A 56,081-nucleotide genomic window follows, 5' to 3' on the forward strand; every position below is an offset into this window, starting at 1 on the left:
ACCCTGTCGAATTCGACGCACCCAATCACGCAGTTGTGGTCCCGGAACCTCTACGCAAGACGGTCGAGGCGGTGAACGAGGCCGGTTGGTCGCGACTCGGCCTACCAGAAGGCATGGGTGGTGTTCCTGCTCCGGCGCCGTTGGTCTGGGCGATCGGCGAAATGTTGGTCGCGGCAAACGGATCCGCAAGCTTTTTCAACATGGGTCCACTGATGGCGAGCGTGCTCTACACCATCGGAAACGAACAGCAAAAACACTGGGCCAAAGAAGGATTCGAGCGCGGATGGGCCGGAACGATGGTGCTCACCGAACCAGACGCCGGATCCGATGTAGGCGCAGGCCGAACAAAGGCAATCGCGCAGGACGACGGCACGTGGCACATCGAGGGCGTCAAGCGGTTCATCTCCGGCGGTGACGTCGGAGACACGGCCGAGAACCTCTTCCACTTGGTGCTTGCCCGGCCCGAGGGAGCCGGTCCAGGAACCAAAGGTTTGAGCCTGTTCTACGTTCCGAAGTCCCATTTCAACTCGGACACACTTGAACTGGGAGAGCGCAACGGTGTGTACGTCACCGGCGTCGAGCACAAGATGGGCCTCAAGTCTTCCCCAACTTGCGAGCTCACCTTCGGAGCGACGGACGTTCCTGCCGTCGGCTGGCTCGTGGGTGATGTCCACAACGGTATCGCCCAGATGTTCCAGGTCATCGAGAATGCTCGAATGATGGTGGGCACCAAGGCTACCGGAACACTGTCCACCGGCTATCTCAACGCCCTCGAGTACGCAAAAGAACGAATTCAAGGCGCAGACCTCACCGAGCTGACAAACAAGACCGCGCCCCGTGTGGCCATTACGCACCACCCCGACGTCCGACGCAGCCTGGCGATGCAGAAGGCCTACGCCGAAGGCCTCCGAGCGGTCTACCTCTACACCGCTGCACACCAGAATGCCGATGTCGCCGAGTTGGTTTCGGGTGCGGATGCCGAATTGGCGGCGCGGGTCAACGATCTGCTGCTGCCGATCGTCAAGGGCGTCGGCTCCGAGAAGGCCTACGAACTGCTCACCGAGAGCCTGCAGACCCTGGGCGGCTCCGGTTATCTTCAGGACTACCCCATCGAGCAGTACATCCGCGATGCCAAGATCGACACCCTGTACGAGGGCACCACGGCGATCCAGGCGCAGGACTTCTTCTTTCGAAAGATCGCACGCGACCGCGGCGTTGCACTCGCTCACGTAGCCGGTCGCATACGAGAGTTCATCGACAGTGAGGCCGGGAACGGTCGACTCAAGGCCGAGCGAGTCCTACTCGAGACCGCCTTGACCGACGTGCAGGAGATGGCCGGGACGCTCACCGGGTATCTGATGGCTTCCCAGGACCAACCCTCCGAGTTGTACAAGATAGGCCTCGGCTCGGTGCGCTTTCTGTACGCGGTAGGCGACCTGCTCATCGGATGGCGCCTGTTGGTGCAAGCGGAAGTCGCGTTGGCAGCCTTGGACCGTGACGCGTCGGCAAAGGACCGGTCGTTCTATCGGGGCAAGGTGGTCATCGCGTCGTACTTCGCCAAGAACATCCTGCCTATCCTGGCGTCGACGAAAGAAATCCTGGGTTCCCTCGACAACGAGATCATGGAACTCGAGGAAGACGCATTCTGACAACGTGCCATAGTGAAAGCAGCCCTGATACGTACATGCAGAACTGCGTGTGGACGGTCTCGTTGCTCGATGACGGTCAGTGCCACCTCGCGCTCGACGCTGGACCACGGCCAAAGGGCAAGAGTGCAGGAACCAGTCCCCTGATCGCCGGCGAAGTTCAGGACGAGCTGGCCGGCGGATTTCCCTTTGTGCACTGGCCCATCGAGAAGGACCGACTCTTGATGCCGACATTGCGTGGCGGACGCGCGGTATGGGTGGTTCGCAGCGCTGATCGCATTGTCTCCGAGATCGGCGAACTCTGCCCGAGATGAAAATGCTTGCTGCGTGATTCAAACGTGGTCGTGAACCGGCGACGGAATCTTGTTGGAACGATACGAGTCTCCGCTCCGGTTCGGCCGCCAGAGACGCCAGTGTTTCGCGGACAGCCGGAACGGGAGATGGTCTTGTAGGTGACGAGCACCGGACGACAACCGTTCGTCTGCAGGCAGGTTGAGCCACAGGGACAGTGAGGATGTCGCGTTGCCGAGGGTTGCGCGTATGCCTGACTCGCCGAGAATCCGGCCGTATCCATCTACGGCAAAACGGCCGAACGCGTCGGGGGTGATGTCGGGGTACGGCGCGCGCGTGTTGGGGTCGATCAGGCGTACGGGCGCGCTGCAGGTCAGTGCCGCCACAGAACGTCCGTGGGTTGTAACAGCATCGCAACCAACGAGGGCATCGAGCGCTTCGTTGACAGAACCAGGTGGGACGTTCCATTCGGTATGGGTTTGCGCTTTGTAGCGGGGCCCACCGAAGAGTTCGGTAGCGAACGATGACAACTGCGCGGTCGGCTCGGATGGCCCACTCTGGTAGATCTCGAACGTCCACGACGGCAAAGACACTGGTTCGGTGCAGGATTCCAGGAATGTCTGCAGCCGCTGAAATGCAACATCGGGACGCTTGACTCGAAGCGAGTGTGCACCACCGGCGGACCCGGGCAACCCGTCGTATGTCACTACCTCGGGCAATGCGGCTTCCGGTGTCCGCGTCGTCACAGGTTAGCCAATCGCAAAAGCACTACCCCGGCTGGTTCCTCCGTCGCGTGGCGATAGCCAGTGCCGGCCCACAGGTGCATTCGCTCGGGATCTGCCTGCGCAACAGCGGCTTTGCGCATCGGGTTGGTCAGGTGATGGATGGCCGGATACCCGATGGGCGCTTGTGCGTCGTAGCGATCGATGAACTCGTTCCGAAGTGCTCGTGCAGGACGTCCCGTGAAAGCTCTTGTGACGAACGTGTTCCCGCGGGACGTGTCGGCCAGAGCTGCCTTGTGCGGAGCCGAGGCACCACTCTCCTCGGTGCGCAGCAGTACGGTACCGACCACTGCCGCGTCCGCTCCGGCACGTAAGGCAGCAGCGACGTCGGCGGAGGTCGCCAGTCCACCGGCCGCCAACAACGGAACCGACGTGCGGTGACGGATTTGTGCGATCAATTCGGTGATCGGTGTTTCTGCCGGAACCTGCAGGGGAGTGAGCGTTCCGGAGTGGCCGCCGGCAGCCGACGATTGCACGACAAGCAGATCGGCACCGGCGTCGACGGCAAGGAGCGCCTCTGCCTCCGAAGTCACAGTGAGGACGACAAGTGAACCGGCAGCGCGCAGCGCCTTGATGACGCCGGGTGTGGGAAAGCCGAAGGTGAAGCTGACCACCGGAACCGGGCTGGCCAGGAGCAGATCGATCTTGTCCTCGAAGTAGTCGTCGTCTTCGACCGGCTCACCGTCATCCAGTGTGATGCCGTAGCGATCCGCATCGACCTGGATCGCCCTGGCATAGGCACGGTAGGCATCGACGTCGACAGGCACCGGGTTGGGCGCAAAGACGTTGACACCGAACGACACTCCCTCGGCGCGCAGGGCGTCGATCTGGTCGGACAGAGCCTGAGGCGTCTTGTACCCGGCGGCGAGGAAGCCGAGACCGCCTGCGCGAGAGGCAGCAGCAACAAGTGCCGGTGTGGAAGCGCCGCCGGCCATGGGCGCTGCGATGACAGGGACCTTCAGGTCGAGATCGGTTGTGAGTGCGCTCATTCGAACATCTCCAGTCCTACGTCGGGTAGTGCTCCGGCGGTTTCGTCATCTGACATCAAAAAACTACCTCCTCAGTCGAGGTGGCCGTCCGAGGGTCCGCATCGAGATCGGAAGGGAATCGGAACCGCAAAACCGCGGCGGCCACTGCTGCGCCCAGAACGACGGCCGCACCCAACAGCAGAGCGTCGCGATACCCGTCTCGCAGCAACGGAGTGACAACGAGTGGGCCGAGAATCTGACCGACGCTGTATCCAGCGGTCAGCAACGCCACGGCGCGTGGGAACTGCAGGTGCGCGCCGATTGCCAACACAATTGACCCGATACCAAGGAAGGTGACACCGAACAGGAAAGCTGAAATCAGTGCGGGGCCGACGCCTCCGATCACAGCAGGAAGCGCTATGCCCACCGCCTGAATCAACAGGGCAACGAGAAGCAGAGTCGGCCTCGACCAACGCAGGCTGAGCCAAGCCCACAGGGCGCACGAGGGAAATGCGGCCAGGCCGACCACTATCCAAGCGCCGCTGCCGACCCATTCTGGAGCGGCGAGATCGATTGCGGCAACAAGGAACGTGCCCGCGATGATGTAGCCGATGCCTTCCAGGAAATAACTGATGAACAAGGCAGTGAACCCGCGTTGGGAACTGGGAGTTCCCGGCGCGTCCGGTGTGATGGTCGGACGCGGTTCCGGCGTCAATCCCCAGGCTGCGACCGCACACACCACCGCAAGGGCCGCAGATGCCAGCCAGGCTGTACTCCAGGTACCGATGAAGCGGACGACCAACACGAGGACCCCGGACAGGGCGATACCCAACCCAACTCCGCCGAATCCCCATCCGGCCAGAAATTGGGACTGCCCCCGAAGGTGCGCGTGCAAAGCGCTGACGGCGATCATGAAGACGAGGGCACTGGCAATGCCTGCGACGAGCCGCAGGGCGAACCAGATGGATCCGTCGTGGGTAGTGGGCATGAGCGCCAAAGTCGCGATGAGGACCACCAACGACGTACGCATCACCGCTGCCGAGCGCACCACGCCGGGAATGAGGATTCCCGCGAGCGCGCCGATGAGGTACCCGACGTAGTTGGCCGTCGCCAGGGTGGCGCCGAGCGAGGCGGACAGACCGGCCTGCGTGTGCATCAACGGCAGGATCGGTGTGTAGACGAATCGACCGATTCCCATGCTCGCCGCCAGCGCAGCGGCAGCTTGGACAGCGTGCGCTCGCGGGGAGACGCCGTTGTGGACTGTGGTCATGGTCTTATCGTGTGCCCCGGCCGCGCCGGACCGCCACGACCGCTTTGCTCCTGACTGATAGGCACAACCTCCCACCGCACGTAGCATGAATGATCGTGGAGCTGCGTCAGCTGAGATATTTCGAGGTCGTCGCCGAGGAACTGCACTTCGGCCGAGCCGCGGCGCGGCTACTGATAGCCGGGCCGTCATTGTCGCAGCAGATCATGGCACTCGAGCGCGACCTCGGCGTCAAGCTGTTCGTCCGCGACCGCCGTTCCGTCGCTCTGACGCCGGCCGGCTCGGCGCTGCTCCCCGACGTCCGCGCGCTACTCGAGAGAGCCGAGAATCTGCGTCGACGCGCGGAGCGTCTGTCCGGAGCAGAGCCCGTCCGGATCGGCTACGTCAATTGGCTCCCCACAGAGCTGATCGCGCGCACTTCAGGGGTCGCACAACTGCACGTCGACGCCTGGGTGGTGCCTTCGCACGCGCAGGCCGCGCGAGTAGCGGACGGCAGCCTCGACCTGGCGATCGCCTGGGTGCGGAAAACCGATGTCGCCCAACATGCTCTGAGCGCAAGACTGCTCGGTGCGGATCGGCTGTACGCGGTCTCCACCGGAGAGGACACCACACCGGTGCGGGCACGCGACGTCGTCGTACTCGTCGACGACGACACCACCTCCTGGTATTCGTGGAACGTCTACGCCGAAGAATTCGCTCGCGATACCGGCGCACAGATCCTGCGCATCAACGACGGTGGTATCACCGGTCCGGCATTCTTCGATCACGTCCGTGCCGTCGGCCGTCCGGTCGTCAACTCGCCCAAAGGGCAGACCATCACGCTGCCAAGCGATCTCACTGCACGTCCGGTGATCGACCCCGCGGCGATCTGGACGTGGTCACTCCTGTGCCGTGAGAACGAAACGCGCCCTGCAGTTCTCGCGGCCGTCGACGCTCTCACCCGCGGCGTCACTGATCTCGAAATCCACGAAGACGGGATATGGCTACCCATGGACGATCCTTACCGGAGGACTCGATGACACGACGCGCTATTCGAGTTTTCTGGGGACGACGGCCGGAATCGGTGCAGGCCGTGGCCTCCCGGTGGCGTCGGACGTTGGAGCAAGTCGAATTCCTGTTGCCCGAGGTGGTCGGCGGGTCGTGGCAACAGATCCATTCCGCTGGACCTGCTACTGCCGTGACCGTCGACCAGTTGGCGCAGGTCCTCGAGAACGCGCAGGCCGCCGAAGACTGGTCGGATCGTCTGGGAATCGGATTGAGGCTCGCATCCAGTGGAGGGCCCGAATGGGGGCTCGAGCTCTCCGGGTTGGCGGGCGGCGAACCTGAAATCGTCCTTCAGTCGATGATTATTGCCGTCAGCGCGCCGGACGCCGCCGAAGTTCCTGAGACAGAACTACTTCGGATGCTCGCCGCGGTGTGGGAACCGGATTTCGGAGACGTCACCGACGACAACGTCCTCGACGCTCTCGAAGACGAGTCCGACTATCGCGTCGGTGATCCCGTGATCGGCCGAGTCGGCTACCTCTCGTCCGCTCGCGCTGACGCGATCCCGGGTGACCTCGCAGCAGGCGTTGCCGCGTTACCGGGCGGCGTGTTGCTACAGATCGGGGCCGTCGATGGGGTCGTTCGGGCGTACGAGCGCCTGCGCGAGACCGGCGCACTCGATCCGCTTCCGCGTCCACTGGACCGCGCAGTCTTCTGAAGGTGGTTACCGTTTGTCGAGTTTGGGTAGCCCGGGCGTCGGAACGAACTCTCACCGCGGCACTACCGCCGAAAAATGAACCGAAAGGCCCACCGCATGGTTGACGTCACCCGCAAATTCACCGCCGAGGCACCGATCGAAAAGGCTGCGGCGTTTCTCCGCGACTTCGCCAATGCGCCGACGTGGGATCCGGGCACCGAGAGCTGCACACAGATCTCCGACGGTCCTGTCGGCGTCGGAACTCAGTGGCACAACGTGTCCAAGCTATTCGGCGTCACCACGGAACTGACGTACACGCTGGTGACCGACGAGCTGAATCACGTTGTTCTCGAAGGAAAGAACAAGACTGCCACCAGTACCGACGACATCACCTTGACTTCGGTGGGTCCGAACTCGACCGAGATCGAATATCACGCGAACGTCGAGTTCAACGGTGCCGCCAAGATTGCGTCGCCTCTCCTGAAGGCGGGATTCGAAGCCAAAGTGGCACCAGAGACGGTGAAGAAGATGACGGAAGCCCTCGAAGCGCTCTGACAGTCCGTCAGGTTCTTGTCACTGTGGGTTGCCGCCGCTCGCGCCACCGTTGCGAGCTTCGATGGCATCGATGGACTTCGTGAACGACTTTCCCAGCACTTGGGTGCCGACGAGTCCGAGTACCGACGCCAGGAGCTTTCCCTTGAGGTTCTTGCCGTCCCGGACCACGACGGCATCGACATCGGTCAGGCCCGTCGGCTGCCGGGTCAGCGTGTAGGTATGGCTCGACGCCCCGCCCCACAGGTTGGAGTCGGTGGTTGTCATCACGACGCGGTGCGGGTCGGTCCAGTCGTAGTGCAGGCGCTCCCAGATACCACTGGAGCCCTCGGTGACATCAGCATCGTGGGGTCCTTGTTGGTGCACTTTCAGGTAGCTGTCCGCACTGCGGCCGAAGATTTCCTCACGGCCCGGGCCGAAGTCGGTCAGGCCGGCAAGGACCTGTTCGGGCGTCGCAGTAGTCGTCTTGTGAAGATGGATCGTGGTCATGGCGCCTTCTTTCAACTGTGGATGATCCAGTGCTGAAAAAACGGGGGAGTGACTCATCCAGCACACCACTCACACGAAATGAATGAAAGAGAATTGCTCGCCCAGTCTCGATCCGCTGTCTCGATCCGCTATTCGACGCCGCGCCGGCTGGCAGTGATTGCGCCGTGCGGCCTGTAGCCGCTCCCCGTCCGGGTATGGGTCTCGATCACGTCGAAACCCGCTGTGACCAGCACCTCGGCAAGTTCGGTCACCGGCCATCGATAACCAGTCGTCGCGGCATGATCAAAAGGCTCTACGGTTGCGCCTTCGAAGAAGCCCACCAGCAACCCACCACCTGGGCGGATCACGCGCGCGAATTCAGCGAGCGGCGCCTCGATATCTTGCGGGTGATGGTGAATGAGCGAGTACCAGGACAGCACGCCGCCCAGTGAATTCGTTTTCGCGTCCAATGCCTCGAAGCCCCCGACCTCGAAGGAAAGATCCGGGTATCGGGTGCGGGCTCGTTCGACGAACTCGGGCACGAGATCGATCCCGCTCACAGCCAGCCCGCTCTGGGCCAGGAAGTCTGTCCACTGCCCCGGCCCGCACCCGGCGTCGAGTACGGGGCCGGTCAAAGTGGCGGCCCAGCTGGTCACCAGGTCCCGATCAGATACGTGCGTCGAATCCATCGAGCCGAAGAGGTCCGTGTACTCCTGGGATCTGGCCGAATACGACTTTCGGACTACGTCGCGGCGCGTTGCACTCGAATTCTCCACGCCGTCAATAATTATCGATGTGCACCATTCCTTCGCCACAACTCGCCGAACCGAAGGTTCATACTCTGTCGAAGGCCTACGGTCACGACCGGAAACTGAGGTCATACGGTGGAAGAGAAAGAACTGGCGGCGAAGATCCGCGAACTACTCAGTGCCCGATCGGCCGAGTCGAGCATCTGCCCCTCCGACGTGGCCCGCGCAGCGGCACCCGACAATTGGCGTCCGCTGATGGAACCCGTCCGAGAGGCTGCCCGCCACATGGTGGCCCACGGCGAAGTACAGATCACGCAGGGCGGCGAAGTCGTCGACCCGGAATCCGTACGAGGTCCGATCAGGATTCGGTGGGCTCGTCGATCAACCGCGTGACTTCTGGCGGCACTGCTCTCGCAGCGTGAATCAGCGGAAACGGTCCAGATGCTCACGCAGGAACGCATCCAGGCTTCGTGGCTCACGCCCCAGGACACGTGCCACCGTGTCGGTGGGTGACTCCGGGCGCGAGACGGCAAGTTGCTGGATCTCCAGAATGTGCTCGGCCAGCCACGGAGGCATGTGGGCATGATCGACGAGGTTTTGCCGCAGTTCGTGCGGTGGCAGGTCGATGTATTGGACGGGGCGATCGAGCATGCGGGTCAGAGAATCGGCGATGCCGCCGTAGCCGACTGCCTCGCTACCCGTCAGGACGTAGGTACCGCCGGCGAGGTCGGCGCGTGTGAGCACGGCCGCGGCGACGTCACCGATATCTCGGCAGTCGATCCAGTTGCACGGCGCGTCCCGCATCGCGCCCAGAATCACCCCTTGCGCAGCCACCGCCGGAGCCAGGAGCAACAGATTCTGCATGAACGCATAGGGGCGGAGCAGAGTGTGGCGGATCCCGGATGCGCGCAGGTGTTCACCGACGGCGTGGTGGCCGCGGGAGAGAGCGATGGGGGAGTCGGCCGCGGCGGCGGGGTCGGAGATCTTGACGATGTGTTCGACGCCGCTCTCGGCGGCTATGTCGATCACACGCGTTTCGAGCTCGACCTGTTCGAGTCCGTTGGCCATGGCGAGGAAAAGCTGTTCGGCCCCTTTGAAAGCCGTCCGTAGCGAAGTTGGCTCGGCGGCATCGGCCGGCACTACTTCGACCAAACCGTCGGCCAAATCGCCGAGGTGGGCGCTCAGCCTGTCCGGGTCGCGGGACAGCGCTCGGCTCGGCACACCCGAGGATGCGAGACTGCGTAGCAACGCGCCGCCTGTGGTTCCGGACGCTCCCATGATGACGATCATCGTGTTCCTTTCGGTCTTCCCCGCGAAGCCGGGGATCGTTGACATATGTTGTCTGTCAGGGATTCTGACGGCGCCATCGCCAGCTGACGATGACGGCAGCCACAGCGGCAGATATCGGTAGATCGAGTTGCAGGCGAGCAAGCCGAGCAGTGTCGACCACGCTCGTGTGAGCTGGTAGCCAACGGGAGGCGAACCACCCGACGAGGCCAGCAATTGCAGCGGCTCCGACGGCAAGAATTGCCGCCACCATGACGCGAGGCAGAGCCGTGGTCCACGGCCGTGACCTCCCGCGACGCTGCAGCCAGGAGCCGATCAGCAACGCCACCACTGCCGACGTGCCCGCAATGGACGTAAATGCCGCCATCGTGAGGCCCGATTGGCCGGATGCGACTCCGCCCGCACCCGCCATCAGCGCAGGGGCAAGGTAGGCGACCAGCACCTCTCTCCACAGGGTGAATGATCGTGCGGCGCGACGATCGGCAACCGGGTCGAGTCGATTGGAATCGGTTATCTCCCTTTTGTTTTCGCGACGGATCGGCGGGGTGTGTCCGGACATGAAGGAGACCAACTTTCCGTTTATAATTAGGTGGCTAACTATTTGGGCATGGAGAGAGAAGCCTCTGTCGAGAATTGACGACGATTCGAATCGCTACGCGACGGCTTGGAATCCCAGCCGACTACTCCGCAGTCAGCGCACCGATACCGCGAACGACCCGCGAGAGCAGGTCCAGAAAAACCGCACGCTCGTCGACAGTGAGCTCGTCGACCATTTCCTCGAGACGAGCAAAGTGTTCGGGCGCCATGTCACGTAAACGCTGAGCGCCGCGAGCAGTCAGGACGACCACCGCACCACGCCCGTCCTCGGCGGACGGACGCCGAGCGACCAAACCCTCCTGCTCGAGGCCGTCGACCAGCCCGGTCACCGTGGCTCGCGAGACGCCGAGATCAGCGGCCAGTCGCGAGGGAGATTTCTCCCCGTCATGGTCTTCCAGATCCGCAAGCAGTCGGTAACGGCCGGTCGACAGTCCATACCTCGCGAAGTGAACCTCGGTTGCTCGACCGAGCCGCGCGCCCGCCGAGATCAGCCGCACCGCAACCAGCACCGCCTGCGGATCGGACCCGAGGCCGTAATGCTCCAACTGCCGCCGCGCCTGATCCAACGTGGGTGAGTCGTGATCGGTTCCGTCCACTGCCATGCAACTAATATGGCACCTAACTACATTCTGGTCAACCCTTCACCAGAGCGAGTGTCAACGCTGCCTAAGCCGTGCGCGAGTTGCAACAGGTCCAGATCGGCATGACTGCGAGCCAGAACCTGTATACCCATTGGCAGCCCCTCAGAATTGAATCCTGCAGGCAGGCTGATGGCCGGCACGCCGAGAAGCGTTGCGATTGTTGCAACCTCCATCCACCGGTGGTACGACGACATGGCCCTGCCGTCGATCGATGTGGGCCAGTCCATTTCGATGTCGAACGGAAACACCTGAACACTCGGTAGCACGATGAAGTCGTACGTATCGAAGAGAGTCAGGAACGCGTTGTACATCGCGGTGCGCTTCACCGAAGCCTCGTAAACGTCCAGCGCCCCGATGGGCGGACGCCCATCCGTTCCATCGACCAGGCCCTCCACCTCGTATCGAGCTTCGGGCTTGAGCGCCGCCCGCGTGACCGCGTTGTAGTAGAGGGGGTACAGCTGAGAGCCGGCGAGCCAGTGCCGGAACGTCAGCCACAGCGGCCAGAGATCCTCATTTCCGTTGAACCCACCCGCTTTCGGCAGACCATGTTGTGAATCCATCTCGATTCCAAGCGCTTCGAAGATCTGCAGTGACGATTCACAGAGATCGAGCACTCCCGACTCCATGGGGAGATACCCACCGAGGTCACCCATCCACACTGCCCGTGCGCGGGAGAAATCTCGCTCCAACGTCGACGCCAGGCCTCCGTCCGAGTCGATGGACAACGGAGTGCGCGGATCGTATCCCGACATCGTTTGCAACAACATCGAGAGATCTGTAGCGGTGCGCGCCATCGGTCCGGGAACCCCCGCCTGTTGCACGAACACATCCGGCCCCTTCGCGGGTACGCGGCCGAAGGATGGACGAAGTCCGAGAATGTTGTTCCAAGCGGCTGGATTTCGAAGTGATCCCATGAAATCACTGCCGTCCGCTACCGGAACCATGTGGAGAGCCACTGCGACGGCAGCACCACCGCTACTTCCGCCCGCCGATCGGCTCGGGTCGTAGGCGTTGCCGGTTGCACCGAAGATCTCGTTGTAGGTGTGTGAGCCCAGACCGAATTCCGGAACGTTGGTCTTGCCGACGAAGATCGCTCCCGCGTCCCGTATTCGAGCAACGTGAATCGAATCACTTTGCGCTGCAGGGATGTCGAACTCACCCCGAAAGAACCCGCGAGTCGTCTTGAATCCCGCCACATCGGCAGTGTCCTTGACCGCATGAGGGAACCCGTGCATCCATCCCATATCCTGGCCATCGGCCAGGAGCTTGTCGTGCTCTTGTGCCTCCTGCACCAATTCCTGTCGTGGGCGAAGACTGACAATCGCGTTGACCGAAGGGTTCACGGACTCGATCCGGTCGAGATAGGCATTCATCACCTCCTCGCATGACACTTGCCGATCATGAATTGCCGCCGACAAATCGGATGCGTCGAGTCGAACGATCTCGTTTCCAACGGGCAAAGTGGGCTGTGAAGACTTCAAGTGATGCTCCTCGAGTCGGTGCTGATCAGTAGTTCGGTGAATTGGAGCGCGGGCCGGTTTACATCGGTACCGCCACAGGGGATTCCCCGATGCGACTGAAGTGCGTCAGCCGTCCACTCAGGCGCTGTTCGGACGTCTCTCTCAGAGAGGAGACCAGCGCGGCACGTAATGTCTGGCCGACGCGTTCACAGAATTGGTCAGGTTCGTCGGCGGCATCGGGGTACTCGGGTATCACCGCATGCACAATGCCGCCTGCCAGTAGATCTGTTGATCGAATGTTCTGCGCCGAGACCATCTCCCGCGCATGGACGATGTCGCGGTAGATGATCGCGCTTGCACCTTCCGGCGGTAGCGGGGACAACCAACTGTGCTGAGCGGCGAGAATGCGGTCCGCCGGCAACAGCGCCAGTGCGCCTCCACCCGCCCCCTGGCCGAGGAGCAGCGATACCGTCGGCGTCCTCAGCGCCAGGAGTTCTGCCAGGCACTCCGCAATTTGGTTCGAAAGTCCGCCTTCCTCAGCTTCTTTCGACAGATTCGCGCCGGGCGTGTCGATGACTGTCACGAGCGGCAGGTCAAGCTCTCGAGCAAGGTTGATTCCCCGGCGCGCCTGACGCAGTGATGCCGGGCCGAACGACTGTTGTCCGGTCTGGGCACGGCGATCCTGCCCGAGCAGAACGCACGAGATGTCCCCGAAGCGGACCAACGCAAGAATCAGAGCGGGGCTCTGTTGGCTTTGCCCGGTTCCATTCAGGAGCACCATGTCTGAAGCTGAATGGCCAAGTAGCTCGCGGACGCCCGGCCGTCCGGAACGGCGGGACGCAAGGACCGTTTCCCAGGCGGGTGTCGCGGGGTCACTGACATTCGGAAGCGCCAGTCCGCGCTCGTCAAGTGTCGGGCGCGAGGTCAAAACCCGCAATAGCACGTCCAGTGTCTCCGCGAGCTTGTCAGGAGAGCACACTGCATCCACTAGCCCGTGCGCGTGGAGGTTCTCGGCCGTCTGGACCCCAGGTGGAAACGCGACGCCGTACAAAGTTTTGTACACCCTGGGACCGAGGAACCCGATGAGCGCCCCGGGCTCCGCGATCGTCACGTGACCGAGCGAGCCCCAGGAAGCGAAAACTCCACCTGTGGTGGGATTTCGGAGATATACCAAGTAGGGAAGGTGGGCTTCCTTGTGCGCGGTGACAGCGGCGGTGATCCTGACCATCTGAAGGAACGCCGTCGTTCCCTCCTGCATCCGTGTTCCACCGGAAACCGGCAGGGCGACAAGGGGTAGTGCTTCTCTCGTCGCCCGCTCGATGGCATCGACGAGGCGTCCGCCTGCCGCTACACCGATCGACCCCGCCAGAAATCCGAACTCACAAATCAGTACCGCGACTCGGCGTCCACGTACCGTTGCGGACCCGGTCATCACGGACTCGTCCAGTCCGGTCCGCTCGCGCGCCGCGGCCAGTTCGTCTGTGTACGCACCACGCGCCATGCTCTGACGGACACTCGAATCCCACGACTCCCACGAGTCAGGATCAAACGTGAGATCGATCAACTCGTGTGCCGTCAGACGATTCATTGCCTTGCTCTCCTAGCCATTTCATGATTTCTTCGCCATCCGCACCGAGCACAGGAGGCGGTCGATGTGCGGTTCGGGTGACCTCACTTCCGTCAGGATCGAAGAACCGCAACGGTGGCCCCGGGATGGTCAGCCTCCCGAGCGTTCGATGATCGACGTCGACGAGGAGTCCCTGCGAGCGGGTCTGTTCCCACTCGTAGACCTCACGCAGGTTTCGGACTTTTCCTGCCGGAACGCCGATGGCCTCCAGCTTCGTCAACAGTTCTTCGGTCCCGTAGGCCCCGAAGACCGCTTCGACCAATTCGTTGACCTTCTTACGGTTCTCGACCCGTTCCGGGTTGGTCGCCATACCGTGTGTATCCGGGTCGATCCAGAATCCCGCGCAGAAACGTTTCCACAGACCTTCACTGCCGACTGCGATCTGTACGGCACCGTCTGCCGTCGGAAATAGTCCGTACGGACAGATCGACGGATGATGATTGCCCTGAGCCTCGCCGATCTCCCCTGCGACGGTCCATCTCGTCCCCTGAAAAGCATGCACCCCGACAACACTCGCCAGCAGGGAGGTTCGGACAACTTGTCCCCTGCCCGTCACCTCCCTCTCTCGAAGTGCTGCAAGAATTCCGAACGCTCCGTGCACTCCCGCAAGGAGATCGGCGATAGGAACGCCGACACGTTGTGGGTCATCGGGTGACGAACCGGTCAGAGACATCAATCCGGCTTCGCCTTGGGCGATCTGGTCGTACCCGGCGCGACCGCCTTCAGGACCGTCATGTCCGAATCCGCTGATCGACAGCACGACCAGTCCGGGGTTGATCTCCGCTAACCTTTCCATCGGGAATCCCAGGCGGTCCATCACGCCGGTGCGAAAATTCTCGATCAGAACGTCGGCGCGTGCGATCAGGGCTGTGAGAGTTCGACAACCGTTCTCGGACTTCAGATCCAAGGCGATTGATTCCTTGTTTCGGTTTGCCGACAGGAAGTACGTCGATTCACGTTCACCTTGGGCGGGGTCGACAAAAGGTGGACCCCACCCACGCGTGTCGTCTCCACCGTCAGGTGTTTCGACCTTGACGACGCGCGCTCCAAGATCCCCGAGCATCATGGCCGCATGCGGACCGGCCAGCGCCCTGCTCAGATCCACGACGACTGTACCTGCCAGCGGTCCTTGATAATTCGGTGTCACTGCTGCTTCTGCCGGCACTGCCAAATCCTCTCGGGCGATGGGAGATCTGCTCCGTATCTGTGAGCTAAACACTGGAAGGAGAGAGGGATTCGGAAACTTCTCCAGCAGCAGTGAGGTCCTTACCTTTCGACTCGGGCAGGAAGAAGATCACGGTGGCGACCGAGATTGCCATCAGAACAATGGCGTACCAGTTGAAGACGCCGGGAATTCCCTTGTCGGCGAAGAAAGCCTGGAGATACGGCGTCGTGCCACCGAAAATTGCGACGGCAAGGGAAGTCGGCAATCCGATTCCCACCGCACGCATGCGAGTCGGGAACATCTCGGAGAACACAGCAGGACCGATGGACACGGTGCCGGCCATGAATACCAGGGCAATTGCCATCGCCACGAACAACTGCCACGCCTGCCCCCGAATGATGGAGGTGAGCGGAAACAGCAAGGTGATCATCATGATTCCCGAGAAGATCAGAACCGGGCGCCGGCCGATGCGATCCGAGACGGTTCCCCAAACAGGCAGCATGATGATGAACACCACATTGGCGGCGGCTCCCGCCCACATTGCACCCGATGGATCCACGCCGTGGACACTGATGGCATACGCCGGAGTTGCCACGGCCCACACGTAATAGTTGACCGTCGATCCAACCGTCATGGCGGCGACTCGCACCAGCAGGCGACGGTGTTCACGGATCTGCGACCACAGCGAGGGCTTGGCCTGCTGCGATTCCGACTTCTGTGATTTGGCAGATGATTCGAAGATCTCTGTTTCCTGCAACCGTGATCGCAAGTACAGCGCGAACAGTCCGAAGACACCGCCGAGCACAAACGGAATTCGCCAACCGTAACTGCTCATTTGGGCGTCGGTGAGGATTCCCGAGAGGACCGCCGCCAGAACTGCGCCGCAGATGATGCCGATGGTTCCGGAGAAGTAGATCAAGCTGGCCCACAAGCCACGCTTCTCTCGAGGCGCCATCTCCGAGATATACGTATTGGCCGAAGGCAACTCTCCGCCATGAGCAAGACCCTGGATCATTCGACACGTCACCAACACGACGGCAGCCCAGGCCCCGATCGTCTCGTGCGTTGGGGTCAGTCCGATGATCAGACTCCCCACTGCGGCGAGCCCGACTGCCACCGTCATCGAAAACTGTCGGCCACGGCGATCCGCGATCAATCCGAAGAGCACTCCGCCGAAAGGACGAGCGACGAACCCGACAGCGAAGACTCCAAAAGTCTTCAGCAGATCGGACATCGGGCTTCCGCTGGAAAAGAACTGTGGCGCGAAGAACACCGCGAAAAGCGCGTAGATGTTCCAGTCGAACCACTCCATCGCGTTGCCGGTGCCGATTCCGAACAGAACCTTGAGGTTCTTCTTCCTCGACGAGGGCGGTGTGGTTTCTTTGTGGTGATCGCTCATCGTGTACCTCCAGCGGTGACGGCCAACTTTTCGACGGCCAGTGCCGAATAGACCGCGGCCGCATCCCCGAGCACACCCTCGAAGAACTGTGCACGCGGCGAATGGTTTGTCGGAGCAGCGACCGGATCGCAGCCCGGCATTGCAGCTCCGAGCCCGATGAACGCTCCCGGGACTCTGTCCAAGACATAGGAGAAGTCCTCGGAACTACTTGTCGGCCTTGGTGATTCCAGGTAATGCTCCTCGCCGAGCAATTCGCGGATCACGCCCTCACTGAACGCAACTTCCTCCGCATTGTTGACGGTCAAGGGGAACTGGGCACGGAAGTCGATGTCCACCTCTACGCCGTGCGCGGCGGCAATGCCCTCCAGTCCACGGCGAATCACTGCGCCGAGTTGTTCCTCGTTCTCAGCCGACCAGTGACGGACGGTGGCACCGAAATGTGCGGAATCGGGGATCACGTTGTTTGCCGTGCCCGCATCCACGACACCCACGGTGATGACAACCGGATCGAATGCGTCGAAATCCCTTGTCACGATGACCTGCAGCGACGTGATCATCTGCGCCGCAGCCGTGATCGGGTCCTTCGCGCGGTGCGGCGACGAACCGTGACCGCCCGCGCCCCGCACCGTCACGTCGAGCGTGTGCGACGCCGACATGATCGGCCCCGGCCTACTCACGAAGAGTCCGGCCGGGATCCCGTTGGCCATGACGTGCAGTCCGTACGCGTAGTCGGCACGGCTACCTGATGCATCCAACACGCCCTCGTCGATCATGTTCTTGGCCCCACCCCAGCCCTCTTCACCGGGTTGGAACATGAACACGACGTCACCAGCCAAGTGATCGCGGTGATGTGAGAGCAGCCTTGCCGCGCCGACCAATGCGGTTGTGTGCAAGTCGTGTCCACACGCGTGCATGGCTCCGTTCGTGGAGGCGAAATCCACCCCGGTGCGCTCGTCGACCGGAAGCGCGTCCATGTCGGCTCGCAGCAGCACCGTCGTCGTATCGCCTGAATCCCTTGCTGCACCTCGCAGAACGGCTGTAACCGAGGTACTCGAAGTTCCGGTGGAGATCTCGAGTGGGAGACCCTGCAGCGCTTCGAGCACCCGCTCCTGGGTTCGTGGCAGCTCGAGACCGATCTCCGGCTCACGGTGTAACTTGTGCCGCAGCGCGACGAGGTCGCCCTGCATCTCGTCTGCGTCATCTTTCAGGTTCACAGAATTTGGCCTTTCATTGGCAGGGGAAGACTCGCGAAGTTCCGGAGACAGACGCAGGTGCGATCTGCAGTTCTTGCAGCCCGGCACGGTGTGTCGTAGGTAACGATCTAGATAGCTATGATGAAGCTTCCCTTAGGAATGATCGAGAATTCGCAGGAATTTCGCATGAGTGATGAATCAATGAAGGAATTCGACATGCTCGACGCGGCGGACCAGGCAATGGTTCACGCTTTGCAGATCAACCCGAGGGCAAGTTGGGCGCAGATCGGGAAAGCTCTCGAGCTCGACCCGGTGACGCTGTCGCGTCGATGGATCCGTCTGGTCGACCGCGGTGCAGCGTGGATAGGGTGCAATCCTGGCCCGATCCTGGCCGCCTCCGGTCTGGGAAACCTTGCCTTCGTGGAAATCGACTGCGTCAACGGCAGCGTGCAAGCCGTGGCGCACGCGCTCAGTGAGCAGCGGATGGTGACCGGCATCGAACACGTGACGGGCGCACGAGATCTGCTGGTCACGGTGATGGTGACGGATTTGAGCGTCCTGTCGCAGTGGGTCACCGAGGAGTTGGGTGCCATTGCCGGCGTCGTATCGAGCCGCATCCAGCTCGCCGGGACGATCTACACCGGCGGTAGTCGGTGGAGGTTGCGTGCGCTGAGTTCGAGTCAGGCAGATGCTCTGGCCGCAACGCGCATCACGGTCGATCACCACGGCGCATTTCGGCCGACAGACATGGACCGACGCATCATGGTTGCACTGTCGGTGGACGGACGCGCGTCGTACACCGAGTTGGCCGAGGAATGTGGCGCCAGCATCGACACGATTCGACGACGCTCACGGCGCCTCTTTGCCGCTGGAATGGCACGACCCCGCTGCGAAGTGGCCCGCCCCCTCTCCGGAAGCCAAGTGACCGTCATCCTCTGGGCCCAGGTTTCACCGTCTCAGATCGGCCATGCTGCACTGACGATCTCGGCTATGCCCGAGGTCCGCCGGTGCACGGGGGTCACTGGTCGCGACAACTTGCTGATTGTCGCGTGGGCACGGTCCGTGGACGACGCGCAACGGCTCGAAGGTCGGTTGTGCGAAGCACTACCCGGGCTCTCGATCGCAGATCGCGCGATCTCGCTGTGGACGATGAAGCTCAACGGTCATCTACTCGACGAGCGAGGGTACCGCGTGGGAGCGGTACCGATCAGCCCCGGTGAACCGGCCCGTCGCAGTGTGGAACCTTCCCCCTCGAGCTGAATGTTGCGCTCTTCGAAAGCCCTTGGAAAGCAGGACGATCAACTCTTTGCGGTGCCGGACAAACCGAGCGCAGTCGGCAGTATGTGACCGACCAGCATGTCGACGATGCGTTCAGCTTCGTCGGGATCGAGGAGGGTCGCGAACCGGACGGTCGAACCGGCGATGTGATTGCAGGTGAAGACAAGCTGATCGACGTCATACTGCATGGACTCCGGCACGACACCCCGGATCACGTCAGCGATGAGAGCACTTGTCTGACGCGTGTTCTCCACATCGATCCGAGCGAGATCGGGGTTTGCGACGGCGGCTGACCACACCGCCGCGTACGTGGTGTCGTCGCGGAAGATCTGCCAGTAACCGCGGACCACGGAACTGATGACTTCGCGAGCGTCTTGCACCGTCCCGGCGGGAGCAATCGATTCGATGAGCCTGGCACGCACCAGAGTTTCGTATCGCTCGAGCAGCGTCTGCACGATGGCGGTCTTTCCCGGAAAGTACCGGTAAATCGACGGGAGCCGAAGGTCTGCTGCCGATGCCAGTTCACTCATGGTCATGGCGTCGATTCCGTCGCGCGCGATGAGCTCTGCCGCACAGTCCAAGATGGCCTCGACGCGCACCTTGCTGCGCTGCTGTTCCGGGAGGCGACGGGAGGGAACGGCGTCGGGCGTCATCGTGCAGTCTCCGTCATGGATACGAGAATATACGGCCTTCACCGCTTGACATGACAGAGTGTCACGTTCACCATATGTGAAAGGTTCTCACGTATCGGTTCGATTGTTCGCCGGTGCGCTGACGATCCACTTCGATCAGTTCGGCCTGACATCGCCGACGAACCAATCAAGTTGACACACAAGAGGAGTCAAGACGTGTTGGAAAACGGTGTGCCGATCGACCAGGTACTGGCGGAGCTAGCCGAACGGCATCGAATGGATGATCCGTACGCAGATCGCCCGGGCATGGTCAACATGTACAACACTGGTCTCGACACCGTCGAGAAGGTCGCAACGGACGCCTTCGGAATGTACATCCATGTGAATCCCCTTTACTCGTCGACGTTTCCGAGTGTTTATGCGTTGGAGAAGGAGTTGGTCCGCGCCGCGAACGACATGCTGCACGCGCCCAACGACGCCACCGGCAGCTGGACCATGGGTGGCAGCGAAAGCATCATGATGGCCACGAAGGCTGCCCGAGACGGGGCGAAGCACATCACGCGGCCGAACATGGTGCTTCCGATCTCGGCCCATGCGGCATGGTGGAAGGCAGCGCACTACCTCGGCGTCGAAGCTCGAACCACGACGGTGGATCCGGAGACGTACAAGGCCGACGCCGCTGCAATCAAAGCGGCCGTCGACGAGAACACGATCTTCGTGGTTCTGTCGGCCCCCCAGTACGGCCAGGGCGTGATCGATCCGATCGAAGAGATCGGTGAGTTCTGCCTGGAACAGGGGATTCGCCTGAACGTCGATGCCTGCATCGGCGGTTGGGTTCTTCCGTTCGCTGAACGCCAAGGATGCGAAATTCCGCTGTGGGACTTCAGAGTTCCCGGCGTCAGCTCGATCACCGTCGACCTGCAGAAGTACGGGTACACGAACAAGGGATGCTCGCTCGTTCTGTATCGCACTCGCGAACTGCGTCTTCCGCAGTTCTTCGCACACGCGAATTGGACTGGCTACCCGATCGTCAACTCCACGGTGATGAGTTCGAAACCAGGCGGGTTGCTCGCCGCAGCATGGTCGATCGTCAAACACATCGGTGACGACGGCTACATGCATCTCGTCGAGGAGGGTCTGCGGATTCGCCGGGAACTGGAAGCGGGGGTCGCCGCGATACCCGGGCTGCGAATCATGGGGAAGCCCGAATCCACACTCGCTGCAATCACCACCGATCCAGACGCGGACGAGGGCGTCGACTTCTTCCTCTGGATCGACGAACTCGCGAAGCGGAACTGGACCATGCAGCCGCAGTTGACGCAGCCCGGCGTTCCTCCGAGCATCCATTTCACGATCGCGAAACAGCACGGTAGTTACATGGCCGAGTTCATCGAGGTCATGCGAGAGGCCTTGGACGCAGCGCGCCTTCGTGATCCCTTGATTCCGGCGGAGCGCCTCGCCGAGATTCACGCCCTTCCGGCGGACACGACCTTCGCCGACATCGTGCCCATCGTGATGGAGAGCTTCGAGGACGGGAAGCCGTCGACGAAGACTCACCTCGTGCTCGACGCCTTGCCGATGCCGCTGAGAGAGATGGCGATGCTCGCGTACTTCGACGCACTCACGTGAGCCGGCGATCAGTTTCGATCGACGAGACAACAACTCGGTCATACCGCGACTTCAAAGACCTCCTGTTCACTCGAAGGAGATCGTTGGTGGATCCGGACAGAGCTGATGAGAACGAGCCTGACTATCGATTCACTCTGGCGAACGAGCGAACTTTTCTTGCGTGGATCAGGACTGCATTCGGCCTTCTGGCAGGTGGCGTGGCGATCGATCAACTGATTGCACCGTCACCGGCCAGGACCGCAATCTCGATTGCATGTCTGTCGATGGCGACAGTGCTCGCAACCGGCGCATATACCCGTTGGCGCCGTGTGCAACGCGCTATGCGGCAAGACAAGCCGCTGCCGAAGTCCGCACTGATGCCAGCAATCGCTTGCGCCAGTGGGATGATCGCTGTTATCGCGATGCTGTCGGTGGCTCTGCCATGAACGGCGTCACAGCTCGCGATCGCGGACTTCAACTGGAACGCACGGCATTGTCCTGGCGGCGAACTGCTTTGGCATCTACATCCATCGCCGCTCTGTTCATCCACCAGGCCGCGAAGGAAGGATGGGAGGCATCTGCGATCGTCCCTCTCCTGGCCACCTTCACCTTGCTCGGGACGGCGTGCGCTGCATTCATACGGGACCGAACATTGCGGAGTGGATGCGTAAGACTTTCTCGATCAACGGCATTCGCGGTTTCTTGCGCAACCGCAGCTACGGCGGTCGGCACAGCGGCAATACGCATTGTCGGCACGTAGACGGGCCGCTGCCGTCGGAGGTCCGTCTACGTCCGAGGGTTCGGATGCTCATTCGGATACGGCAGAACCTCCTCGAGGACGAGCCCTATGGCAAAGGCCGTGTGGTCGTCGTACGGCCGCGTAACTATCTGTGTACCGGTAGGGATTCCGTTCCGAGCGAAACCGGTGGGGATTGTCAGCACCGGGCAGTTGCTCAGGATGTTGAAGGTGATGGCCGGTACGGCCTCGAGATAGAATCCCAATTCTGTTCCAGCCACATTGATTCCGTGCCCGACGTAGTCGTCGCCGGCAAGAAAGCCATCGGTCACCACTGCCGGAGTGATCAACGCGTCATAGGTGTCGAACAGGGATCCGATCGAGGAATACAGTTCGGCTTCGATCGCGAGTCCGTCGAGGAAAGTCGCGTCACCACGGGTGCGGCGTGCCCATCGCGCGAATTCCTTCGCGTACTCCGTGACCTTGTCGGGGTGCGCGGACGCTTCGGCGGAGATCGATGCACCGAACACGTGATCGTAGTGAATGGCGGCCGCACGCATGATTGCAGCGCGTGACAGGTCGACTTCGATGATCTCCGCGCGTGCGCCCAGCGCAGTGAGGGTGTCCACCAACTTGGCGGTGTTGGCGGCGACGTCCGGATCAACCGGCCAGTCACCCAACGCGGGGATCACGGCGATACGCATTCCTGTCAACGAATGCGTATCGAGGCCGGGCAGCGGTGATGCCGGTACATGCGAGGCAATGTCAGTGGAGGTCGGTCCCGCGATGACCGACTGCAGTGTGAGGCAATCACTTACGGTGCGAGCCATCGGACCGCCGTGGCAGTAGCGATCGAGATTGAAGGGCGGATCGACGGGGACACGGCCGTGCGGTGGCTTGAACCCGACAATTCCGTTGAGAGACGACGGAGTTCGGATCGATCCTGCGACATCGGAACCGGTAGCCAAGTGCGTCATACCGGTGGCAAGTGCGACTGCTGATCCACCGGAAGACCCGCCGGAGGAGTATTTCGTGTTCCACGGATTGCGAGTGACGCCCCACAACTCGGACTGTGTGAACGCGGCCGAGGAGAATTCCGGGGCCGTCGATCGCGCGTGGACGATGGCACCGGCGTCGACGATCCGCTGCACGAAAGTCGAAGTGTGGGTGGCGATCAAGTCCTCATAGACCTTGGACCCTTGAGTCCACGGTTGGCCTTGTACCGGTTCATCCTCTTTCACCACAACGGGAACACCGGCGAGCGGAAGGCTGACATCCGAGCCGCGGGCGTAGTGGCGTTCCGCTGACTTCGCTTGTGCCCGTGCAGTATCGAAGAAAGTGTGTCCCACTGCATTCAAGGTCGGGTTGAGCGCCTCGATACGTTCGATGGTGAACTCGAGCACTTCCACCGGAGACAGCGATTTGTCCCGGTAGCGTTCGAGCATCTCGGTCACATCCATGAATGTCGAAACGGGTGTCTGGCGCATATCTGTTGTCCTGCCTCTATGAAGGTTTCGTGTAGGCGGCTAGGTTGTCAGTTCGTGCTTTGCCACGACGGGATTGCGGAATGTGGCGAGCAGCATTGCGAGAGTGGCGATTCCCGCGGCTATCCAGAAGACCGTTTCGGAACCGGAGTGGTCATGAATGCGTCCACCCGCGAACGCGCCGAGGGCGATGCTTGCATTGAAGACTGCAACCCACAGAGCCGCAGCGGCCTCTCGGTGAACGGGGGCTGCTTGTGCGATCCATGTTTGAGTACTCACCGATACACCACCGTAGAAGAGGCCCCAAGCCGCCATGAACAGAGCAGCTGTGATCAAGGTAGTAGCCGAGATCGGGAACAGGGCAAGGGTGATCGCCACTCCCGCGCTGAGGATGACGACCACAGTCTTCGGAGACTTGGTGGCAGATGGCCCGGCTATGAAGTTGCCGACAACGCCCAGAACCCCGTAGATCAAGAGCATCGTGCCGATCTGCGCAGGGTGCAATCCTGCGAAGAACTCCAGCCCCGGACGCACATAGGTGTACGCCGCGAAATGAGCGATGACGATGAGCGCGGTAATCGCGATTCCGACCCGGACTCCCGGGTTCCGAAAAGCCACCACGAGACTGCCGAGCGACAAGGCTTGATCAGCTGGCATCACGGGTAGGACAGCGAACATGGCGAGCGCGATCAGCGTCGCGGCGCAGCTGAGAGTCCAGAATGCCACGCTCCACCCGGCCGCTGCTCCGATATACGTCCCCGCAGGGACACCGAGAACTGAGGCAACCGCGATTCCGCTGAAGATGATCGTGGTCGCCAACCCGACGGATCTGGAACCCACCAATTTGGGTGCCAGGCTAGCGGCGAGTGCCCAGACTCCGCCCATGCTCACACCGAGTAGGACGCGAGCACCAGCGAGAACAGCGAAGCTTGGTGCGAGAGCCGTGAGGGCGTTCGCCGCTGCGACTACAAGCATCAGAACGATAAGCGTCGACCGACGATCGAAGCGCCGGGTCACGATGGGCACGAACGGGGCAGTTGCCGCTGCCACCAATCCGGTAATGGCCAGTGAGAGCCCGATGGTCCCTTCGCTTTCCACCAGGTCAGCACCGATCGGGGTGAGTAGCCCGACCGGCATCATCTCTGCCGCGACAACGATGAAGGTGGACGCTGCGATCAGGGCGACCGCAGCCCAGTGGTTCTCGATGGTGTGTGCGTGGGTTGAGGACGTGGGCGCGGGGCTGTTCTGCCCGGGCGCGGAATGTGGCATGTAACCAGAGAAGCTCCCGCACGCCCAAGTATCAACGGCGATTCGCTCATCCAACCATTAGCTCAATTCATCGATGAGCCATGATGGAGTGGTCGAATGAGTCGAGGGTCGGAGTGAAAATGTCGGAGCCTCCGATGCGTGAGATCGAGTGTTTCCTCGTTCTCGCTGAAGAACTGCACTTCGGTCGCACCGGCGAACGACTGTTCATCTCCCAGGGCCGAGTCAGTCAGCTGATCAGCGGGTTGGAGCGTCGTATCGGCACCAGCCTGGTGGCGCGCACCAGTCGCCGCGTACACCTGACTGAATTCGGTGCCGAGTTTCTTGCGTCGTTGGCTCCCGCGCATCGTGCGCTTGTCGGAGTAATCGAGGACGCTCAGTCAAGAGCACGCAACATGCCGACGCCGCTTCGGGTGGGTTTCCAAGGAGCAATTTACGATTCGATCGCGGCTGCTGTCTCTCGTTTCGAGATACAACATCCGCAAACTTGCGTGACCATCAAAGAATTACCCCTGGGTGATCCGTTCAGTGATGTACTCGCCGGGCGAATCGATGCGGCAGTGGCACTTCTCCCCGTAGATGAGCCCGAACTGACAACCGGGCTCGTCTTTTCTCGACAGCCCCAGACGCTGGCCGTCTCAGTCCATCACCCGTTCAGTGAACTGGACGTGATCGACGCCGAGCAGTTGGCGCAGATCTGTCTCGTACCCATCACCGGCCCCGCCCCCGACTATTGGCAGCGTGTGAATTCCCCGAGCACGACGCCGGGCGGAGCCACGATTCCCACGCAGGGTGGGGCGAGCACCGTTCAGGAAGGCCTGTCGCAGGTCGCATTCAGTCAGGTCGGCCTCATCCTGTGCGCGGCAACCGCTACATACAGCCAGCGCTCGGACATCACATTCGTACCGATCAACGGATTACCCGAATCTGCTTTGGGCCTCGTGTGGCGTACCGATCTCGAAAGCCCACGACTCCGCGCTTTCGCGAAAGCGATCGAGGAAGCACACACCTGTTCCGCCTGACGGTGATCAGTCAAGTCGCGGAAGGACTCCGGGACGTGGGGATGCATCGTGTGTGGGATGATCGCGCCATGTCTGCGATCACCGACTACTTCACCGCGCGCACGGATGAGCACGCCACCTCCGCCCTCGAGGGACTCGTCGACTTGGAACCAGCGGTGATCGAGGCGAACGATGCCTCTCGCCCGCGGATTCAGTTGGCTGCGGATGGGACTCCAGTTCTGCAGGCGAAAGGCGTCGATCCAGTTGTCGCGCTCGGCCGACTGGAAGCAGCCCTCACCGCTCGCCCCTACAACGAGGTCGCCAAGGGTCCACGCTGCGGGAAACTCGTCGCAATGAGCGACGACGGCGACACCCTCGTGCTCACGGTTACCGACGAATTACGCGATGCCCTAGCGGAATTGAACGCTGAAGGTGTCGCCGCCACTGCGGCGGCCTGGGCGATCGACGAGACGAGTAAACCGTCGGAGGACTCAGTGCCGTTCCTGACCGCCTTCGCCGAACTAGCGACCAGAGCTGTGGCTCAGGGCGAACGGATGTATGGCTACGTCGTCATTTGAGCTTCTCAATTCCGCCGATCTGAACGGACAGGCCGTTCGTCTTCGACAACTCCGGATCTGACCGTCACCCCGGGATCTGCATGGCCAGATCGTTGCGGTCGAAGTCGGAGAACTGCTGGGTGTCAGTGCAGTATCCGCAGCTCGCTCCGAAGAACTCGGTGCGGGCGTTCGGATCGTCGAGTAGCCAGTACCGCAGCCACGCCGTGCTCGGCCCGCGCATATCGCCGCCGTTGATCGCCGTACCGAAGTGCGTGGCGCCGCGCAGTTCCAGATACTCGGCCGGTACGTGGTCGGCGTCCTCGTACATCGCCCGCACGATCGCCGGCCAAACGATTGCGTCGGCCTGGCCGGCCAGATAGAGAACCGGCTCGTCGATGAGGTCGACATCATTGAGCGGGCCTGGCTGGATCGCGACGGCAGTGTCGACGCGGTCGTCGATCGCAGCATTGATCGCCGCAGACCCGCCCTGCGAGTGCCCCACCGCACCAATGTGTTCCAGGTCGACTTTGCCGAAGAAGACGCTCGACGGGCTGGCCGCCTTGTCCGCGATGAGGTCGATTCCCGACCGCATGGTGATGGCGAAGTTACTTGCCGGGGTATTGGCGGCGACCACGATGAATCCGTGGCTGGCGTAGTGGCGCAACAAGGAGGTGTACGCACCTGGGAGCACACCGGTCCCGTTCCCCCAGATCACAACAGGGTGCTTCTCGCCGCGCGCGCCGAGCTGGCGCGGGTAGTACAGAGTGTGCACCAGCCCGATCGAGACATTCGGCGTGTACGGCCCTGCACTCGCCCAGTCGTGCCCGACGCTCGGAATACCGGGCGTATCGGCGGCGGCCGGTCCGGCCGGACCAGCGAGTCCGAGTGTCGCGCACAACGCAACCGTCGCTGCAGCATTCGCGAAATATTTCAGAGACTTTCGCATGAAGGTCAACCTTTCGAAGTTGATCCGGAGTGACGCGTATTACATATTTACGGCAGGGTGACCCGTCGGCTTTGTTCGAGGAAACGGACTATCCCAGAAGTGTTGTGTCTGTAGACAAAATAATCGTTCTCGGCGTATGAGCAGCCGCCGCAAATACGCAAAGTCCCAGAGAGATCGACTCCGCCTACAGCTTCCGCGCCGATTGCTCGGCACACAGCCGTAGAAAATGTTCGACGACCTGCGTGTTCTGGCCGTCCCTTGCCACGGCTGCGATCTTCCGTGGCGGCAGTTCGAGTATCTCACCCACAGTGCAGCCCCGTTCGGATGCTCGCTCAGCACTGGAGAGTTCGAGAATGACAGCACCGATCCCTTCGTATGCGAAATCCGCGAAGGCATCGCGATGCTGTGACCTCATCACGAAGGCGTGGTCGATTCGCGGTTCGATCGACCGCAGATGGCGATAGACATCGGAAGTTTCAAACCGCGGTGCGACGACCAAGCCGATGCGCATGAGGTCCTCGCCGATGAATACCCCGCCCACCGGTGGCGGGGTGCCGGGCGGGCAGACAAGGCGCAACTTGTGGTCCGGAAGGCGCACCATTCGAGTCCCGGGAACGCCGGTGGGCGGCGACTCCATTATTGCCACGTCAGCGGTGCCGGCCATGACCGGGTGAATCGCATCGGCCACAGATGACCCCGGCGGAACCGAGATGGTGATTCTCAGGTTCGGCACCTCCGTGCGCAGCGCTCCGAGCAGCACCGCTGTGGGATCGTCCGCAAGGCTCGCTGTCGTGGCAACACTGAGGTGGGGGACTGCTGACAGTAAGAACTCGCGCTCGACCACTAATCGGTCGAGCGCGGCCAGCGCTTCGCGTGCTGGATCAATGAGATTCCGTCCGCGCGCAGTCAGCGTCGCGCCGGCCCGGCCCCGATTGAAAAGTCGTCCTCCGACGCGTCTTTCGAGTCGCGCAATTGATTGAGAGACGCTCGATGTTCCTGTGAACTGGTTTGCCGCTGCTGCCGTGATACTGCCGTGTTCGACGACCGCGAGGAAGTCTTGTAGCTGCCGCGGATCGATTCGCGGGGTTGCGGACTCTCCGAAGTTGCTCATCCGGCGTTCCCCATTCCACCTTCGTCACGTAATCGGCTGGTCGTCTCGATAAACGCTTGTGCCGCAGGCGATGGCGTCGAACCGTGGAACATCCAGATATCACGAGTGAGCGGGGGCCGAGTACGACACAGCACCACACCTTCTCCGACTGTATCGGCGACAGATTCGGGAAGGAAGGCGACGCCGACTCCCGCGCGTACAAGTGGGATCATCGAAGCCACAGAGATAGTCTCCGCAACCACCGCCCCGTCCACAGCGCCTTCGCCCAGGCGTTCCGCCAACAGTCGCCGAGTGACATCGTCACGCGGGCTGGTGATCAATCCGATTCGCAACAGATCCGTCAACGCCGCTACCCCCTCGCCTTCACTTCGTGCGGCGGGCACCAGCGCAACGATTCGTTGCCGGCCGAGAAGGATACGTTCAACACCCTCGTCGAACACCTCGTCCACCCCGAGGCCGATATCAGCCTGACCCGAGGCGACCACCGTTCCGATTCCGTCGGTGTCGTTGCTGAGCATCGTCACCGCAACATTGGGAAACTTGCTTTTGAACGCACCGAGGGCCGTGGCCGCCGGATCACGCGCCAATGTTCGCGGACATACGACCGTCAGCCGACCCCGCTGCACGACGTTCAATGGATGCAAAGCGTGATCCAAATCCCGGTATGCCCGAAGTACTTGGGCCGCCGGACCTGTGAGATCGCGTCCAGCGTCGGTCAGGGTGACTCCCCGCGAGCCACGGCGGACGAGCGTCAGGCCGCACTCTTTCTCCATTCTGGCGAGAGCCTCCGAGATTGTCGGCTGGCTGACCCCCAGTCCGCGAGCAGCAGCGGAAATGCTGCCCCGATCAGCAAGGGCGAGAAAGTATTCCAGATGACGCCGGTCCATTGGGATTCCCTTCTCGTGGAAGTCCGCGTGCGCGCCCGATTCTGCGCCCGTCAGCCATAGGTAAACCCTATGGCATACCTCTCGAATGTGGCGTAGACGGGAAGAAGGATCCCGTGATCTGCTTCACATATGAACGCAGTGAGCAACAACCCGGGGAGCTTCGGCCAGACGCACCCGTCTGCTTTTGTCGAGCACCTATCGCCGCCTGTGAGCACTACGGAGAAGGCGCCGAAATGACCGAAACCATCACCGCCAGTGCGCCATCCGGCGCTACGTCACCCCGTTCCGCGAGGCGGGCACGCTCTGAGCCGAAGCCCGCTCGACAGCGTCGATCCGGTACACGACGCACCATCGGGGTACGACTGGCCCAGGCCGCACTGCTTCTGGTCCTACTCGGAGCGTGGCAGCTCGTCGCATCGCAAGGTTGGATCGAGCCAGTTCTGGCCAAAACGCCAGGCGAAGCCTGGAACTACTTCACCGCAGCAGTGCAGTCGGGGGAGATTTCGACGAACTTGCGTGCCACGATGACTGCCGTCGTGATCGCGTGGATCCTCGCAAGCGCAGTCGGGGTGGCGGTAGGGCTCTCCCTCGGACTGCTTCCGACCCTCGAACGCATCATGAGTCCGTTTCTGGATGCGGCGAATGCCATGCCACGTCTTGCGCTGGCACCTCTGCTTATCGTCATCTTCGGGATCACGATGACGGCGAAGGTCGCTCTCGCGTTCACACTCGTATTCTTCATCGTCTGCTCGAGTGCACGAGCCGGTGTGAAGTCAGTGGACGACGAATGGCTCCGACTTTCCACTGTCCTGAATGCCAGTAAGACACAGGTGTTCTGGCACATTCTCCTCCCCGTCGCGACACCTGGCATTTTTGCCGGTCTTCGGTTGGGGCTGATCTATTCACTGCTTGGCGTCGTGGGTTCTGAACTGATCTCGTCACGGGACGGACTGGGTCAGCTTGTGTCGATCTACTCGGCCCAGTTCCGGATGGAAGCGGTCTACGCGATCCTCATACTTCTCGCAATCGTCGCAGTCGTCCTCAACCAGGCCATGAACTTCGCCGAGCGCTACCTCCTTCGGTGGCAGCCCCCGGCTCGACGATGACAGGAATCATCATGGATACCAACGTGATTACACCCGCAGTCCAACTCGACGGACTGACGATATCCTTCCCCTCGCCCGACGGGTCGGCGAAAACTGTGGTCGATAATCTCGACCTCACAATCCCTCGCGGACAGTTCGTGAGCCTGGTCGGCAGGAGTGGTTGCGGCAAGACCACCCTGCTCAACGCGCTCGCTGGATTGGTGGACGCAACAGAAGGGAAGACCGAGGTCCTCGGCACAACGCCATTCGACGCTCGTTCTCGGATGGGCTTCATGATGGCCCGAGATGCGCTGTTCCCGTGGCGAACAGCGCAGAAGAACGTGGAGTACGGTCTCGAATTGAGGGGAGTACCCAAGGCGGAGAGACGAACTCAATCCGCGCGCTGGCTTGCGGCCGTTCAAATGGCCGAGGCGTCACGGCTGTGGACTTGGCAACTCTCCCAAGGGATGCGCCAGCGTGTCGCGTTGGCCCGAACGTGGGCTCTGGATCCGGACATCTTGTTGATGGACGAACCGTTTGCCGCCCTCGATGCGCAGACCCGAGTCGAAGTACAGCGAGAATTCCTCGAGCTTTGGCAATCCCAGGTAGGCCGGACGGTCATCTTCGTAACCCACGACCTCGGCGAAGCCATCTGTCTCTCCGACCGCGTTCTGCTGCTCGGGGCCGGCCGGGTGATCGACGACGTCAGCATTGACATCGAGCGCCCCCGCGAACTCGAAACCCTCACCGCCGAACCTCGATACATCGAAATCTTCAACCGGCTGCGTGGTCAGCTCGACCACTGATGTGCCCAGCCAACTCAGCTTGATTACTGATGTGCCCAGCCAACTCAGCTTGATTACTGATGCGCCCAGCCATCAAGGAACAGGAATCCCATGAAACTTCGACCTTTTGTCGGCACAGTCATTGCTGCGGCCCTACTGCTTTCCGCGTGTGGAGGGGGAGGGCGTCCGAACGACGGCAGCGTCGCCATCGGGGTCTACCCTGCGAGCGCTTTGTCCCTACCTGTCTACGTCGCCGTCCAACAAGGAATGTTCGACAAGGAAGGCCTCCACGTCGAGCTCATCGACGGAAAGAACGGGCCCGAACTCATCAGCGGTCTCATCGGCGGTACAACCGATCTCGCGGTCGGTGCACCCGGAACCGTCGTTCCGGCCATAGAGCAAGGGCAGAGTCTGCGGCCACTGTCCCCGTACGGGTCGATCGATCTTGCCATCGCCGTGACGAAAGACAGCGGCATCACCACCATCGAGGATTTGCCCGGCAAGCGGATCGCCATACCGTCACGTGGCGGCGCAGCCGAGCAATTCGTCAATCAGCTTCTCGGAGAGAGAAACATCGACGCCTCCACGGTGCAATTCATCGCAGCGGCACCCACCGCGAGTCAGATACCACTCGCACGAAAGGGCGACATAGATGCCGCCGTTCTCACCGCTGCCAGCCAGGCCGTATTCGATGCTCAAGGAATACCGATGACGGCGATTACAGAAGTAGACCCGGTGGCCTCTGACGGCGTGAGTTCATACGGCCTGGGCACAGTGCTCGTCACGACAGCCACATTCGCTGAATCCGATGCTGCTGCCCCCGTTTGTGCGGCGCTCGAGGCCGCAGCAGGGTGGATAGCCGATCCCGCGAACGAGCAAGCAGGAGCTCAACTTCTCACCGAGCGAATGAATGTTCCTGCTGACAAAGCCAACCAGGTGTGGGCTTCGCAGAAGACCCTCTGGCCGGTCGAGATTTCAGCCCACCGATGGACCCAGAACGTCGCATGGGTGAACAACCAGACCTCGGGCAAGTCCGACGCAGACGTCCCTTTCGACCCCCTCTGCTGACCAACGCCCCATACACAATCCAGTTCGTCTATTACGAAAGAGAAGAAACGATGACACAACTCGCTGACCAGTCAACACAATCCGAGTCCCAGCACGATCGCCGGCAGCTCACCGAGGCTTGGTCCGCAGTCACCGACAGCCTTGCGACATTCGGTTCGACAGCTGCCGCCACAGGATCGCCGCTGGACAGCGCCGAAGGCGTACGGCACGCACTTCGCCTGTTCGGATACCTCGCCGAGATGAATATCGAACGCCAAGACGTGCTCCGACCTGAACTCTTCACTCTGATGTCACCGATGCGAAAGTTCTGGGGAGACGGCATCGACGTCGACTACTGGACTGCGATGATCGACCCCAACGAGACATACCGTATTCACGGTAACCGTGGCACAGTGCCGTACGTCGCCGTCCTCGCCAATCGCGTCGGTGCGTCTGGGACCGACCGGGTCGCCGACAACATCGTCATCGACGACAAGGTGTGTGACGCGGACGGCAACTTCGAGATCTTCGTCGCACAAGAGCTGGAGGGGCGCAGCGGCATTCGGCTGGATGAGCGCTGCTTCGACGTAGTAGTGCGTGTGTATCACAAGACGCGTAACGCGGAGATCGATCCCGTTCTCCACATCGAGCGCCTCGGTCCGCCGCCTGGTGCACGCCCCGATCTCGACACGGCGTGGCTGGCCCAGCGCCTCACGAAACTTGCTCGTGGCATGGACGTGAGCCTTCGACGCAGTCTTCAGCTCATCGAAACACTCAGTCAGTCTCCCAACGAGATTCGCGTGACCTCGGAGCAACGAGGGTGGGGAGACTTCTACGGCACCAGCTCCAACCAATACATTGCCGGCTGGTGGTCACTGAAAGACGCTACTGCCGTGGATATTACATTCACTCTCCCGGACTGCACCTACTTCGGGGTGATGCTGTACAACCACTGGTTCGAGTCCTTCGAGTACCGCGACCACACCGTCAACCTCAACGACGCACACTTCGAGCGCAATGACGATGGAACCGTGACGATCCGAATCGGGGGAGTAGAAGGCGACAGAAACCGACTGAACCCCTGCAACCACACCGAAGGCATCTTGTTGGCGCGCTGCCTGGAGCCCGCTGAGGATGTCACTTCGCCTCATGTGGAGATCATTCGATGACCGACCAAGTAGACCTGCCGTTGGCAGGTGTCCGAGTAGTGGAGATCGGTCAACTGATCGCAATACCCAGCGCCGGGCAGCAGTTGTCCGATCTCGGCGCCGAGGTCATCAAGCTCGAGCCTCCAGGTGGTGAACCGGCCCGACAAATCGACGCCGACTACGCGCGCGGCATCTTCTACGGGTACAACCGTGGAAAGCGTTCAATCTGCCTCGACCTCAAAGACTCCGCCGATCTGCAGCGAGCTCGGGATCTGATCGCATCGAGCGACATCTTGCTGCACAATCTTCGCCCGGGAACCCTCGATCGATTGGGATTCTCCTCTGCCGAACTCCAACGCCTGCGACCGGAAATCATCGCCGTCTCGGTGAGCGGGTACGGGGCGGAGGGCCCGTCCGCCACCCGCGCCGGGCTCGACATCGCTGCGCAAGCAGAGAGCGGACTGATGTCGGTGACGGGTGAGGCGGATGGCCCGCCACAGCGTGTGGGCGCACCGGTCATAGATCATGCAACGAGCTACGTCGTCGCCCAAGCGGTACTGGCAGCGCTACTGCGGCGCGATCGCACCGGCAAGGGCTCCTCCGTCCGAGTTTCCCTGCTCGACGTCGCAATCCACTTGCAGACCGCCAACTGGATCGAGTGGCAAGTGTCTGGAAAGGCTATGAGCCGCAAAGGGAACGGACAACCTAGCGTCGCACCTGCCGCAGACGTCTTTCGTGCCGTCGATGGTGAGCTGGTGATCAGCGGCTACCAACCGCGAGCCTGGATCGAACTGTGCAAGGCGATCGACTTACCAGAGTTGGCCGACGACCCGCGGTTCTCTACCAACACACTGCGCGTGGAAAACCGTGCAGTCCTCGTCGCCACGATCGAGAAGCAGCTGTGCCACCGTAGCGCCGCGGAAGCGGTAGAGCATCTCACTGCAGCCGGAGTGGTTGCCGCGCTTGTGCGTGACTACGACCAGGTAATCTGCGCCGACGATGTGATTGCGAACCGTACCTTCATCCCCGGCACCAACGAACGTGGCGAGCAATATTTGACGCCTGCCATGCCCTATCGCGCCGAACCTCCGATGGCACGAACTGATCCCTCACAGGTCCCGTCCTTGAACGAGTGGGCGTCGTCGATGGGCTGAATGCGCTGCTCTAGCCGAAAATGGCTTGGCAACACCGTAACTGACAAATCGATATCCATGCATCATCGAGGAGATGTCCAGTGCTGACAACCGCATTTACCGAGACGTTCGGAGTTCGTCACCCCATCGTCCAGGGCGGCATGCAGTGGGTGGGGAGAGCAGAACTCGTAGCGGCAGTTGCAAACGCCGGCGCGCTCGGCATGCTCACTGCTCTGACACAGCCGACACCTGACGATCTTGCCCGAGAAATATCCCGAACGCGCGAGCTCACCGACCAACCGTTCGGAGTCAATCTCACAATCCTCCCCACGATCACGCCCCCGCCCTACGATGAGTATCGCAACGTGATCATCGACTGCGGAGTGAAAGTCGTCGAGACAGCCGGATCTTCTCCCGCACCCCATCTGCCGCACTTTCACGCTGCCGGCATCAAGGTTCTCCACAAGTGCACCAGCGTCCGCCACGCGGTCAAAGCCCAGGCCCTCGGCGTCGACGGCATCAGCATCGACGGGTTCGAATGCGCCGGGCATCCAGGGGAAGACGACGTACCTGGTCTCGTTCTATTCGCTGCAGCAGCAGAGCGGATCAGCATTCCCATGATCGCGTCCGGTGGATTTGCCGATGCGCGGGGATTAGTGGCCGCCCTGGCGCTTGGCGCCGACGGCATCAACATGGGCACTCGGTTCATGTGTACCGAGGAGTCTCCGATTCACCGCAACATCAAAGAGGCGATAGTTGCTGCCTCCGAGGTGGACACCGAGCTGATTTTCAGGTCACTGCGCAATACCGCTCGCGTAGCACGCAACAGCATCAGCCAAGAAGTTGTCGAAATTCTTTCCAGTGGTGGCAAATTCGAAGACGTTCGACATCTTGTTGCCGGTGCGCGGGGCCGAGCGGTGTTCGACAGCGGCGACCCGGAGGCTGGCATCTGGACGGCGGGGACTGTGCAAGGATTGATTCACGACATCCCCACAGTGGGTGAATTGGTGGAACGTATTGTCGCAGAGTCCGAAGCACTGATTGCCGGACGGCTTGCCGGCCTCCTGGATCCTGTCAGCGCCTGACTACGTCCCGAACCCGCTGAGCGCTACCGTCGGCCAGTTCTTCGCGCATGATCGCTGCCGTTGCGTTGGCCGACCCGCATGCCGCCGATAATTCGTCCTCGATGCGTCGTGCGGTGACGGTGAGCTCTTCCGGATCGCCTCGCGGCTTGTCATCGCGCTCGATCGTTTCGGGTGCATCCCGACGATCATTGACGTCGGGACGAGGAAAGCGCAGGGCGGAGCCGACGAGACGAATGTTTCGAGCTTCTGCCTATCCGGCGCCCCGAAGAAGTAGCTCACGGCCCGCCGGCGCCGACATCCGCGTTCAAAGGACCTATCGTCCTTCAAGTTTCGCGGCATCCAAGGTGTCGATGAGAGTTCGGTCTGCACCGGCAGGGATTAAGGCGTCCCGAATCTATTGCGGGCCTGCAGCATTGCATCAACTGAGGGTCGCCTCGCGTCCTTGGATGGCTGAGACGACAAGATTGCTCTTGGGCAAACTCGTTCCGGAATCTACGGCGTCGACCCATGCGCTTGTTGTTGCGACGGCAGCGAAGTTCGAATGCAAAAGAATCATGAGGGTCTCGTGCAGGGACTGCGCCGATACCTGACCTGCTTCGTTGGCCAGATGGATCGCACCGCTGGCATCTGACAAAATCTCGGCGGCGAACCCGAGAGCTTCCGCTTCCACGGCGGTGCCGAGGTCGCAATTGTTGGTCATGTACCCGACGATCGTGATGGTGTCGATGTCTTTCGCGTGCAGCCAATCGGCTGTATCGGTGCCGGCGAAGACGCTCGCGTACTGCTTGTGGATGCGCTTGGTTTCCGGATCGATGTGATCCTCGAGCGCTGGGTGAAGTGACCATCCGGGCGTACCTTCGACAAAGACCGGGGCGCCCTCGGGCATCCGATGTTGCACGACGACGACGGGAAGGTCATTCGCGCGAGCGACCTTGACGGCGCTGAGGATGTTGGCCAATGACTCCTCACGCGGCGGGTACTGGATCTGCAGCGGACCGTCGAAGTATTCCCGCTGTACGTCGACGACGATAAGGGCACGGCGAGGTGTAGGCACTTTCATCACTCCTGGAAGGTCGGTCGGGTTCGGTTTCGTATCGGCGATCCTGACGGTCGTCTTCCATTGTTCGGTAGGAGTCTATGCATCCGTGAGTGGCACGGGTGCATACTTTCGATGACTTTGCGCCATGATGTGGAAGAGACCAAATGCGAATCGCCGTCTATGCGTTCGACAGCATCACGATGTTTCATCTCGCAGCGCCGTTGATGGTGTTCGGTGAGGTGGGCAGGCTCGGGCTCGCACCTGACTGGGAAACCAGGTTGTGGTCCGATCGCGCGGGCGCGATTCGGACCGTCGAGGGATACTCGGTCGGCGATGTGGCGGGACCGCGGACACTCGATTGGGCCGACATCGTGATCATCCCTTCCTGGCCGCTACCACTTTCACCGATCAGCGAGTCATTGCGAGCCAAGCTGTGCCGGGCGCACGCTCGCGGCACCCCGATCGTGGGGTTGTGTCTCGGCGCTTTTGCCGTCGCCGACGCCGGACTCCTCCATGGTCGCTCGGCCGTCACGCACTGGGAGATGATGCCCGCGCTCGCCAAAAACCATCCAAGTATCCGCTTGGACGAGTCGGTGCTCTATATCGACCACGGCGACGTGATGACGTCCGCGGGGACGGTGTCGTCGGTCGATGCTTGTCTGCACCTTGTGCGCAAGCACCTCGGATCCGCAGTTGCCACCCGCGTGGCGAGAAACCTGGTCGTCGCGCCGCATCGAGAGGGTGGTCAGGCCCAGTACATCGAGAGACCGCTTGCGGAACCTGCGGGCGACACAGCTGTTGCAGACGTGCTGGAATGGGCGCTCGGACGCCTGGACGAGCCGCTGTCTGTCGACCGCCTCGCAGGTCAGGCGCGGATGAGTCGACGAAACTTCATACGGCAGTTCCGTCTTGTCACGGGAACCACTCCGGCACGCTGGATTCTCCAGCAACGACTGAGCGAGGCGCGAGTTCTCCTGGAGACGACCGGTTGGAGCATTGACGCAATTGCGCTGGCGTGTGGGTTCGGAAGCACGGTGACCTTTCGACAGAACTTCACATCCGCGTTTGCGACCGCACCTTCCACCTACCGGAAGCAGTTCGCTGACCACTCCCACAACGATCGCGTCGGAGCAACCGCGACGTCCGTTGGTTCAGGAGGGCGAATACGGAGGGGATGATGCGCCGCGCGCCCTAGATACGACCGATTCGCTTGCCCTCACTATGTGAAGCAGCAGGCCAGCTCTCTGCCCTTAGCGAGCGGCCCGCTCCAGCCACATACGTCGGGAGTACGTGTACTTGAACCGCTCTTGGACTAATACGAAGCCGGACGCCCGCCCAAAAATGCCTCGACGCTCTGTTCGAATTCCATCGCACGTATCGCGTCGCTTCAATGTCACCAACGGGTGAGTTGACGCACGCACAGCTCTTTCCACTCGTACTGACGTTCTGGCGCGCGCTGCTAGACGATGCGGTGAACCCGGACGGGATCATGCACCTATCGGATAATCTCAAGCTTGGAGCACTGGCGAAGCATGTTGAGAGCGTGGGCGTCGCCCTAGTTTCGGTAGGAGTTTCTCGCATTCGCTTTGGCGATCCCGTGTTGACCGTTTGGCGTATCCCAGGATTGCCGTTTCGGGTTGTCCGGCATCGAGTGCGAGGCAGTCCACCGAGAGTTGAGGCCCTGGATGAGCGTCTGGCCGGCCCACTTCACCCTTGTCGCCTCCCGAAGCTGGTGATCATCTCACTTCGGTGTCGCACCGAACGATGGTGCCAGTTGTGTGGCAATAGGGTTCAGGTTGAGCTTGTCCGGGTCCACCTTGGGCTTGTCGTCCCAAGGCTGGGGGGTATTCGGGTCCGCGAATACGACGCGGTTGGCGCTCCGAACCCCCGTTTCACTGCCTTGCGGCGCCAGGCAGCTGGCCGCGACGTTGACCGGGAAGTCCTGCTGAGTGTCGTCGAAGTTCGGGTCTTTGCGCTTCATCTCGTCGAGGATCGCCATAGTCCCTTCGTATCCGACCGTGCAGGGGAACGGCGCATTGGTCTCGAGGACAAGTCCCTGACGTTGAGACGGTCCGTCTGCCTCAATGGCGGACGGTATTCCGGCGGCGAGGCCGGGCATGAAGATCAGAAGGGGTTGCAGTGCAATGGTTCGTGGCGCCAATGTTCGTGCTGTGGAAGCAAGGTCGCTCAGGTCTGTCGTCAGACTCGGACCCTCGTCACGGACGAGAGCCCCGACCTGTTCGCTGGCCGGTATGCCGTTGTCGATCACGCGTCGGATGTCGGGGTCGCTGGTGCGCAATTGCGCAGCCAGTGCGTCGAGGTCGGTGCTGAACTGCTTGATCGCCGACGATTGATCGGATTGCGTCGTGAGTACCGTCTGGCTGTCACGGATCAGTCCGAGGGTCTGGGGAAGGGTGTCGAGGCCCGACTGGGAAATCCCCGACAGCGAGTCGGCAAGTACCTGCAGATCTTCGCCCTTGCCGTTGAATGCCGCGCCGAGTTCCTTCGCGACGGTGTGGAGTGCGTCGACCGGAACGGAGTGCACCAGACCGTTGGCGCTGGTCAAGACGTTCTCGATGGGGATCGGCGTGGTGGTCTCGCCCACGGCGATCACCGAGCCGTCTTCGAGGAACGGGCCCTGGTCGGTATCGGGCTGAAGGTCGACGTACTGCTCACCGATGGCTGAGCGATTGGCAACCACGGCTCGCACGGATGCCGGAATCTGTGGAGCACTGCTGTCGATCAACAGGTCGACTTCGATTCCGTCGGACGTGAGCGACATGTCGCCGACGCGTCCGACGGGTACACCGCGATAGGTCACTTCGGCGTTGGTGAAGATGCCACCGGACGTCGCCAGTTCGGTTTTGACCGTGTATTGGCCGAATCCCAGAAGATTGTCCAGCCGTACGTATTTCGCTCCGACGTAGATCAAACCCAGGAGTGCAACCACGACGAGTGCGACCAGCTGCCACTTGGCGAGCTTCGACATCACCATCGCGTGCCTTGGGTCGATTCGGCTGAGCGCCCCACCGGCGCCGGAGTGTTCGACTTGCGGTCGCTGTTCAATGCGGAATTACGCATGAGCATTATCGAAATCAGCTGTAGACGCCCGATCGGGTTCGCTCCTGAAGCGTGAAGATTTCCCGTCGATCTTGAGAGCCTTCCACAGGATTCTCGAGACCCGGTTCATCAATCCGAGTTCGTCCGCGAGTAATCGGACATCGCCGAAGTACCCGCTCAACGCCTTACGTGATGCAGGGGACTCCCAGAACAGCTCCTTCTTCACCGACTTCGGGATCTCGAAGGTTTCGAAGAACGACTTCGGTGGAACGGCGATCACGTCGCACAGGACCCGCATGATGACCGGAAAGGCCAGGGAGAGAAGGAACTTACCCACTGGGCCGTTCTGATGCACATGCTGCCGTAGGAACTCGTTCGCAAACGAGATGTGTCGCGCCTCTTCGGCGACGTGAATGCGCATCACTCCGCGAATAATGGGGTGATAGTTGCTTTCACTGCGAAGATAGCTCTTCTGGATGTGATCAATGGGCTCTTCCCCAGCCAGCACCCCCATGAAGAAAATCGACGGAAACGGCCAAGCCGCAAGCCCGAGGAACGGCATGACGCGTCGCAGAACCGGGCCGAATCCCGGTACGTCGACGCCCGACCGATTCACCAGTTCCTGGAACATGAGTGTGTGGTTGCACTCTTCGATGACCTCGTGAGTGGCATACCGGAATTCCGCCGACCGGTTAGGCAGCATGGAAACGTACTGCATGAAACCACGAATGAGCACCTGCTCGAACTGCAGACCCACCTTGGCGATGTTCGCTTGCCGATACTGCCCTATGGCAATCTGCTGCTCCCGGGTACGCGCGAGGTACCAAGAATGTGTTCCCAGCAGTTCTACCTCGGGAAGAATCCATCGTGGGTCGTTGTCCACGACCTGAAATTCCGGTGCCTCCCAATCGATGTCGGTATACGGACTGAAGCTCCGGTGCACAGAAGCATCCGAGAGTCGATTGAGCATGTCCTCGTACGTTTCGTCGTCAGGCACGTCGGAAAATCTCGGTTCGGTGGTCGTCATGGCAGGTGTGTCCCTTCCAGGGCAAACAGGAGGCCTATAACTCAGTAGATATGACTTCAAGTAACAGATAAGTAGGGTAGTAGAACAAACGGTCTATGGCAATGATGAGCACTTCCACCGGCGAACACAGAGGACGCGCGGCTGATAGATTCGATGCCTAGACAGATCGATGATGAAGGGGAGCACATTGGTTACCGCTCCGCGAGAACGCCTCATTCGCACCACAGTCGAACTCATCCAAAGCAGGGGAGTCTCTGGCGTGGCCGTGACCGAACTACTCGACCGCAGCGGAACCGCACGTCAATCGATCTACACACACTTTCCACAAGGCAAGAATCAGTTGATCGAAGCCTCTGCCAGAGCCGCCGGATCGTGGATCAGCGCGATGATCGAGCAACTCTGTTCCGCCCCTCCCCTGGAGGCATTGCAGGCATTCATCGACTACTGGAAGTCGATGATCGTATCCAGCGACTACACCGCCGGATGCCCGATCGCCGCTGCCACGTTCGGCGGCAATGAAATACCCGGCGCAGTCGACGCGGCAAAAATGGCATTTGAAGAGTGGGAATCGATGCTAGCCAACAATTTTCGAGCTGCAAACCTGGATGATGCCCTCGCGCAATCCCTCTCGACAATGACGATCGCAGCAATCGAAGGCGCCGTCATCATGTCCGTCGCAACACGCTCCACCAGGCCTCTCGACCGCGTCGGCAAGCACCTCACCGAGCTCCTCGAGGCGCATCTCAGCGAAAATCACGAGAGAGAACCTGTTCTCCGACAACAAAACTGACTACCTCGCCGACCACCGATCAGCAGCAGAGCGTCTCTCCGAACCATGCAGTTCATACAAAATCGAATGGCTGCTGATAACGGCGCGTGCCACTACGAGAATGATCACTCCCGGCGGCGCTCGACCGCCTCCTTGGACCGTCGACGTTGCCTGAACCGGTTCTCCGTCAGGCCACGTCGACGGCTCAACGAGAGAACCGATGGCGCCAGGCAGGTTATGATGCAGTATGCGCAGGCTGGCCGGATCGTTCGATCGTGACCTCCCCGGATTGCCGCGTGGCCGCGGCCGACTGGCTGTGGGCGAGGTCCAAGACGCGCAACGTGATCGCATTCTGCGTGCGGTGATCTCGTCGACTGCGGAGAAGGGGATCGCCTCGACCACGATCGCCGATGTCGTCGGGCGTGCCAGGGTGTCTCGTCAAGCTTTCTACAAGCAGTTCGAGAGCAAAGAAGCGTGCTTGATCGCGGCGATCGACGCAGGCATCGAGGTGATCGTCTCCAACATCACCTCGACACAAAGCTCGACCGCCAATTTGTCTCTACACGAACAGCTTTCGGCTGTAATCGAAAAGTATCTCGAGACGTGTTCGTCCGAACCGGAGTTCGTGCGAGCCTGGGTGGTGGACCTACCTGTGGCCGGCCCGGCAGGGGTGGCGAAGCGCAACGAGTACGTGGAACTGCTCGCCGATGCATTGCTCGTCGGCTACTCGTCCAAGTCTTCAGAAGCCCCGGGGCGTGAAGTGTTTCTCGCGGCGATCGGCGGTTGCAACGAGTTGTTCTACCGCCAGGTGGTTGACGGGTCGAATTCGTACATGAATCTTCATGCGCCGATCATGTCCTTCCTTGAACGGGTACTGGATCTCTCGTCCGACCCTTCGTAGTCCGGTGTTGACAAGCCACGGGTAGATCGCCATGCTCATTCATAAGTACTGCGGCGTACTTATGAGTGAGGAGTGGTCATGCGAATTACGAGTGGACTGACACAGCGTCCGATCGCACCGCCCGGCCGGGTAGCGATCCGTCCGCGGCGAGTCGATTTCGACTGGGAGAAAGCGCCTTTGGTGTGGTTGCCGAACGAGCCGATCGCCTCATACCTCCTCGGCTCGATGAACCTCGTCATCCCGGAGGGCGAACGGATGATGATCCAGGCCTTCGAGCAGGCTCTCCCGGACGTGCACGACGAGAAGCTTCGCGAGGACATGCTCGGTTTCATGGGCCAAGAATTGCTGCACGCAGAGGCGCATGACGAGGTCATGAATCAGGTGTTCACACGGCACGGGATCGACCCGGCCCCGTTCAACCGCCAGATGCAGTATTTCTTCCGTAGAACTTTGGGCATCGGTGACGACTCCGATCCGCAGGCCATCCGGCAGCGTCTGATCGAGCGTCTCGGGATCTGCGCGTCTTCGGAGCATATGTTCGCGTTCGTGGGCGACTGGGCGTTGAACGCGGACTTGGAGAAATTCGGCGCGGATCCGCAGATGCTTGACCTCTATCGGTGGCATGGGGCCGAAGAGGTCGAGCATCGTGCCGTGGCACACGAGGTCGCCACGTACTTCGGAGTCGGCTACTTTCGCCGCTGTATCTCCATGATCATCACGTGGCCAATCTTTTTGGGGTGGTTGCTCCGTGCTGCGATGTATCTGAGCCGCAACGACCCCAACACGCCGAACATCGGTTATCCGCGATTGCTACTGGAATTCGTCCGCGCCGGACGCCGCGGACTGGTGCCTGGTGTATCGAAATGGTTCTGGAGCGGTGTGTCGACGTTCGTGCCGGGATTTCACCCCGACAGTGTGGGGTCCACCGCCCAGGCCCTCGCCTACGTCGCGCAATCGCCAGCGGCCAAGCGGGTCAACACATGACACCCAACGCGCCCGAACTCACGCAGCGGTGGCCGGCCCCCCGCAAGATCCCGGTCGACCTACGCCGCGGCAAGCGCCGCGACTCGATTCTGCGCATTCTGGATGTCCTGGTCTCCACGCAGGTAAAGGTGGCGGTCTTGATTCATCGCGACGAGCCACCGGAAAACCGGATCGACGAGTACAAGACAACGCTCACGGTGTCGGAGCGCACGACGGTGGCCACCGACAACGATGTGGTCAGTCTCGAACTGCGAGCACCTGGCGGCAGCGACCTCGAACGGTGGTATCCCGGGGCACACCTCGACCTGTACCTGCCCTCGGGACGGATACGTCAGTACTCGCTGTGCGGCGATCCCGCCGATCGACGCTGCTACCGGATCGCGGTACGCCGGATTCCTGATGGTGGCGGCGGATCGAACGAGGTGCACGACGAGTTGCCAGTCGGTACCGTCGTCGGCGTTCGCGGTCCACGCAACGCGTTCGGGTTCGTCGAACCCGGGCGAATCGAGCGCGCGAAGCGCGTTCACTTCGTGGCGGGTGGCATCGGCATCACACCGATACTGCCGATGGTCCGCGAGGCGGAGCGCATGGGCCTGGATTGGTCGCTGATGTACGTCGGTCGCGAGCGCCGCACACTACCGTTCCTCGAGGAATTGTCGTCGTTTGGTGATCGGGTCACCATCCGCACCGACGACGAATACGGCCTACCCGCAGCGAACGATCTTCTCCCGCCGAATGTCCGCAGCGGCGACGCGATCTACTGTTGCGGTCCGGTCCCGATGATGGACCTGATCACAGCTTGTGTGCGCAACGAGCCCGGTGTGGAAGTGCACGCCGAACGCTTCTCCGCCGCACCGGTCGTCGATGGACGACCCTTCCGCATCCAACTGGCTCGCACCGGTCAGGTCATCGATGTCGCCGCCGACCAGACCGCACTGGACGCGGTCCTGCGTGTGAACCCGAAAGCCCCCTATTCATGTCGTCAGGGCTTCTGCGGCACCTGCATGGTCCACGTCAGCGACGGCGACGTCGATCATCGTGACAATTCGTTGAGCCCAGCCGAGCGCGCCGCCGGCAAGATGCTCCTGTGCGTTTCGCGGAGCAACAGTCCCTGCCTGACGGTCACCACATGAATCCACCGATGAGAAAACACAATTCCAGACGACCGGAGTACCTGTTGAACGACGATCAACTGACATCGCGGGTGGTGGACCTGCTGATCGCACTGGAGGAAATGGACGCCGATGCCGTGCGCGCACTCGTCGATCCCGACATCGAATGGCGCAACACCGGCCTGCCCAGCGTGCGTGGAAGCAAACGCGTCGAACGGGCGCTCACGATCGTCTCTCGCCTGATCACCAGGTACGAGGTCGTGGAAGTGCTCACGATGACCACCGACCACAACACCGTGTCCTCCCGGCGAAGAGAGATCATCCGCATCGGATGGTTTGCCATGCACCTCGACGTAGACGGCCACTACACATTCGCAAACGGCCTGCTTCGCATTTGGGACGACCGCTTCTCCTACCGCCGACTGCTCCGCGGATTGCGATTCGGCCCAACCACCTGAAGTAGCGACGTTTTGTGTCGCATTTTGCCGGGGAGTCCTCACCAGATGCTGAAATCTCCCCCCTGCGGCCTCTCGACTACATCCTCGGCTCAGGAGTTCGGCTGCTGGTGCGGGCAACTCTCACCGAGTTCACGGTCGCGTATGTGACCGGCTCGTTGTGCCGTTGGACCGCAACGGGATTGGATACCGCTGATGGATGCACGACAATTGTTCGCCCTCGGCGCGCTCGGTACCGGGATGTTGTCGCTGGCCTTGCAACTGACCGCGCTGTGTCTCGGCGCCGAGGACGCGGAGCGGTACGTCTTTGTTCGCGCCGCCAATGCCACCGCGGTCCTCAGCCTTGCTCTGCTGTCCGCCGCGTTTGTCTTCTGACCGACGGCTGGATGACTTTCCGGGCGCAACATGTTCACGAACGAAGGAGTTTCGGTGAATCCACCCATAAACCACTACCGCCGGCGATCGGTGAAATCGATCCTCTTCGGCGGAGTCGTTGCAGCACTGCTGCTCTCGGGATGCACGATCAGTTCAGCAGGCCCCACTACCGAAGGCAGGCAGTCGTCGAAGATGCCCACCGACTCCGAGCAGATCACCACGGTGATCCGATCTCACCTCGATGCACTCCGTACCGGCTCGACCGAGAGCGCTGCTGCCACCGTCTGCGCCGAGAAGCAGGTATCAACCACGACCACTGGAAAGGTGTTGCCGGCAATCACACTCGATGCAGTCGAGTACGTCACCCTCCAAGGATCGACAGCCACAGCGACCGTACGCGGACATCTGGATGACGCTCCGGAGACCTCGATCGGCAAGGTCGTGTCGTTGACCTCCACCAGTGGCCACTGGCTCATCTGCTAAGCCTGCACCGCTTCGGCAAGCACAGGATAGGAACGAGAGAATTGAGGTAGCGGTGATGGTAGGCCGTGCGACGGACGAGAACGTCTTTCAACTCCGGTTGAACGAGCTTTTCTCCGGCTCCGATCGGCGCCTGACGAACACCGCTGTGGCTAACGGCCTTCTCGCACGGGGCTACCGAATCTCGACACCGTATCTCTCACAGCTTCGACACGGCGTCCGCTCGAGCCCATCGGATGAGGTGGTGTCAGCGTTGGCCGACTACTTCGATGTCCCTCCCGGCTATTTCTTCACCATCCCCTGGTCCGGCGATCGCGCGCGCATTCACGACGAGGACGCGGAGATAGTCGCTCATCTCGCCGACCCGGAACTGAGACAGTTGCTCCGGGCCGCGAACGGACTCTCGGCGACCTCACTTGAACTGTTGTCGAATCTGGCTGCCGCACTACGTATCTCCGAAAGCCGTCGGAAGACGCCCACACGGACTCAACGTCCTACACCCGATCGACCGAAAACCGGCACCACGACCGCGGCGAATCAATCCCACCGATGTGATCTGACCCCCAAGTAAACCCATAGGGTTGCCGACTATTTGCCAAATGGCGTTCACTGGCACGCCCCCTCCACCTATTTTGGTTTCGAGACACCGGATTCGGCCCCTGACTAGATCCGAACGAAGAAAGGCCCTTTCGATGACACGTGCACTCAAGATCGTTGCCGCTCTGGCCATCCCAGCGGCTGCTGGAGCTGTGGCGGTTGCCGGCGCAGGATCTGCCTCGGCGTCGACTCCGGTATCGGGAGACGGTTACGTCGGAGTCATTCTCGATCACCACGAGACGGTCGTCGCGAGCCAGATCAAGGCGGGCAATCTGATCAACGCCGCATTCGGCGACGCCTGGACTGTCGGGTTTCCGCACGATTCCATCTGGCACACCGGAGCATGGACCCCGGGTCAGTCCTCATGATGCTTGTCGTCAGCACGAGTCTGGAATTCCGAGAACTGTTCGTCGAGGTTTTCGACCTTCTCGTCCGACATCTCCGTGACGTGGTCGGCGAAAGCTGTCCCGGCGACTGTGCCGCCGGTCCCGGGCACCGTGACCGTCTCTCTTGATCCAGGCTCGTATCTTTTGTCCATCTCGTCCGCGAGTTCTTTCGCCCCGTCAGCGGTGTCGGGACTTGTTTCGGATCCAGTCGTACCCTCTTGGCCGGCATCAACGTGCCCGGAACTTTCCACGTTCACTGGTATCCCACTCTCTGCATCGACACCGACCGGTCGTCGCTTCAGGCAACCTGCCGACACTCGAACGGGTTGCTCGGCAGCCTGTTTCGTCGACATATCAGTTGCGGGGTCACGACGCATTAGAGGTACCCCGTCCGCCGCACGGCGAATCCGGAATGTTGGTCCGCGGTATCCAACGACCTACACGCGCGGTGGTACAGGGACTGCGAGAGCCTCGCGGACGGATCAGGCCGCCCCACCATGAAATCGGCCCCCGCCACCCTTGGCCCAATTACTCGTCGATGCGGTTCGACATCCGCAGCGAAGTTGCGGTGGTTACTAGGAGGTAGGTCGGGGTAGCCCGCGTATCGGCGGTGGCTCCGCGGTCCGCGGAGCACTCGTCGAGCACAAGCTGAACATCATGTAAAGCACGCACCGACGAAGGGACGCCCCCGATATGAGCAACTCCGAAACCACGTCCGCCTTGATCAACCAGCTGCGCATCATCCTCGGTCTGACACATGCCGAGATCCAGGTCGCCGAAACACGCGTCGCTCAAGCCAGAACCGAAGCGGTTCGACGCGAACTCACGGAAAACGCAGAGAACGGTCGAGAAAGGGCCAGTTCCATCGAGTCCACGATTCGCGATCTGGGTGGCGTTCCGGAATCGGTCGGTCCGTTCCTCGGACGAGCGACAGCAGGCGTGAAAGCGATGGTCGAACAGGCCCAGCCCTTCGACGAAGCTGTACTGGGAGACCTTGCGCTCGAACATCAACTCCTCGACCGCTCCCGCTACCTCAAGGCCCTGGCCACTGCCGGCGACGATCAGACCGTCGCGGCGTTGGCCGACCGCCTCATCACTGCACACTCCGCGACTGTGGACTGGCTGACCACCGTCCTTGCCGAGGAGGCACTCGGGGGGCCGGCAGCTTTGCGTCGCACTCCGTTCCAAGCGGCCACCGGAGCAGCCATTCGACTGGTCAACGTTCCGGTCTCCTGGTCCACCCGCAGTCTCGACCGTGCCATCGACGCTGTTCGCACGTCGCCGCCGGTATTGGGTGAGCTGATCAGCTGGGGCGCATATGCCGGTGACGTGACTGTGAAAACACTGTCGGCCAGTAGGGATGCGGCCATCGCCACGGCTGAGAAAGTCACTCGCCGAGAAGGTGCTGACGGTGCCGCGGATGTCTTCCGTTCGGTACGGAAGTCGAGTGGGTTACTCGACCCCGCTGAACTTCCCATCGAAGACTTCGACGAACTCAACGTCGCCCAGGCCGTCTCCGCGGTCAAGGAACTGACCGACGCCGCACAGGTGCGAGACATCGTTGCGTACGAGGAAGCGCACAAGAACCGACATGGCGTCGTATCCGCTGCACAGGCAAGACTTGCGGCGATCGCCCAGGAAGTCGTCGGAATTAACTGACCTTCGTATCCGCCTGAGGAGGGCGAGAGAAAACAGCCTCTGCATTGCTTCGTGTCCAGAAGAACCGAGCAGGGCCAGACCGCCCCGAACACAACTACAAAGCACCCCCGAAATCGGCGATACGCGTTCATCACGACAGGTTCCGGGTAAAACGGGGCGGTGGCTGACCACGCATCAAAGTCAGCCACCCCCGCCGTTTCCGCAGTTTAGGGCTGTCAGCGCAAACTCACCGTGGAAGAACGCGCCTGTCTGCTCGAAATCTACGAGACGCGGCAGTTTTGGAATCGAAACACATTGCAAGAATACGGGTTTGAAGCAATCGCCGTTGTACGCGAACCTCGAACTTGCTGGGCGCAGCGGCAGTCGTAAGCCCGCACGAACTCGACCGGCAGCTGACAGCATCTGGCCACCGGCAATTCCCGTTTCGCCCCAACCATATGGGGTTGGCAACCGCCGTTGTTCCTGCTCCGATGCCGCCTTGTTCGCGACCGAGACACTCCTTAAAAAAAGTCTGGCACTCTCAGTTGCAGAGTGCTAATTCATGTGGTTATCATGTTCTCGCACAGTGAGTTCGGTCGACCGCCACAGTGGCGGGGACCTTTCGTTTCACGACATGGGAGGTGTGTTGCTGTGCTTCGTTTCGATCCTTTCACCGACATCGATGCGATCACCAAGTCCGTCCTCGCCGCGGGAACCGGCAACGGACGCAGTCCACGGTTCATGCCAATGGACCTCTACAAGGTCGAGGACCAGTACGTCCTGCACGCCGATCTTCCCGGCGTCGATCCCGGCTCGGTGGACGTTCACATCGACGGCTCGACTCTGACGTTGACCGCGCACCGCACCGCCCTCTCCGAAGAGGGTGTGAGCTGGCTGGCGAGTGAGCGTTTCGCTGGAACATACAGACGACAACTGTCCATCAGCGACGACATCGACGCCGAACAGATCGTCGCCTCGTACGACAACGGTGTGTTGACGGTGACCTTGCCGATCGCGGAGAAGGCGAAACCGCGGCGGATCGAGGTCTCCTCCGGACCGCCCTCACGTACCGAAACCATCGAAGCGACAACGCAGGTCCAGGTCGAAGCCTGATCCTGCTGGCCCGGACAAGCGTTCCACGGTGGGGTGAGTTTCGAAGACACGCGATGCGTGCTCGGGGCTCACCCCACCGCCCGTTCGATCCCCACCGCCGTTCGATCCCCTCTGCACCCGTATGGCCGATCGGCCCATCCACCACACGAAAGAATCAGCACGAGAACCCTTTAGCCGTCATGACTGCATCAACCTTCCCCCCCGCACGAGCAATCCGACAACACAGGCAACACCGAATCCCGCCCGCACACCTCGCCCGATTGGTGGGATCACCACCGCCCGATCAACAGCGACGAATACAGCGACATGGCGTTGATGCTCGGTGCCCTCTCGATCCTGACGTTCTGGATGTTCGGCCTCGGCATCCTCCTCGGTGCCGCCGCCATCGGAACCGCACTGGCTGCTCGCCGACCCGACACCCCCGGACACGATCCGGGGGACAGCAGCGCCGGTATCGTCGGAATCCTCACCGGCATTGCCGGTGTCGCCTTCGGCATCGTCTTCCTCACCGCAGCACTACCCCACCTGTAGAAAAACCGAATTTTGCACTAGTGGAATCGAATTGGTGCTTGTAGCAGGATCTCACAAGATCTGAAATCCGTCCCACCTTCAGGCGATGGCGGCAGCCACTGCCGCCATCGCCCGAAGTTGAGACAGACACCTGCGGAACAGACCCGATGAGACAAGCTCCGATACTGAAGTTGAGACAAACCTAGCTAGGCAAGCCTTCCGTACATTTCACTCCCTAATTGACGCCAACGGCGTTCGGCTCCAGACGGGATTCACCGTCACGCCGCGACTGACCCCGTTCAACCAGATACCGTGGGCCGGTGCCATTCGAGCAGACCTCGACCTACCCGAGGCATGCCGCAGGTCCAGTTCAAAGGAGCTTGTCGACTTCGCATAATCGTGCGCCGGCGAGAGACCGCACCCGAATCGTTCGTCGGTATGACACCCTGAAGCGTCGCTTTTATGCTGTAGCCGCGCTGCCGGGTACCCGACGGAAGAAGACGCAAAGGTGTTGGAAACGGAAGGCCTTAGATCAGAGGACGACCCGGTGCCTTCGCCGGTATACGAGGATCCGGGGTATGGCGCGGGCCCCGTCCTCGACACCGAAAATCTATTGCCAGCCGAACGGAAACTTCTCCATGCAGTGCGGACGTCGACGATCTGCGACCCCATTCCGTACGAATCCAAGCTGCACAACTTCGAAATCGCTGGACGGACATTTCGCACGATCAAGCCGCCCGCACTCGAAATCGCTGAGTGGACGTCACCCGAGCGAATGATCCGCGGCGAAATTCTGGCGCGACTGATCCGGCATGGATACTCGGATGGGCCAGTGAAGAACATTGAGCTTCGCGGTGCCATCATCACCGGAACGCTGTATTTTTCCGATGAAATCGTCTCGCCAGCAATCGAACTGAGTCATTGCCGGATCGAGAATATTTCTGCATTCCTCCCGAATCCATTGACAATCAGCGGTTTTCCTGTGAGACCAGGGTGCACACACCCTTCGCGGACCAATCGGCCACCTCGACGGACCGGATCCTTCGATCGACTTCGGCCGCAACCAACAAACTGGCCAGGGCCCACCGGTACCCAGCTTTGTCTCTCGCCGACCTCCGTTGACAATGAAGCACCGACGCATAGGAACCTTTCTGCGACATCATCGTTCGCAGAAAGAGTACGACACCCCGATTCTAAGAGGGGGTTGCGGTCCAAACGCTTCGAACCCGCGACAATTGGCGTGGCATCCTGCGTCCGCCGCAATCGGCCACTTAATCGATGTTGCGCTCCGCATTGATCCACGTTCGTGGGATAAGCGCTTCGCCCGAACGCCAGGTCTCAACGACAGAGTCGTGGAACCAGTCGTCGGTGAAATCCGCGTGATCAAAAGCGATGATTTGCAGTCGGCCTCCTTGCGCTTGCACGGCGTCATACATGAGCTTGTACAGCATCCGAGTGTTGTCACGGTCTGTGTCGGTCAGTTCGCTGAGGTCACCACCGGTTTCCCGGTCACGCGGGAAGAATGCTTGACTGGGCTGATCGATGACGATGAATCCCGGGACTGGTCGGCGGTTCGTAATGAAGAAATCGTGCAGGGCGAGGTACGCGACCAGGTGGTAGCCGACCCAACTCATTCCACTGCCGATTTCGCCAGCATCCATGTATGCGGGACCTTGAGGTGTATCGGCGACGACAGTGAGACGTTGAGGATCAATGCGGACTCCGTGTTGCGAATGTTCGAGTTGTAGCGTCTGCGCCATAGAGGTCATGTTGCGTGCAACTGCGGCCAGTAATGAGGCGACAGTAGATCGAAGCGTTTCGGGGTCGAGTTCATCGGCGAGGTCTTCGGCCCACCGTTGGAGTTCGGTCAGCTCCCGCTCCATGAGGTCAATGGTGTCATCGCCGTCGACGTTTGCGGTTGCGAGATACTGGGAGATCTTTCCCTTCACAAAGCTCTGTTGTTCCCACTCACCGCGTTCGGCGAGGCGCGCTTCGTCGGTTCGGGCCAGGGAGTCAAGCGCCTCATCGGCGTCCGAAAGGTCCGCTCGCAGCTTCTCCCGTTGTGCAATCAGCCCGCTCCGCGCCTGCTCGATCCGTGGCTGGTCGCGTTGAGCGAGTTCCAGGCGGTGTTCTACTCTGCCCAGGTTGCGAGCGATTGCGTCGTGCTCTGGGATTGCGGCGATGGAGTTTCGGCAAAGCGGGCACGAGGGATTCTCTACTTCTCTGTCGGGTATCAACCCGATCGACGCGAGCCTTACCCGGTGTTCATTCAGTTCTTGGTTGTAATCTCTACCGACGTTGGCAAAATTGTCGAGGCCGCGGAGATTGTCGTTGAGTTCACGAATCTGGTTGCGAAGATCGCGTTTTCGTCGAACAAGTTGTTCGGTCTCGTCAAATTCACCGAAGTCCACTTCAGTGGATGACGGAGAGATCAGGATGCGCCTGAGAAGGTCCATTGCTTCGTCGGATGCAGTTGGTGCGTCTGTGACGTCGAGCAGTCCGCAGGATCGCGCTTCTGATATCAGACCTGCAGCCCGCCCGACTCCGAGGGTTAGTGCTGCCCTTGCCGTTCCGATCTTGATACTCCTGGACCGTATGTCTCGACGCAGAGCAGTGAGTTCTTCGCGTTTACGCATCGCGTCGAGGCCTTGCGCGCCTAGAAAGTACGGCAATGAGTCTCGGATCGCCTGTTTCTGGAAGTCGCGATTTTGGTGGTGGAAGAGGATGTCTGGGTTCGCGATCTCACCCTGCCCTTGAAAGCAGTAGTACAGGGAATGCCTGAGATTCGCCGCGAGAGGAAGTCTGGTTTGGCCGTCCGCCGGGACATTCAGATTATCCCCAATACCGATTAGTCCTCCGATGTATTCGATCACGTCGGCTGCGTTCGCGTTGACTGACAACGTAGACATGTCGGGGATCGAGTCTTCCCCGACGAGGAGTACGGCAAGCGATGTGGTGGAGCCATGATTTGGTGCAGGTCGGGCGATGTAAAATGATGTTTCGTTCACGTGCGCGAGGAGTCCGTACCAATGCACGGTTTTCGAAATAGGCCCGATGGCTGCGTGCGGGCTGTCGCCGCCGAGCAAAAATCGGAGAATGTTGATGATGCTCGTTTTTCCGGTTCCCGATTCCCCGCTGATGATGTTCAGCTTCCCGGGATTAAAGCGGATCACTCTTTCTTCGCCGGATCGGTTGTAAAGAACGAGGGCGTCAAGCTGCATCATGGTCGAAATCCCCATCTGGCTAGTGTGGTGGCTTCGTCACTGTCGGAGGTGGCGAACCACTTTCCAAGGAAGACGGCTGTATTCATACATGATTCCCAATCCTCGGTTGGGCGAAGCGACTGAGGACGCCGCTTTAGCCGTGAGGGCAGAAGGCCGAAATCATCGCTCCTTAGCACGCCGTGACGGACACCAAACAGGATCGCCTCTGACGTCAATTCCTTGAAGTCTGTTACGCGTTCAGCGATGTCAACGAAGAGCAGCGGGTTCTCTCGAATCCAGGCCCACATTGATGTAGCTACGGTTTTCGGAAGATTCTCTCGTGTCTGTTTGTGGAGAGACGCAGGCAGGATGATGTAGGCATAAGTCAATGGCAGCGGTGCATCTGTTTTGTCAACGAAGGCCGCACAGGCGCGATTGACCAGCGCGCCGCAGAACGCGGGGTTAAAGAGAGCAGCGGCTTCATCGTCCGGGCGGGTGTTCTGTGGGGGTTGCATCACGCTGTCTCACGCGCCTCGGCGACACGTTCGCGAAGGAGGGTCACCCAATCGGGGTGCCAGCCAATTGTCAGGCGGTCCGCCAGGATGTGCATGGACCCGATGGGGATGTATCCGGAGCGCAATTCTCTGCGTATCTCAGGTAGCGGTCGGTCTCCTAATGCAATGAAGAGTCCCAGGGCTGCTCGTCTGCGTTCTTCGACGTCTACCGCCTCGGTGTCGCCCGGCTCCTCTGCGGGTATGAAGAGTCGGCGCCACTCTTCGACCAAGCGCCGGTCGTAATCTGCAAGTTCAGTCACGGCGAGCAACTTTTCGCGCTGCCATCGAGATCTTTGCAAGAAGGCGCGATTGTGGTCGAGGACTGCCATTCGGATTCGTTCATTATGGAGCATTATCAGCTTGAGTTGAGCGACAAAGACTCGATCGTCTTCCGCTACTTCACCCACACTCGGCATTTCCATGTCACCGAAATCGAGCGGGAGATTATCATCTCGCAATGCTTGTGCGATGTGATGCAATTGCTCTTCGATTTCTTCGATTTCAATCGTGTCGCTGTGCTGATCAGCAACGAGAGTCAGATGTGTCATTGCTCGGCCATGCCACCAACCTCGCAGTCGCTCGACCAGTGGTGTGCGGCGGTTTTTTGGCACCGTCTTGCGAACCGCCAACATCAGTTGGGCAGTGATATCAACTGCTGCCGCTGCTTGATCTATCACCGTGACGCGACTGAGAAGTTCATATCGCGCTTTGACCGTAAGTTTCAAAAATTCTTCGTAATAATCTTTTGATGCTTCATTACCGCAGGCCTTCGCTACTGCTTCCAGTTTCTCCTGTGCTTGACGAACCGCGTCCGCATTACGACCAGGAGCGAGTAAGGAGGCAGCCGAATCTGCCGGTGAAGTTGCTGTGGAGAAAATGACACATTCGGCACCGTCCGATGTCTCGATCCAGTTATGGATGGTCTTCCACACATCTGGGCTGGCGTCGCCAAGCGAGCCGCGTCGACCTACATGGTGTTTCGTCTGCCACAACTCGCGAGGTGTCCCGACGTCGGAACCATCAAAAACGATATCGTCGACGGTTTCCATCGACATCGCAAGCGATACGTCAGTATCCATCCGGCGAAGCATCAACAACAATCCATACTCAACCTGAGCGAGATAGCCGAGGGCGGAACCGGCGGCGCTGAACCGATTTGCGGTGACGTTCGTCATGCGAGGACATTAGCAGTGGACGAAACTCATTCTGATCGCCGCCGAACCTTACTGCTCGCGACGGATTTAAAATCCTACATGCGCATTTTCCGGGAACTTTCACAGGGGAGTGGGTCTACTGACTCTACTCCCAATGATCGCGTAACCCGCCCGGCGCCTCGATGCGAAGCAGCGGAGACATACTCTAACCGGTGGCCAGATTGACTTCACAGGTCCCGGCTGGAAACTGCTGCAGCACATCCACACCCACAGCGGGCCGTCTCCTCAGTCTTGGGGTGTAGCTGAGCTCAAGCGGATTGAGAGCACGTGACACACGAACCCATCATCCACGCACAACCAGTTCTCGGATGTCGCCATGGCGCCTGGCGAGATGCACTCATGGCTGTGCCACAGAAATATTGGCCCACAACACAGCGTCGCTTTTGATGCTGTAGCCGCGCTACCGATTGCGGGCTGCAGATGTAGCGCTGGCTTACGTCCCAATGCGATCCGGCTACGACGGGCAGGCGCCCTCGGAAGACTATCGTCTTCCTCGCCGCTAGCTACCGCGTCTTCGCACCCCGCGAGATGCTTACCTGCGCAACATAAATGGTGGTTTCCACTCCGACCCATCGCAAGTAAAGCAGGCAAGATATCCGGCGTCAACGAACTCGTACCGATCCGGCTGCGTCTTGTTGTGCGATAAGTTGTGTTGCGTGTTTGCGGTCGATCTTGCCACTAGCGTTGTAGGGGAGTTCATGTAAGGCGATGAATTTTTCAGGGATGGCGTAGTCGGGAACACGACCTTGTAGTTGTCCCCTGGCATCGGTCTCGTCGAGTGTGTGCCCGCCACGCAGGACGACACCGGCGACGATACGTTCCCCCATTACAGGGTCGGGAAGGCCCACGACCGCCACCTCGGCGATCGCGGTGTTTTGCGCGAGAAGATACTCAAGTTGCGTGGGCAGTATCTTTTCGCCGCCGCGGTTGATGACTTGATTGATCCGGCCAAGGATTCGCAGTCGCCCGTCCGCGTCGATGGCTCCGATGTCGCCGGTGCGCAGCCAGTGCCCGCTGAACGCGTCTTTAGTGGCGTCGGGCCGCTTCCAGTATTCGAGCATCCGCATCGGCCCGCTGACCCACACCTCGCCGGCGGCGCCCC

General features: G+C 60.9%; 58 protein-coding genes (2 of these 58 cut by a window edge). 31 read left to right on the forward strand and 27 right to left on the reverse strand.

Annotated elements, in window-relative coordinates; all coding sequences use genetic code 11:
• Both AC3WQS_RS22775 and AC3WQS_RS22780 read left to right on the forward strand, forming a co-directional pair.
• Positions 1-1,649: the 3' portion of an acyl-CoA dehydrogenase gene (locus tag AC3WQS_RS22775; protein ID WP_021333262.1), read on the forward strand. 187 nt of this gene lie to the left of the window's left edge; only the last 1,649 of its 1,836 coding nucleotides appear in the window; the start codon falls outside the window, past its left edge; its stop codon occupies positions 1,647-1,649.
• A gap of 35 nt (positions 1,650-1,684) precedes the next feature.
• Complete coding sequence (locus tag AC3WQS_RS22780) at positions 1,685-1,960, forward strand: hypothetical protein (RefSeq protein ID WP_228118170.1); 276 nt, start codon at positions 1,685-1,687, stop codon at positions 1,958-1,960.
• Between the two features lie 18 nt (positions 1,961-1,978).
• Here the strand turns inward: AC3WQS_RS22780 and AC3WQS_RS22785 are convergent, their stop codons facing one another.
• The 3 genes from AC3WQS_RS22785 to AC3WQS_RS22795 are packed head-to-tail and all read right to left on the reverse strand — an operon-like array spanning position 1,979 to position 4,957.
• A complete protein-coding gene (locus AC3WQS_RS22785; protein ID WP_492711895.1) occupies positions 1,979-2,683 on the reverse strand; it encodes a hypothetical protein in 705 nt (234 codons plus the stop codon).
• On the reverse strand, positions 2,680-3,708 hold the full coding sequence (locus tag AC3WQS_RS22790; protein WP_492711896.1) for an NAD(P)H-dependent flavin oxidoreductase: 1,029 nt from the start codon (positions 3,706-3,708) through the stop codon (positions 2,680-2,682). The genes AC3WQS_RS22785 and AC3WQS_RS22790 overlap by 4 nt, the downstream gene beginning before the upstream one ends.
• A 55-nt stretch (positions 3,709-3,763) precedes the next feature.
• Complete coding sequence (locus AC3WQS_RS22795; protein ID WP_492711898.1) at positions 3,764-4,957, reverse strand: YbfB/YjiJ family MFS transporter; 1,194 nt, start codon at positions 4,955-4,957, stop codon at positions 3,764-3,766.
• Positions 4,958-5,052: 95 nt separating this feature from the next.
• On the opposite strand from AC3WQS_RS22795, the gene AC3WQS_RS22800 reads away from it, so the two are divergent.
• From AC3WQS_RS22800 to AC3WQS_RS22810, 3 genes are all read left to right on the forward strand, one after another.
• Positions 5,053-5,973: a LysR family transcriptional regulator gene (locus AC3WQS_RS22800; protein ID WP_492711900.1), complete on the forward strand. Its 921-nt coding sequence runs from the start codon at positions 5,053-5,055 to the stop codon at positions 5,971-5,973.
• Positions 5,970-6,656, forward strand: coding sequence for a hypothetical protein (locus AC3WQS_RS22805; protein ID WP_492711902.1), 687 nt, complete (start codon positions 5,970-5,972; stop codon positions 6,654-6,656). The genes AC3WQS_RS22800 and AC3WQS_RS22805 overlap by 4 nt, the downstream gene beginning before the upstream one ends.
• A 96-nt stretch (positions 6,657-6,752) precedes the next feature.
• Positions 6,753-7,190 carry an SRPBCC family protein gene (locus AC3WQS_RS22810; protein WP_029256664.1) on the forward strand — a complete coding sequence of 146 codons (438 nt, stop codon included), beginning with the start codon at positions 6,753-6,755 and terminating at the stop codon, positions 7,188-7,190.
• A gap of 18 nt (positions 7,191-7,208) precedes the next feature.
• Here the strand turns inward: AC3WQS_RS22810 and AC3WQS_RS22815 are convergent, their stop codons facing one another.
• Positions 7,209-7,676 carry a hypothetical protein gene (locus AC3WQS_RS22815; protein WP_031331426.1) on the reverse strand — a complete coding sequence of 156 codons (468 nt, stop codon included), beginning with the start codon at positions 7,674-7,676 and terminating at the stop codon, positions 7,209-7,211.
• Positions 7,677-7,804: 128 nt separating this feature from the next.
• A complete protein-coding gene (locus tag AC3WQS_RS22820; RefSeq protein ID WP_172933127.1) occupies positions 7,805-8,431 on the reverse strand; it encodes a class I SAM-dependent methyltransferase in 627 nt (208 codons plus the stop codon).
• A gap of 108 nt (positions 8,432-8,539) precedes the next feature.
• Here AC3WQS_RS22820 and AC3WQS_RS22825 point away from each other — a divergent pair, with 108 nt between their 5' ends.
• Positions 8,540-8,797 (forward strand): DUF3253 domain-containing protein, encoded by a 258-nt coding sequence (locus AC3WQS_RS22825; RefSeq protein WP_269576650.1) that lies wholly within the window; start codon positions 8,540-8,542, stop codon positions 8,795-8,797.
• Positions 8,798-8,827: 30 nt separating this feature from the next.
• Here AC3WQS_RS22825 and AC3WQS_RS22830 read toward each other — a convergent pair whose 3' ends face one another.
• The 8 genes from AC3WQS_RS22830 to AC3WQS_RS22865 form a co-directional block, all read right to left on the reverse strand.
• Positions 8,828-9,694: an NmrA family NAD(P)-binding protein gene (locus tag AC3WQS_RS22830; RefSeq protein WP_269576649.1), complete on the reverse strand. Its 867-nt coding sequence runs from the start codon at positions 9,692-9,694 to the stop codon at positions 8,828-8,830.
• A 55-nt stretch (positions 9,695-9,749) separates the two neighbouring features.
• Positions 9,750-10,250: a hypothetical protein gene (locus tag AC3WQS_RS22835; RefSeq protein WP_269576648.1), complete on the reverse strand. Its 501-nt coding sequence runs from the start codon at positions 10,248-10,250 to the stop codon at positions 9,750-9,752.
• A 121-nt stretch (positions 10,251-10,371) separates the two neighbouring features.
• Positions 10,372-10,890, reverse strand: a complete 519-nt coding sequence (locus AC3WQS_RS22840; RefSeq protein ID WP_003943230.1) for a MarR family winged helix-turn-helix transcriptional regulator — start codon at positions 10,888-10,890, stop codon at positions 10,372-10,374.
• 20 nt (positions 10,891-10,910) lie between these two features.
• The gene (locus AC3WQS_RS22845) at positions 10,911-12,410 is read right to left on the reverse strand and encodes an amidase (protein WP_438472659.1); all 1,500 of its coding nucleotides are present in this window, start codon (positions 12,408-12,410) and stop codon (positions 10,911-10,913) included.
• Between the two features lie 58 nt (positions 12,411-12,468).
• Positions 12,469-13,977, reverse strand: coding sequence for a carboxyl transferase domain-containing protein (locus tag AC3WQS_RS22850; protein ID WP_492711905.1), 1,509 nt, complete (start codon positions 13,975-13,977; stop codon positions 12,469-12,471).
• Positions 13,934-15,181: a CaiB/BaiF CoA transferase family protein gene (locus AC3WQS_RS22855; protein WP_492711907.1), complete on the reverse strand. Its 1,248-nt coding sequence runs from the start codon at positions 15,179-15,181 to the stop codon at positions 13,934-13,936. The genes AC3WQS_RS22850 and AC3WQS_RS22855 overlap by 44 nt, the downstream gene beginning before the upstream one ends.
• Positions 15,182-15,227: 46 nt before the next feature.
• Positions 15,228-16,580, reverse strand: a complete 1,353-nt coding sequence (locus tag AC3WQS_RS22860) for an MFS transporter (RefSeq protein ID WP_492711909.1) — start codon at positions 16,578-16,580, stop codon at positions 15,228-15,230.
• On the reverse strand, positions 16,577-17,794 hold the full coding sequence (locus AC3WQS_RS22865; RefSeq protein ID WP_029256671.1) for a M20 metallopeptidase family protein: 1,218 nt from the start codon (positions 17,792-17,794) through the stop codon (positions 16,577-16,579). Before AC3WQS_RS22865 ends, AC3WQS_RS22860 begins: the two co-directional genes overlap by 4 nt.
• Before the next feature lie 165 nt (positions 17,795-17,959).
• Between AC3WQS_RS22865 and AC3WQS_RS22870 the strand changes: the two genes are divergently transcribed.
• Positions 17,960-19,033: an Lrp/AsnC family transcriptional regulator gene (locus AC3WQS_RS22870; protein WP_492711910.1), complete on the forward strand. Its 1,074-nt coding sequence runs from the start codon at positions 17,960-17,962 to the stop codon at positions 19,031-19,033.
• A 38-nt stretch (positions 19,034-19,071) separates the two neighbouring features.
• Here the strand turns inward: AC3WQS_RS22870 and AC3WQS_RS22875 are convergent, their stop codons facing one another.
• Entirely contained in the window at positions 19,072-19,704 is a 633-nt protein-coding gene (locus AC3WQS_RS22875; protein ID WP_211918930.1) for a TetR/AcrR family transcriptional regulator, read from the reverse strand.
• A 195-nt stretch (positions 19,705-19,899) separates the two neighbouring features.
• Here AC3WQS_RS22875 and AC3WQS_RS22880 point away from each other — a divergent pair, with 195 nt between their 5' ends.
• The 3 genes from AC3WQS_RS22880 (at position 19,900) to AC3WQS_RS22890 (ending at position 22,051) form a co-directional block, all read left to right on the forward strand.
• Entirely contained in the window at positions 19,900-21,312 is a 1,413-nt protein-coding gene (locus tag AC3WQS_RS22880; protein WP_211918929.1) for a pyridoxal phosphate-dependent decarboxylase family protein, read from the forward strand.
• 86 nt (positions 21,313-21,398) lie between these two features.
• A complete protein-coding gene (locus tag AC3WQS_RS22885; RefSeq protein WP_020909690.1) occupies positions 21,399-21,737 on the forward strand; it encodes a YidH family protein in 339 nt (112 codons plus the stop codon).
• Entirely contained in the window at positions 21,734-22,051 is a 318-nt protein-coding gene (locus AC3WQS_RS22890) for a DUF202 domain-containing protein (protein WP_445387013.1), read from the forward strand. The genes AC3WQS_RS22885 and AC3WQS_RS22890 overlap by 4 nt, the downstream gene beginning before the upstream one ends.
• Before the next feature lie 26 nt (positions 22,052-22,077).
• On the opposite strand, the gene AC3WQS_RS22895 is transcribed toward AC3WQS_RS22890, so the two are convergent.
• Together AC3WQS_RS22895 and AC3WQS_RS22900 are read right to left on the reverse strand one after the other, a co-directional pair.
• The gene (locus AC3WQS_RS22895) at positions 22,078-23,514 is read right to left on the reverse strand and encodes an amidase (RefSeq protein WP_492711911.1); all 1,437 of its coding nucleotides are present in this window, start codon (positions 23,512-23,514) and stop codon (positions 22,078-22,080) included.
• Positions 23,515-23,553: 39 nt separating this feature from the next.
• A complete protein-coding gene (locus AC3WQS_RS22900; RefSeq protein WP_269576643.1) occupies positions 23,554-24,780 on the reverse strand; it encodes an MFS transporter in 1,227 nt (408 codons plus the stop codon).
• 119 nt (positions 24,781-24,899) lie between these two features.
• Between AC3WQS_RS22900 and AC3WQS_RS22905 the strand changes: the two genes are divergently transcribed.
• Both AC3WQS_RS22905 and AC3WQS_RS22910 read left to right on the forward strand, forming a co-directional pair.
• Positions 24,900-25,799 carry a LysR family transcriptional regulator gene (locus AC3WQS_RS22905; protein ID WP_269576642.1) on the forward strand — a complete coding sequence of 300 codons (900 nt, stop codon included), beginning with the start codon at positions 24,900-24,902 and terminating at the stop codon, positions 25,797-25,799.
• Positions 25,800-25,867: 68 nt separating this feature from the next.
• A complete protein-coding gene (locus AC3WQS_RS22910) occupies positions 25,868-26,356 on the forward strand; it encodes a hypothetical protein (RefSeq protein ID WP_195790995.1) in 489 nt (162 codons plus the stop codon).
• 64 nt (positions 26,357-26,420) lie between these two features.
• On the opposite strand, the gene AC3WQS_RS22915 is transcribed toward AC3WQS_RS22910, so the two are convergent.
• The 3 genes from AC3WQS_RS22915 to AC3WQS_RS22925 all read right to left on the reverse strand — a co-directional run bounded on the left by AC3WQS_RS22915 (position 26,421) and on the right by AC3WQS_RS22925 (position 29,279).
• Positions 26,421-27,281, reverse strand: a complete 861-nt coding sequence (locus AC3WQS_RS22915; RefSeq protein WP_308371582.1) for an alpha/beta hydrolase family protein — start codon at positions 27,279-27,281, stop codon at positions 26,421-26,423.
• 184 nt (positions 27,282-27,465) lie between these two features.
• Positions 27,466-28,392, reverse strand: a complete 927-nt coding sequence (locus tag AC3WQS_RS22920) for a LysR family transcriptional regulator (protein ID WP_269576640.1) — start codon at positions 28,390-28,392, stop codon at positions 27,466-27,468.
• Positions 28,389-29,279 carry a LysR family transcriptional regulator gene (locus AC3WQS_RS22925; protein WP_269576639.1) on the reverse strand — a complete coding sequence of 297 codons (891 nt, stop codon included), beginning with the start codon at positions 29,277-29,279 and terminating at the stop codon, positions 28,389-28,391. Before AC3WQS_RS22925 ends, AC3WQS_RS22920 begins: the two co-directional genes overlap by 4 nt.
• A gap of 233 nt (positions 29,280-29,512) precedes the next feature.
• On the opposite strand from AC3WQS_RS22925, the gene AC3WQS_RS22930 reads away from it, so the two are divergent.
• The 6 genes from AC3WQS_RS22930 to AC3WQS_RS22955 all read left to right on the forward strand — a co-directional run bounded on the left by AC3WQS_RS22930 (position 29,513) and on the right by AC3WQS_RS22955 (position 35,562).
• Complete coding sequence (locus AC3WQS_RS22930; RefSeq protein ID WP_269576638.1) at positions 29,513-30,385, forward strand: ABC transporter permease; 873 nt, start codon at positions 29,513-29,515, stop codon at positions 30,383-30,385.
• Positions 30,386-30,396: 11 nt separating this feature from the next.
• Complete coding sequence (locus tag AC3WQS_RS22935) at positions 30,397-31,170, forward strand: ABC transporter ATP-binding protein (protein ID WP_492711915.1); 774 nt, start codon at positions 30,397-30,399, stop codon at positions 31,168-31,170.
• A gap of 90 nt (positions 31,171-31,260) precedes the next feature.
• Positions 31,261-32,217 carry an ABC transporter substrate-binding protein gene (locus tag AC3WQS_RS22940; protein ID WP_133727375.1) on the forward strand — a complete coding sequence of 319 codons (957 nt, stop codon included), beginning with the start codon at positions 31,261-31,263 and terminating at the stop codon, positions 32,215-32,217.
• 50 nt (positions 32,218-32,267) lie between these two features.
• Positions 32,268-33,365 (forward strand): hypothetical protein, encoded by a 1,098-nt coding sequence (locus AC3WQS_RS22945; RefSeq protein WP_211918915.1) that lies wholly within the window; start codon positions 32,268-32,270, stop codon positions 33,363-33,365.
• Positions 33,362-34,498 (forward strand): CaiB/BaiF CoA transferase family protein, encoded by a 1,137-nt coding sequence (locus tag AC3WQS_RS22950; RefSeq protein ID WP_492711917.1) that lies wholly within the window; start codon positions 33,362-33,364, stop codon positions 34,496-34,498. The genes AC3WQS_RS22945 and AC3WQS_RS22950 overlap by 4 nt, the downstream gene beginning before the upstream one ends.
• 80 nt (positions 34,499-34,578) lie before the next feature.
• Positions 34,579-35,562: an NAD(P)H-dependent flavin oxidoreductase gene (locus AC3WQS_RS22955; protein WP_492711920.1), complete on the forward strand. Its 984-nt coding sequence runs from the start codon at positions 34,579-34,581 to the stop codon at positions 35,560-35,562.
• Positions 35,563-35,980: 418 nt separating this feature from the next.
• Here the strand turns inward: AC3WQS_RS22955 and AC3WQS_RS22960 are convergent, their stop codons facing one another.
• Positions 35,981-36,616, reverse strand: coding sequence for an isochorismatase family protein (locus AC3WQS_RS22960; RefSeq protein ID WP_446695338.1), 636 nt, complete (start codon positions 36,614-36,616; stop codon positions 35,981-35,983).
• A 149-nt stretch (positions 36,617-36,765) separates the two neighbouring features.
• Here AC3WQS_RS22960 and AC3WQS_RS22965 point away from each other — a divergent pair, with 149 nt between their 5' ends.
• Entirely contained in the window at positions 36,766-37,779 is a 1,014-nt protein-coding gene (locus AC3WQS_RS22965; protein ID WP_446695337.1) for a GlxA family transcriptional regulator, read from the forward strand.
• Between the two features lie 563 nt (positions 37,780-38,342).
• On the opposite strand, the gene AC3WQS_RS22970 is transcribed toward AC3WQS_RS22965, so the two are convergent.
• Complete coding sequence (locus AC3WQS_RS22970) at positions 38,343-39,596, reverse strand: MCE family protein (RefSeq protein ID WP_446695336.1); 1,254 nt, start codon at positions 39,594-39,596, stop codon at positions 38,343-38,345.
• 78 nt (positions 39,597-39,674) lie between these two features.
• A complete protein-coding gene (locus tag AC3WQS_RS22975) occupies positions 39,675-40,688 on the reverse strand; it encodes an AurF N-oxygenase family protein (protein WP_092765868.1) in 1,014 nt (337 codons plus the stop codon).
• 172 nt (positions 40,689-40,860) lie between these two features.
• Here AC3WQS_RS22975 and AC3WQS_RS22980 point away from each other — a divergent pair, with 172 nt between their 5' ends.
• The 9 genes from AC3WQS_RS22980 to AC3WQS_RS23020 all read left to right on the forward strand — a co-directional run bounded on the left by AC3WQS_RS22980 (position 40,861) and on the right by AC3WQS_RS23020 (position 46,729).
• Complete coding sequence (locus AC3WQS_RS22980; RefSeq protein WP_070795999.1) at positions 40,861-41,478, forward strand: TetR/AcrR family transcriptional regulator; 618 nt, start codon at positions 40,861-40,863, stop codon at positions 41,476-41,478.
• Positions 41,479-41,704: 226 nt separating this feature from the next.
• Positions 41,705-42,358, forward strand: a complete 654-nt coding sequence (locus tag AC3WQS_RS22985; protein WP_060939401.1) for a TetR/AcrR family transcriptional regulator — start codon at positions 41,705-41,707, stop codon at positions 42,356-42,358.
• Positions 42,359-42,436: 78 nt separating this feature from the next.
• Positions 42,437-43,342, forward strand: coding sequence for a metal-dependent hydrolase (locus tag AC3WQS_RS22990; protein ID WP_021333229.1), 906 nt, complete (start codon positions 42,437-42,439; stop codon positions 43,340-43,342).
• Positions 43,339-44,475: a PDR/VanB family oxidoreductase gene (locus AC3WQS_RS22995; protein WP_070795423.1), complete on the forward strand. Its 1,137-nt coding sequence runs from the start codon at positions 43,339-43,341 to the stop codon at positions 44,473-44,475. The genes AC3WQS_RS22990 and AC3WQS_RS22995 overlap by 4 nt, the downstream gene beginning before the upstream one ends.
• 8 nt (positions 44,476-44,483) lie before the next feature.
• Positions 44,484-44,912 (forward strand): limonene-1,2-epoxide hydrolase family protein, encoded by a 429-nt coding sequence (locus AC3WQS_RS23000; RefSeq protein WP_225989546.1) that lies wholly within the window; start codon positions 44,484-44,486, stop codon positions 44,910-44,912.
• Between the two features lie 192 nt (positions 44,913-45,104).
• Complete coding sequence (locus AC3WQS_RS23005; RefSeq protein ID WP_029256695.1) at positions 45,105-45,284, forward strand: hypothetical protein; 180 nt, start codon at positions 45,105-45,107, stop codon at positions 45,282-45,284.
• 54 nt (positions 45,285-45,338) lie between these two features.
• On the forward strand, positions 45,339-45,767 hold the full coding sequence (locus AC3WQS_RS23010; protein ID WP_139148462.1) for an Rv0361 family membrane protein: 429 nt from the start codon (positions 45,339-45,341) through the stop codon (positions 45,765-45,767).
• A gap of 55 nt (positions 45,768-45,822) precedes the next feature.
• Positions 45,823-46,335 (forward strand): helix-turn-helix domain-containing protein, encoded by a 513-nt coding sequence (locus AC3WQS_RS23015; RefSeq protein ID WP_052741000.1) that lies wholly within the window; start codon positions 45,823-45,825, stop codon positions 46,333-46,335.
• A 121-nt stretch (positions 46,336-46,456) separates the two neighbouring features.
• Positions 46,457-46,729, forward strand: coding sequence for a hypothetical protein (locus AC3WQS_RS23020; protein ID WP_052741001.1), 273 nt, complete (start codon positions 46,457-46,459; stop codon positions 46,727-46,729).
• On the opposite strand, the gene AC3WQS_RS23025 is transcribed toward AC3WQS_RS23020, so the two are convergent.
• On the reverse strand, positions 46,717-47,004 hold the full coding sequence (locus tag AC3WQS_RS23025; protein WP_070795421.1) for a hypothetical protein: 288 nt from the start codon (positions 47,002-47,004) through the stop codon (positions 46,717-46,719). The genes AC3WQS_RS23020 and AC3WQS_RS23025 overlap by 13 nt on opposite strands.
• 436 nt (positions 47,005-47,440) lie before the next feature.
• On the opposite strand from AC3WQS_RS23025, the gene AC3WQS_RS23030 reads away from it, so the two are divergent.
• From AC3WQS_RS23030 to AC3WQS_RS23040, 3 genes are all read left to right on the forward strand, one after another.
• Entirely contained in the window at positions 47,441-48,406 is a 966-nt protein-coding gene (locus AC3WQS_RS23030) for a DUF8129 domain-containing protein (protein ID WP_428690290.1), read from the forward strand.
• Between the two features lie 630 nt (positions 48,407-49,036).
• Complete coding sequence (locus AC3WQS_RS23035) at positions 49,037-49,498, forward strand: Hsp20/alpha crystallin family protein (RefSeq protein WP_031331396.1); 462 nt, start codon at positions 49,037-49,039, stop codon at positions 49,496-49,498.
• 306 nt (positions 49,499-49,804) lie between these two features.
• Positions 49,805-50,029, forward strand: coding sequence for a hypothetical protein (locus AC3WQS_RS23040; protein ID WP_492713548.1), 225 nt, complete (start codon positions 49,805-49,807; stop codon positions 50,027-50,029).
• 1,250 nt (positions 50,030-51,279) lie between these two features.
• Here AC3WQS_RS23040 and AC3WQS_RS23045 read toward each other — a convergent pair.
• The 4 genes from AC3WQS_RS23045 to AC3WQS_RS23060 form a co-directional block, all read right to left on the reverse strand.
• Positions 51,280-53,247 carry a DUF3732 domain-containing protein gene (locus AC3WQS_RS23045; protein WP_192712676.1) on the reverse strand — a complete coding sequence of 656 codons (1,968 nt, stop codon included), beginning with the start codon at positions 53,245-53,247 and terminating at the stop codon, positions 51,280-51,282.
• The gene (locus tag AC3WQS_RS23050) at positions 53,229-53,726 is read right to left on the reverse strand and encodes a three component ABC system middle component (RefSeq protein WP_354541587.1); all 498 of its coding nucleotides are present in this window, start codon (positions 53,724-53,726) and stop codon (positions 53,229-53,231) included. Before AC3WQS_RS23050 ends, AC3WQS_RS23045 begins: the two co-directional genes overlap by 19 nt.
• On the reverse strand, positions 53,726-54,940 hold the full coding sequence (locus AC3WQS_RS23055) for an ABC-three component system protein (protein ID WP_492712530.1): 1,215 nt from the start codon (positions 54,938-54,940) through the stop codon (positions 53,726-53,728). Before AC3WQS_RS23055 ends, AC3WQS_RS23050 begins: the two co-directional genes overlap by 1 nt.
• A 641-nt stretch (positions 54,941-55,581) precedes the next feature.
• On the reverse strand, positions 55,582-56,081 hold the 3' end of the coding sequence (locus AC3WQS_RS23060) for a class I adenylate-forming enzyme family protein (protein WP_192712673.1). It continues 1,051 nt past the right edge of the window; only the last 500 of its 1,551 coding nucleotides appear in the window; its start codon lies off the right edge, out of view; it ends in the stop codon at positions 55,582-55,584.

The sequence above is a fragment of the Rhodococcus sp. FW305-130 genome (genome assembly GCF_058788335.1).

Bases quoted from the DNA above. Each gene is read 5' to 3' on its own strand.
- AC3WQS_RS22990 (WP_021333229.1), top strand. From the start codon at position 42,437: ATGCGAATTACGAGTGGACTGACACAGCGTCCGATCGCACCGCCCGGC.
- AC3WQS_RS22860 (WP_492711909.1), bottom strand. From the start codon at position 16,580: ATGAGCGATCACCACAAAGAAACCACACCGCCCTCGTCGAGGAAGAAG.
- AC3WQS_RS22790 (WP_492711896.1), bottom strand. From the start codon at position 3,708: ATGAGCGCACTCACAACCGATCTCGACCTGAAGGTCCCTGTCATCGCA.
- AC3WQS_RS22975 (WP_092765868.1), bottom strand. From the start codon at position 40,688: ATGACGACCACCGAACCGAGATTTTCCGACGTGCCTGACGACGAAACG.
- AC3WQS_RS22805 (WP_492711902.1), top strand. From the start codon at position 5,970: ATGACACGACGCGCTATTCGAGTTTTCTGGGGACGACGGCCGGAATCG.
- AC3WQS_RS23005 (WP_029256695.1), top strand. From the start codon at position 45,105: ATGGATGCACGACAATTGTTCGCCCTCGGCGCGCTCGGTACCGGGATG.
- AC3WQS_RS22910 (WP_195790995.1), top strand. From the start codon at position 25,868: ATGTCTGCGATCACCGACTACTTCACCGCGCGCACGGATGAGCACGCC.
- AC3WQS_RS23000 (WP_225989546.1), top strand. From the start codon at position 44,484: ATGAGAAAACACAATTCCAGACGACCGGAGTACCTGTTGAACGACGAT.
- AC3WQS_RS22980 (WP_070795999.1), top strand. From the start codon at position 40,861: ATGAAGGGGAGCACATTGGTTACCGCTCCGCGAGAACGCCTCATTCGC.
- AC3WQS_RS22920 (WP_269576640.1), bottom strand. From the start codon at position 28,392: ATGAGCAACTTCGGAGAGTCCGCAACCCCGCGAATCGATCCGCGGCAG.
- AC3WQS_RS22840 (WP_003943230.1), bottom strand. From the start codon at position 10,890: ATGGCAGTGGACGGAACCGATCACGACTCACCCACGTTGGATCAGGCG.
- AC3WQS_RS22835 (WP_269576648.1), bottom strand. From the start codon at position 10,250: ATGTCCGGACACACCCCGCCGATCCGTCGCGAAAACAAAAGGGAGATA.
- AC3WQS_RS22965 (WP_446695337.1), top strand. From the start codon at position 36,766: ATGCGAATCGCCGTCTATGCGTTCGACAGCATCACGATGTTTCATCTC.
- AC3WQS_RS22795 (WP_492711898.1), bottom strand. From the start codon at position 4,957: ATGACCACAGTCCACAACGGCGTCTCCCCGCGAGCGCACGCTGTCCAA.
- AC3WQS_RS23015 (WP_052741000.1), top strand. From the start codon at position 45,823: ATGGTAGGCCGTGCGACGGACGAGAACGTCTTTCAACTCCGGTTGAAC.
- AC3WQS_RS22815 (WP_031331426.1), bottom strand. From the start codon at position 7,676: ATGACCACGATCCATCTTCACAAGACGACTACTGCGACGCCCGAACAG.
- AC3WQS_RS23055 (WP_492712530.1), bottom strand. From the start codon at position 54,940: ATGACGAACGTCACCGCAAATCGGTTCAGCGCCGCCGGTTCCGCCCTC.
- AC3WQS_RS22900 (WP_269576643.1), bottom strand. From the start codon at position 24,780: ATGCCACATTCCGCGCCCGGGCAGAACAGCCCCGCGCCCACGTCCTCA.
- AC3WQS_RS22995 (WP_070795423.1), top strand. From the start codon at position 43,339: ATGACACCCAACGCGCCCGAACTCACGCAGCGGTGGCCGGCCCCCCGC.
- AC3WQS_RS23050 (WP_354541587.1), bottom strand. From the start codon at position 53,726: ATGCAACCCCCACAGAACACCCGCCCGGACGATGAAGCCGCTGCTCTC.
- AC3WQS_RS22810 (WP_029256664.1), top strand. From the start codon at position 6,753: ATGGTTGACGTCACCCGCAAATTCACCGCCGAGGCACCGATCGAAAAG.
- AC3WQS_RS22850 (WP_492711905.1), bottom strand. From the start codon at position 13,977: ATGAATCGTCTGACGGCACACGAGTTGATCGATCTCACGTTTGATCCT.
- AC3WQS_RS23030 (WP_428690290.1), top strand. From the start codon at position 47,441: ATGAGCAACTCCGAAACCACGTCCGCCTTGATCAACCAGCTGCGCATC.
- AC3WQS_RS22905 (WP_269576642.1), top strand. From the start codon at position 24,900: ATGTCGGAGCCTCCGATGCGTGAGATCGAGTGTTTCCTCGTTCTCGCT.
- AC3WQS_RS22875 (WP_211918930.1), bottom strand. From the start codon at position 19,704: ATGACGCCCGACGCCGTTCCCTCCCGTCGCCTCCCGGAACAGCAGCGC.
- AC3WQS_RS23040 (WP_492713548.1), top strand. From the start codon at position 49,805: ATGGCGTTGATGCTCGGTGCCCTCTCGATCCTGACGTTCTGGATGTTC.
- AC3WQS_RS22985 (WP_060939401.1), top strand. From the start codon at position 41,705: ATGCGCAGGCTGGCCGGATCGTTCGATCGTGACCTCCCCGGATTGCCG.
- AC3WQS_RS22925 (WP_269576639.1), bottom strand. From the start codon at position 29,279: ATGGACCGGCGTCATCTGGAATACTTTCTCGCCCTTGCTGATCGGGGC.
- AC3WQS_RS22945 (WP_211918915.1), top strand. From the start codon at position 32,268: ATGACACAACTCGCTGACCAGTCAACACAATCCGAGTCCCAGCACGAT.
- AC3WQS_RS22870 (WP_492711910.1), top strand. From the start codon at position 17,960: ATGAGTGATGAATCAATGAAGGAATTCGACATGCTCGACGCGGCGGAC.
- AC3WQS_RS22930 (WP_269576638.1), top strand. From the start codon at position 29,513: ATGACCGAAACCATCACCGCCAGTGCGCCATCCGGCGCTACGTCACCC.
- AC3WQS_RS22890 (WP_445387013.1), top strand. From the start codon at position 21,734: ATGAACGGCGTCACAGCTCGCGATCGCGGACTTCAACTGGAACGCACG.
- AC3WQS_RS23045 (WP_192712676.1), bottom strand. From the start codon at position 53,247: ATGGGGATTTCGACCATGATGCAGCTTGACGCCCTCGTTCTTTACAAC.
- AC3WQS_RS22895 (WP_492711911.1), bottom strand. From the start codon at position 23,514: ATGCGCCAGACACCCGTTTCGACATTCATGGATGTGACCGAGATGCTC.
- AC3WQS_RS22915 (WP_308371582.1), bottom strand. From the start codon at position 27,281: ATGCGAAAGTCTCTGAAATATTTCGCGAATGCTGCAGCGACGGTTGCG.
- AC3WQS_RS22940 (WP_133727375.1), top strand. From the start codon at position 31,261: ATGAAACTTCGACCTTTTGTCGGCACAGTCATTGCTGCGGCCCTACTG.
- AC3WQS_RS22970 (WP_446695336.1), bottom strand. From the start codon at position 39,596: ATGGTGATGTCGAAGCTCGCCAAGTGGCAGCTGGTCGCACTCGTCGTG.
- AC3WQS_RS22935 (WP_492711915.1), top strand. From the start codon at position 30,397: ATGGATACCAACGTGATTACACCCGCAGTCCAACTCGACGGACTGACG.
- AC3WQS_RS22830 (WP_269576649.1), bottom strand. From the start codon at position 9,694: ATGATCGTCATCATGGGAGCGTCCGGAACCACAGGCGGCGCGTTGCTA.
- AC3WQS_RS22780 (WP_228118170.1), top strand. From the start codon at position 1,685: ATGCAGAACTGCGTGTGGACGGTCTCGTTGCTCGATGACGGTCAGTGC.
- AC3WQS_RS22950 (WP_492711917.1), top strand. From the start codon at position 33,362: ATGACCGACCAAGTAGACCTGCCGTTGGCAGGTGTCCGAGTAGTGGAG.
- AC3WQS_RS23020 (WP_052741001.1), top strand. From the start codon at position 46,457: ATGACACGTGCACTCAAGATCGTTGCCGCTCTGGCCATCCCAGCGGCT.